The organism is Candidatus Omnitrophota bacterium, assembly GCA_041650805.1.
GTDB lineage: Bacteria > Omnitrophota > Gorgyraeia > 2-01-FULL-45-10 > 2-01-FULL-45-10 > JBAZKM01.
Genome location: JBAZKM010000004.1, coordinates 57,672 through 115,342, shown reverse-complemented (window position 1 = coordinate 115,342; position 57,671 = coordinate 57,672). Strand labels below are relative to the sequence as shown.

Sequence of the window (57,671 nt, the reverse complement as noted above, 5' to 3'; positions counted from 1 at the left end):
GAACTCTAACGAGAAACCCAGGATCCCTCTATATGCTTTGCCGGGGGGGCCTTCCTGCCTTACGGTCAATGTCAATATGGGCATCCTTCGTTGCAGTTCCCCGCGGGCGGCATCCACATCCTTCGATAATCCGTCATAATCCGCTTTGTGGTTTTGGGCCGCATCGAATATCTTGCTGAATATGCGATTGACGCGGTTCTGCATTATCATAAGGCGCGTCCTGGCCGGCAGGTCCCTGTACAGCCCCTCTATCGACGGCGCCTCTCTGTGCCATGCGGATGCCAGATCTCCAGTCGTCCGGCCGCGAAGGCCTTCTCCGTCCACAGAGAGATCGTCTTCTATGGGCGAGGTGGAATGGCGTATTAGAAGATCGCGCATCCCGGCAGGCTCAAGGCCCAGCGCCATCCTCAGCTTCTCCCATTTGGTGATCTCGAAGTATTCATGCGCTATCACGTTGGGATTCTCCGCGAAATCGGCATCGATCCAGACGACCGGCATGCCGTATGACCTTCCCAATCCTATGTGCGCGAACTGGCCGTTATAGACTAGCAGCCCTCTTATCGGTATGATAACTATCTCCTCACCCGCCGGCGTCTTCAGGGTTTCACCCGTCGGTGAGGTCATTTTTTTGAACTCTCCGGCCGCGACCATTGCATCCAGCTTTGCCCTGCGTTCAGCTACAGTATTTGTCCATAGCCCGGGATAATTGGACCTGATGTTCCTGTAGATATATGTATTCACATCGCCCTGGTCGCGGGACGCATACATCCCTGCCGCCAGATTCTCGTCAGGACCCTGCGGCGCGGCGGATACGGCGGGCGCACTTCCTGCCGGCAGAGGGATCTTGCTCCATTCGGGCAGCGGCAGCTCTTCAAAAGGCTGCGGCCGGTTCAGGGGGATGGATAAAAATTCATCCCCGGTATTCTGCGCCTCTTTATATCTATAGCGGCTCTTCACACCGACGATCTCTATGATACCCGGGTCGAGTATCACGGGTACGACCACGCCCTTATCCGACCTCATTATCACGCAATCGTACCCCGCATCTCTCAAGATACCGGTGAATATCCTGGAGAACTCCGCCCTGTCAGAAGCCATGGCGGGGTCTATCCCCTTTGATCTTGCCGCATCCTGGGCCTTTCTTAAAAGCCTCCCGTATTCTGTCCCTTCATCCAACGGGTTATCCCCGTCTGCGTCATCCAGCGGCCTCTTCACATTCGCCCTGATCTCCAATATGACCCGCTCCGTAATGCCTACTTTATGGAATTCCTGCCTCATCAGCCTCTCCGGCGAACAGTATATCCCGCTCGGCTGGTTGAATACTATCCTGTGGCTGCGCACTTCGGGATCGAAATGGCCCTGCTGCCAGATCCTCTCTGCGTTAGCCGGGGTCGTGTCATGGAACAGCTTCAGGCGTACCGGTCCGTCGGGCAGTCTTTTGCCGGTGATCTCTACCGAACTATCCGCCGCCGGTGCAGGCACTCCCTGGCCGCTAAGATGCGCGTATTTGACCCCTATCCTCTCCCATCTCTTTTCGTACTTCTCGACCTTCTCCTCCGGTAAAGGCAGGCCGATCGCCTTAAGCCTCTCCCTCTCGGCCGGACGGGGGGAGAGCATGGAAATATCCTTGACCTCTTCGTTGTCAAGCACCCCGCTATCCAGCTTAAAGACGTAGGTCTCCACAATATCTACGGGGATCGACCCTTTGACCTCCCATTCGCCCGTACCTACCTCCACACCGGGCTGGATCCATACCCTGCCTTCAAGCATCATCTCTATAAGAGTTCTCGCCTTGACCCGGTAGACGGCCGGCCCCTTGCGGTCACCGAATTCCGGAGGGGCGATATATTTATTTATCAAAACCCTTTCCACGTAACCGGGCGATGCCACTATGCTGAATGACCTCCCTTTATCCGAAGTCATAGAAAACCTTTCGGGATAATTGAAGTCGCCTCTGGTGACGGCTTCCATGCCTACGAACTCCGCCGTAATATGGTAAATATACGCACCCTCGTCCAGGAAGAGCGGCAGGGCATAGATCAACATTTCGCTGGCCCCTTTTGCCCTGAGCGCATCGGCCAGCCCTTCAATGCGTTCTCCGGGAACTGCCCCGGTCTGCCTTAGCGAAGCCGCCAGGCGGGAGTTGAATTCGGCCAGTCTCTCCGGATTATCCTGCAGGGCCTTCCTGATCACATCGACCTGACCCGGAAGGCTATCTGTGGTAACGATAGCTACCAGGTCACTTATTGGCACATCTGGGTCCTGCGCGTATCTTGCCAGACCCTCCGGGCTCATACCCCCGCCCATGGGAGGCAGAGGCAACTCTTCGCCGGCCTGCGGCGCGGCGGGCGGCTGCGTGATCTCTCCCCCGGGCCGCGCGGCTTCTATGATCTCGCCGGGAGTGAACTCCCTGAACAGCATTGTTCTTTTATCAAATATGAATATCCTCAATATGCTCGCGGGAGGGATGTCCGCGTTCACCGCAAAGATGCTGTGCTTTGTATCCACTTTCGACATGTCGATCTTTGTCCTGTCCACCTGCACGACGATGCTCAGGAAATTCTCCCGGGGATATGGATATCCGGAAAATTCATGCGGCTCGAATGCATAACCGATGGTAAAGTGGGGCCGCGGATCGAAATCTGCGACCCTATCCCCCGTGTCCTGATATCTCAAACCGTTCCTTGCTATGTTATTCAATGTTTCTAAGGTCAGGCGCATGCCGCGATAAACAAATCTATCTTCGTCGGAGATCATGCCCGACCTTTCCGCAAGCTTCCTGGAACTACCGATCTTATCATATATCTCATCGGCTTCCGGCTCATCTTTGAATATGCCATTTCGTAAGATCAAGGCCCGGGCCACGGGCGCATTCCCTGCCGGCGGGAGCGTTGCCGCAAGGACCATGAATTTCAAAGCGTTCTTCAGACCGAGCATTGCTTCATCCGGCGCCATTGACGCACTTGCCGTTTCCCACCTCATCTTCTCAGGCGGTATAACTTCACCGGACCTATCAGCGGTATTTATACGTATCCATATCCATCTTGACACGTCGCCGAATGTAAGATGGATGCCGACTATGCCATTAACCGGATCTACGTTTATATCGTCATAATAAATATCTTTGAAGCCGGCTATAGGAGCGAGAGATTCGCACGCCTTCTCTTTATTACCGAGCAATGTCTTGAAAGCGCCGGCCACCATTCTTTGCGCATTCGCCTGCGGCGCCCCTTCGCCTTCTTCTGCTTCTGAAATAAGCGCCGTCACTTCAAACGCGGAATACTCATCCTGTAAGCGGCTATCCATATTAACATTATCCCGCGCGTTCAGTATGTGCCGTCCTTCATGACCTATCTTATACGCAAGCGATGACACCTTCTCTCCCGATGGCCTCTCCGGCCTGAAGGCGCGGCTATCTACTACTATCACCCCAAGGGCCTGGAAGGTAAGGGCAAAACTGTCGGCCTGATCTTCAGGTATGCCCAACCCTTCGACGAATAAGACCGGGAACGGTTTGCCGCGTTTTTCGGGCCACAGTTCTTTACCGAGCTTCCTGCCGTATCCGATCAATCTATCGTATCCTGCCGACACCAATGCGCGATATGCGTCGCTATTCGAGAATTCTATAGCACCTTCTATATCTGCCGGCGTCAGGGATGAACCCATCATCATGTTGATACCATCCGCGATCTCCGCGGAAAGTCCTGCCGGCACCTTCGGCGCATCGAGGACTGCGGGTGCTGCTCTTTCCGTAACCGCGGGTTCCGGCGCTGCAGGAACCATTCTATCGGAAGATAATGTTGCCGCGGCAAGGGCAACGACCGCCGCCTTTGCGCCCATCTTCAAGAAATCCCTGCGCGACATGCCGGCGCCGGGAAGAGCCGCGGCGACCTCCCTGTTGAATTCCGCGAGAAGCGCGGTGGCATGCGCGGCGTCATACCTCTCGAGTTCCTCCCTGACCATTGCGACATATCCTTCATCGTTGAGACCGTCCACACTTACCGCTTTAATGAGGTCTTCCACCTTCAGGGTGCCTCTCTCCAACCCGCTCCTTATCTGCTGAGGGCTCATCCCGCCGCCCATCGGAGGAAGTTTCTTGCCGGCCCGGCCGGTGCCCTTTTCCAGATTAACCCATCTCTTTTCGATCTCTTCTCTCTCAGACATTGAAGGCGGGTTTTCTGCCGTGCTGGCCTTCTCGGGGCTGAAGGAACTGAGCAATAATGGGTGGAGGCGCGCGCCGTCGACTTCCGAGAGAGGGATCTCGTACATATCTACCATCCCAAGCGGTATCTTCCCCTTCACCTCGTATTCACCCACCAGCATCTCAAGGCCGGGCTTTACCGAAATATCTCCCCTCTTCATCAATGCGATTATATCCTTTATTGCGATCCTGTATATAACGGGATTGCCGCCGGCCATGTTCTTTGGGCCATGTTTTATCGCCCGCTGTATATACGTATATGACATAAGAAGATGGGATGAGAACGATCTCCCGTTTCGTGTATCATTGATAGAATATCTGCCTTCATCGGTCTCATTAAAATATCCGCCTGCTATCCCCCTCTCGCCCAACGACCTGAGAGTGACATGATAAAAATATGAGACCCCCTGTTCCTTCATGAGTTTTTCTAATTCCCGTATCGTACGCGTTGTCGCGGCCGGCGTCCCTGCTGAAGGATGATAATAATTGGCGATCAGACCATCAAATTCCGGTAGAAGCGTCGTGCCGCGCACTGCATCGTGTCTCCCCAACTCACGCCGGACCATGGCCACATACCCTTCGTCATTCAAGCCGTCTACTATCACAGCCCTGACCATATCTTCCAGTTTGAGGGTACCATTCTCGAGTCCGCTCCTTACCTGCTCCGGGCTCATACCCCCGCCCATGGGATGGAGCGGCGTGTACCATTCGACACGTGATCCGTTCAAGGATCTGGGGTCGACAAAGGTGAATACGTAACCGGACGCCCCTTCGGAAATGGTCATGGTGAAATGGTCTCTTGAGAGATCGCCGTCCGCCATCGTTATCTTTGAACCTATCGACCTTCCTACGGTGATAGCCTCCCCCATTGAGAACGATATGGGCCGGTCCTCTTTCAGCATCATCCTCTTCTCTAAAAAGATATCGCTTCGCACCCTTCCCTCTTCAACCCAGAATTTATAATAGAAATTCCCCGCCTTCACCCAGATGTCTCCGGCGAACGGCCGATCCCTGACCCCTCTCTCCGTCGAATCTTTCGTCACTTCGAATGCCTCATGCATAAGAGGCCCGGCAAAGAAGCTGTGCCTCTCTGCTGCGGGCGGCTCCACGGCCACAGGGGCAGGGGCTGGCACCGGCGCCGGTAAAGGCGTCATCTTCCTGCCCCGGACGAACGTACCGTTATCAGAACCGAGATCGTGGACGAATACCCTACCCTCCGGAGTTATGTGTATGGCCGCGTGCCTTCTCGATACGGATGCATCGTTCAGGACTATGCCATTTTGCCCGGCCCGTCCTACGTCGTATTGCCTGCCGCGCCCGAGCTCATGCCCGCCAAGATAGAACTTGCCGCCCTTTCCCGAACTCAAGGTCATCGTGACGTTCCCGAATTTCACCTTCTCTCCGGACATGAGTTCGTTATCGCTCACTCTCTGTCTGACCCTGAAGAACCTCCATGCGGATCCCGTGACATAAAGCGATACCGCGATGATAGAGAGCGGTATATTAGCGCTGACAAGGCCGGCCAGCAGAGTGTACCATCCTGCCTCGACCAGCAATTCATCCGGCAACGATCCCACGCCCGGCAGGGCCTTAGAGCCCTTAAGCTCCGGAGCGGGCAGGAGACGCGTACGGCCGTTGATAAAGGTCCCGTTCAGCGAACCCCTATCGTAAACGAATATGCGGCTGTCCCCGGTGACAAATATCGTGGCGTGATCCCTGGAATCCTGGCTGCCATACAGATGAATATCATTCGATCTGCCCCGCCCAACATTATACTGTCTCTTCGGTTCCAGGCGATGCGAACCCAGATATATGCCGTCCGCCTTCCCTCTCTTCAGCACCATGCGGACATCGCCGAATGTTATGTCATCCCCTAAGATCACTTCATTATTGCTCATTCGGACCGTCCGGTCCGGACGCCTCAGGACCAGTACCGCCCCGAGCGCGCCGCCGATACCGACGAAGGCTGCAAAGATCATACTTCCTGAGACGATAAGCGTCGCGGCAGATACGGCGACTATGGAAAGGCCGATCGGTATCGCCAGATTGGCAGAGCCGGCATCCAAACGATTTATCGAATTTATAAGTGCCGTCGTCTCATCTATCACCGATTGGAGGTACCCCAGGATCCGTGCCCTTTCTGCCTCATCCAATTCTGTGACAGAGAATCTCTCTTCCAGACGATCCCGCATATCGGTGGAGAGTCCTCTTACGGTATCCATCGCATCCAGCACGATATCCATCCTCATCAACCCTGCCATGTCATGCGATATAATCCGGGGATTGCTCCATAGGGTTTCATCCGATGTCCAGAAATCTGCCCACTCGATCGTACTCCTTACGACTCTATTCACATCGGACCTGAATATATCGGTCCATTCGATAAGATCTTCATCTCCGGTCTCGACAGACGAAAGCGCGTTTATAACCTTTTCTGTGGCAGTTACGATCTTTTTAATCCTATGTTTCATAAGACGGACATGGCCCACCCAGACCTTCTGTGAAGGGGCCGGCCTATATTGTTCTGCCTCATCCGATACGTTAATCCCTCCCATCCGCATCGATTCCTGCGCTCTTTCGATCTTCTTCCGCATGGTCTGCGCCAGCACGCCGAGCGCTACGCCCGTAAACTCTTTGTCCAGTTCATCATCCGTGTAATTTTCCTTTAGAAGTCTGGAAATATGCCGGATCTTGTCCAGGGAGGTCAATTCAACTAAAAGGCCTTCGGGCAGGTCGGCCTCTGATATCCCCCTATCCACGCACCTCCCGGCCCTACCGAACATTTCAGCCGCCATTGCGCCGCCCCTCTCGCCTTCATCCTGCGGCATATTGAGTTCAAAAGCCCAGAAAGACGCAAGGCCGGCGTCTCTAAAGAACCTCTCGGCCGTCCCCACATCCGTTATTTCAGAGATCCGTTCGACCATCCTGTTCCTTATATCGATCCTTCGCTTGACGTTCTCCCTGAACGCATCGAGCAGCTGTTGCGGCGTCCATCCCGTCCACCCTGCCCATCCGGCCCTTACCGGATTCATACTGTCCGCCGTCAATTTGATAAGATAACGTGTTTCGATAGCGTCTGTGGTGGCAAGGCCCGCTTCTCTTTCCCACCATCCTATCTTCTTAACAGCATTATAGACATCCCTGATCGTCTTCCCCTCCGCCACAAAGCGCGATAGCTCTCTTTCCACTATCGCCGCCAATTCGGCGGCAGGACGTCCTTTCCCGAGCGGTGCCGAGACCACCTTTACGATTTCGAGGTCTATAAATAGAATTACTGCCCCCAGCGCGGTGACGATCCCGACGGTAAGCGCTCCTGCAATACCTGCGACGTAGAAGGCCGCTGCCAGTGCCCCCAGCGCCGTGATCCCATAGGATATTTTAAGACGCGCCAGTCGTTTAACGATTTCTTCGGCTGTAGGGGCCCCCTCCTCGTCTGCCATATCGACTATCTTTATGCCTTCCCTGAATATAAAAAGGAACAACCCCCCCAGCGCGGCGGTGATACCGACGGTAAGTACCCCTGAGATACCTGCGAAGTGGTAGGCCGCTGCCGCCACTGTCAGCGCCGTTACGCCTGATATCACCTCGAGGTGGCCGAACCCTGCTATCCCTGAACGCGCCTTTTCAAACAGCCGTCCATTTATAAGATCATCTGCTATACCGCTGCCGCGCGAGGTACCGCCATGGTTGAGCCACTCAACCATCCTGTCATACAGGCTCCTATAATTATAGTCACCCGGGGTCGCTGATATGATATCGCCGTCTGCCGTAAAGAGCGAGATCGCGTTTGTCTCATTATCATAGATCAATTGTTCGCCGGTACGGCTGAGCGCAAGATGCGAAGGCCCTGTCTCTACCCCTATATCGGCATAGTCTGTACCGGCATTCAGAGTAAAAGATCGGTAAGTTTCTACGACGTTCCCTTCCGCATCCCGCACTACGACATTTTCACCGTCTTCACCGTCCGGTACGCGCTCAAAAGCATATGTCGAGGGCTTACCATCTTCGCCATATACGGTCTGTTCCGCTATCTCCCTGTCAGTACCTGTATCCGCATATCTGGTCTCTACACTAATGCGCCCCTCTTCATCATACTGCCGCGTATAGCCCCCTCCGTGCTCCAGCATAATATTGCCTGTATTTTTGTCATAATAAGTGCGTACGCCCGTGTATCTATCAATAACACATATAAGCATCCCATTTTTATAAAAATATGAATATCCGTTAATCGTATCGTCATAATAAGTTGTGCCGCTGTACGATCCATCTGCAACTGCGTCTTTTGCTTCGCCTGCCCGTCCGGCCCCTTTTGGTTTTCCGCTATCCTCTTCATGCTCTCCTATACTTATTTCCATTTTTTGTATCAAGAGCGCTATCTCGGCTCTGGATATGGGTTTTGCCTCTGACCCGGCCGCTTGATGCGCAGGCATGTCTTCCTTAGGAAGCGAGACGGTCGATGGCGCACTTAAAGGGCTTGCGGTCGCCTGTACGACCTGCGGCGCCGGCATCACCCCTTCCGCCGGAGGTGCCAGATGCGAAACGAACGACATGATCGCTATTCCTATTGCCGCGATACCTAAATACACAACGCCTCTATTCGAAAACCATCTCGCGCCCTCTCTGCCGCCCGCCTTCCGCGCGGCTAACCATCCTGCCGTTAATATCGCTATGACCGTTACGCCCAATGCCGCCAGCGCCGTCCATTCCCATGGCGCTATAGCGCTTACGCCTGTAACCGTCCTGGTGACCGCGTCTTGCGCTATGGTCGCGGCATCCGCCCTGGGCGTACCGAAAAGAATAGCCGCAACGCCGACCATGACAGAAGGCGCTATGAACCTGTTTATAGCCCGCGGCGCGGGCGCGGCAGCTCCGCCGCGGCGGAAGAGATCGCCCGGCAGCGGGACGTCGCTCATGGTTTCCGCCAGGGCCTGCCTGAATTCCGCCGTGCCCGGCTTCAGCTCTTCGGGCAGGTACTTGCCGTTGATGATGATCCTGAGCTTATCGCCCCTGCCTCGGTCCAATTGTATATCCGTAGTCGGCCTCTCTAGCGTTCCTAACTTCTTGACCACTTCTTCGATATCCGAGATTATAGTCGGTATATGATACGTGTCTCTCACCCATGCTGATATGACGCTGAGATGGACCTGCGGATGCCTGTCGGAAAATTCTGCAATGAGTTTCGCGTTCTTAATATTATCTATCGCGTCTTCTACCGCGTCTTTTATGGCGCTTTCCGCATCGCCCATCTTTTTTATGGCCCTTTCAGAGATGTCACCGGACAATTTACCGGCCGCATTTTGCGTTATCCCCGACACCATCAGGGTGCCGTGTCCGTTATCGGACAATACCAGGATTATGGTACCTTCCATGCCTGCATCGATCACGCTTAGGGCGTTTTTGGCGGCATTAGAAAGGGCGGCCATATCATGAGTCGCCACGGCCTCGGCCGATATGCGCCATCTTATATTAGGGTATCTCTTCTCCATCTCTTCAAAAGCCGTTTCCAATATACCCAGCTTCTTTTTGTAGCCCGCTATGCTGCCGACAAGGGCAGATGCCTGCCTCTGGATCCTTTCGTCCCGCGCCCTGCCCGCGGTTCTGGCGACGTATTCCGAGGCATAATCAAGGTTACTCCGCATACTGCATAGGTCATCCATGGAAAGCGGGACAAGATAAGTACTGTTGACATTTATTCCGGTCCCGCTATGTCTCTCCTCGAGCCACTTTCTGAATGTATCCGCATCATCGTTACTCATGATATCTCTCAGGCCGCGGTCTTTTTCCAAAAACCATCTGAGCGCCCCCACTCTTTCCCGAAGATAATCGACCCCCATATACTTCTCTTCTATCCTGAGACGATGCTTGGTAGACGCTGTTATTTCGTTATCATCGCTGAAATAGACAAGGTACCTGGCGCCGCCTGCGCCCTGCTCCATAAAAAGGCGGGTGACGAATAGCACCTTTTCGGCAAGGATACCGTCCGTATCTGCCAACCAATGGAGCGAGCCCGTGCAGTATGCCGCATACGTCTCGGCAAAATCCTCCGATGCGGAAGTTTTGGCGTATGCTGAGACGTAACCGGCGTCACTATCCCCGCTTGCCCTGTGCAGCGCATTCCACTTCATCTTCTGCCCTGCGCCCAATACGGCGGCGTTGACGTGATGGCCTATCTCATGATAGACGACGCTGCCGTCTTCGACCCTGCCCTCCCTGATCCTGACCGTGTCGGTTAAAAAACGATACGTCCCGGCCGAATCGTTGGCCGTTTCGAACGCCCCGAGCGCATCATAGGGCAGGACGGATATGCGCTCAAGCCCTTCGGTGTGCCCTGCCGGCAGGTTATTCAGATAGCGCCCGACATAACTGCCCACCTCGTCCCGTACCGACCTGGCCGGGTCGAAATATACCCTGATCCTGGCGCCGTGCGCGTCTATTGTAGTGACATCTGAGCGGGCCATGAAACTCACCGCTTTCCACTCCGCGGCCCCGATAAAGACGATGAGGACCGCGAGGAGCTTAATGACATCGCGTGAGTTGAAACGCCCAAAAGACCTGAGCGACCTGATTGCCCTGACCGATCCGTCCCGCATTATCACCATGGCCGTATTGGCAACCAACTTTGTAATGCCTGCTACCCCTAACAGGTAGAAAACCACCTTCGACAACCCGGTTTCGCGGGACATGTCCAGCACCAGCGAAAGCATGGGCAGGTTCGGCTCGAGCAGGCTCAGGACCGTGGGGATGACCGCCAATACAGCCAGGAAAAGGATATTCATGGCCGCGTTGCGCATATACACTTTTGACGGCGCAGGTTCGGGCACCAATAGGATCACCTTCTCTCCTGCCTTCGCGCGCCCCGCGTATTTTAAGAAGAGTATGATTGCGATCGTGCCGCCAATCCCGACGGCGAGCGCCGCGGCGATGCCTGCGGCGTGGAAGGCGGCCGCTGCCGCTCCCAGTATCGTGACGCCGGTCATGACCTCGACCATGCCGAAACCTGCCTGCGCGGAGAACGGAACAGGGGCAATAACGGCATAATTATCTCCCCGGCTCCTGTCAAAGACCGTCCTCTTTGCCTCTTCCTCTATGCTCCTGGTCATTGTTTTATAAGGCCTGCCGAGACCGGTACCTTCGGAAACAGAAACAGACAAAAGGACGGCATCATCTGTACGGGGCATCGAGAGGATATTGCCCCTGAACGCGTTAGCGGTCTTTTCTCTTTTAGTCCTGTCTTCTATCTCGTCGATCCGTTCCATGATATTGGAAACATAAATAACGGACGCCTTCAATCCGTGATCCGACATATAGCGCGCTATCGGGCTTATCGACGCTGCGTCCGCCCAATCGGCCGTTACACCGTAGATTCTGCCCTCCGAGGTCATCTTTCGTATCCTGGCGAAATTCCTTTCGCTTGACAGCCAGCTGTCGCCGCGATCCATATTTCTCACCATGGAGGAGAGACCGAAGCCTCCCGGCGCATAAAGTTCCCAGAATGTGCTTGCCTGTCCGGCTAAATGAGAAGGGAATATCCCCTGTATCCTGCCCCAGAGTTCGTTTCTGAACGCGGCCGTCCTGTCCTTTTCCGTGAATGCCCTGCCTGAGATATAGGATTCGATATGAGAAAGGTCGGCATCCCTGAGCATTTCCAGTTCGGTCTCATTTAATCGTACGCCGGCAAGAAAACCGAGATATTCCGCGCGAGACCTGGCCATGGCAATAAGGACCGCCCTTATAGGCATGAATATTTCGGTTACGAAGGGGTTGCTGTCTACGATAAGGGCCTGTTCAAAATCGCCGTAGCAAAGCCGCGAAAGGTTCTGCCCTCCGTATGCGACGCCGATATAAACGCCTTTCTTGCCCCGCATTTCGTTTAATGAGACGCCCCAGTCGGGCTCGTTAGTCCCGAACCACTTCCCTGTCTGTTCAAGCAGCATCTTGTCCGCTGCCGGATCGGCGCCATAATCATGCCCTCCAAAACGCTTTACAAGGTCAAAATATCCGATGGGGTCCCAGGTCATACTGCTCTGGGATGTCCCCTTAGTAGATGCGGTAACGGCCGGAGACACTGAAATATTGCGGCTGAGGTATCTGAACAAGAGCACTGCTGCGAGCGCGCCGCCTATCCCGACGGCGAGCGCCGCGGCGATGCCTGCGGCGTGGAAGGCGGCCACTGCCGCCCCCAATACCGCAATGCCTGTCATAACTTCAAGACCGCCGAATCCTGCCTCGGGTGAAGGCGTGGTTTTGATCATTTTCGGTTTTACATTTCTTGTCTTCGCCTTTTGCGCCGAAGTAACGCTGTATTGATATAGTGGATGATAGGTCCTCCGGTCCACTCTTACCTTACCCCCGGTTACGTATTCACTTATTATATAATCCTGCACCTTGTCCCTGTTCGATAGGCCTCCTGCTTCTGTAGTGATCAATAACTCATAATCGTTCTCTGCCGTAATTTTGCCGTCCTGATCCACGATACGCGCTTTGGTGAAACTGAATATCTCGGCCATGATATGGTCTACGAGCTCATTTCTCTTTGTGTCATCAAGGCCGCACATCAGCGCTTCTGACGGGTCAAAACCGAGCATTATCAATTTATTGCCTTGTATATTGAACAGGACAGAACCCGCAAGCTCTCCGTTACTTAATATAGTGACGACAAAAAGGTCCGGTCGCGCTATATCGTAAGGGCGGTCTCCGAAACACGTCCCCGAGTAGGCCCCCTGATAGAGGGTAAGAAGGTTCTTTGCCCTGAAAACCAGCTCTATTTTTTTGCCAGACCTTACATTACCGTCAACTGTCGTCTTTATCTTACCCTGTAATGTCTTCATCAGTTTCCATTCGGGTTTCTTCTTTAGGTTGTCGGCCAGCGCGCCAAGCCCCATTTCCTGCATGGTATCAGCAAGATGTCTGTCCGCCTCTCTCAGCATCGAAAAGATAAGGTTCCTCTCATCCGGGGAAAGCTCGGCCCCGGGAGTTATGTATTTTCGCAATAATTCCGCGCCCATGTGTTCAAAAACTTTCAGGAACAATACCGTCTTCTCTTCGTCTGAAATATCCATCCTGGTGTATAGAAAATTTTTGATATTTACTTTAGCGGTTTCGTGTCTTTTAGGATCTTCCGTATTCCACTGCGCCCGGAGGTTATCAGGTACATTATTACCGTTGAAAAACGCGGTCACTTCCGCTTTATCCCTTCCTTCCAGGGCATCAACACTCGCCTTGACGGCGGTGATCCTCGCCAGGATGGTGTCAATATCCGCTTCTCCAGCTGACCCGAAAATCGTGCTGATCATATTTTTGAATTCGATATCTAAATCGTCCGGCAGCGCCAGTTCCGTCTTTTTTGTTTCGAAATCGAACGCGCTTACATATTGAACGTTCACAGGTTGTGTGATGACTTTTCCATCGATCTCGCTCAATGTATCAGTTATACTCCTGTCTTTTGCGGTGACGTTTAGGGCCGCGGCTATATCATGAACGTCTTTCTCAAAATCCTCATCGGAAAGCATGCTGAGAAGGCCGACATACATTGAATAATCCCCGGTCTTTCCTCCATAGTACACGCTTTTTGTGAAGTTTCCATAATCCCTGTCGGCCTTGTTTATGACATTATTTATCGCCTGCCTGCGTCTATCCGCGTTCTTTATACGGTCTATAGTATTCCCGTTCTCGGCCAATCGCCCTATGTACAGATATAACCTGTATGGGCTTAATCTTTCAAGGTCCGACATGGCCAGAAATTCTACGACGATCTTGCGCCCTACCGGCCCTATGTCGCCGTGAAATCTGAGAGTAGCGCCGAGATTTGGCATAACCGTATCCAAAACTGAATATGCGCCTCTTTTTATATCATCATCTGTATCTGTAGTGGCTTCTACAAGCGCCTGCAGAGCATCGGTAGACCTTTTCGCTATCGTGCCCAATATATAGTTGGCATATTCTTGAGCCTTTTGATGGCCCGCGCCGGCAAAGGTCAGATCTACCCTGAGAAGTTCCGGGATAGCCGCCACGAGATCTGCGGATATCTCGCCCTTATTTTCTACTGCGTCGATAAACGCCTGTATGCCGACCTTATCTACCACAGGCCTTATTCTCGTAAAATAAATAGCCACTGCTGTTAAGTTGTGGGATCTGCTTAGGATAAGCATCTTGTCAAGACCGTACCGCGACATGGTATTTTCATTAATCGTTCTTATTATAGACTCGTTAAATTGGGCCTCTGGCTTCAATCTATCGCTTTCATTATTTGCTGCCACGAGGTCTTCGAAGAATACCCTTGCACCGTTAAGCATGCTATCCTCTGTGATAACCTTGCCGATGTTGAGGGTAGGTTCGAAGATATTAATGCGACGAGGGCTGCTCATATTCTGAAGCTGCTCATCATTTAATACGGCTACCGCAGTACATAAATATTCCATCCCGTATAATTCGACATATCTTGCATTTTTTTCCAGAAAATCACAGATCTTCTCAGATTGATTTGAACCGAAAAGAACGCGGCCGGAGCGCAGCACCTGCCCTAAAACAGCTATACCGTTAGTCCCATAACGATTGATAAATTCTCTATGGCGGGCAAGCCAGCTGAAGGTGTCATTAATACCAAAATTGGCCGCATTTATGATAAATATGTTGTTATTGCGCTCGGCCGATCTTATTAAATTTTCTATATCCTGTCTGCTTCTTATCGAACCTTCCAATGCGGCAAACGTCTCACAGGCTATTTTCATATTTCCGCCGGATAATCTTGTGGCTGTTTTTAACTGCTCCGCCGTTATCAGGTCTTTTTCGATAAGCCCGCGGATGCGATCAAGGTCTGCAAATAGAGCGCTTAATTCATCGGTAAAACGAGATATCCTATTCTCGATGGCCTGGAGTTCTGCGCGTTCTTTTGCCGATCTTATCTCTTCCGGTGTCATTGCAGGGCCGTACATAAAATTGTCCGGTATCATTATCCCTAACTTGGGTAAACTGGCTTCTATGATAGCCGTAATATATAGCGTCCCTGCCCTCGATTTATTAAAATCGATAAGGTCCGACAACGTGTCAGCACCCCATCGCATGGCTGCTTCACCAGAAAAAGATCTTTCTATGATGGCTTTTCGCAATTCCGCATCACCGATCGGTCGCGGAACGCTTCCCCATAATTCTCTTATCATGGCCTCATGAGGTGTCGGTGTGGCCGTCTTTTCTTCCGACGTTGCCCGGTTGAGATACCTGAATAAGAGCGCTGCTGCGAGCGCGCCGGCGATCCCGACAACGAGCGCCGCGGCGATGCCTGCGGCGTGGAAAGTCGCTGCCGCTGCCGTCAGCACCGCTACGCCTGAGATCACCTCAAGGCGACCGAACCCGGCCTGCGGCGCGGGCGGTGTCTTCTTCACAAAAAATACTGTCTCTACGGGTAACCCTTCAAATTTCGCTTGCTCATATCCGCCGCGGCCGCTAAACATCTCATCATACGCTGCCTTAACGTATCTGTCGGCGGTTCCTTCCGGGGACGTGACTGAAATGATCCCGCCCGGCTTTACCATTGAACCCAGATATCCGAATGCCGCTTGCGCACTTTGCATATCACCCGGCATCAGATACTGCAGGATATTGTGGACCAATAGCGCATCGAGAGGCGGCACCTCTGCCTGCGGATCGTCCAAAAGATCGACTTCATAAAACTTCATGATATCGTTCAGGGCCTGGGTGCGCCTTGACCCTGTTCCCGTATCTTCAAAATACCTGTCCCGTTCGGTCTCTGAGATATTGCCGAGAGCGATCTGTCGCGCGATCGAATCTGCCGGATACCTTATTCCATTATCTCTAAGCTTATCGAGCATGGGGGACGGCCTGCTCATGATATGGACTGCAAGCTTCACAGAATCCCCGGGAAGACGCCGGTCCTCAAGCATACTTCTTATCTTTCTATCAAGGGCGATCGCCACGGATACGGGTTCCTGGCCATATCCTGCCCCCACGATCCCTATATTGATAACCTGCGGCTCTTTCGTCCTCTCATATCTTTGTATGGCCCTGTCTATTATTATGGGCAACAGGGCCTCAGACATAAGAAGGAGCGGTTCTATGCGCGTCAAAAACTGTGTAAATGCATGCTCCCCCTGCATCCTCATCCTTCCCGCGCCCAACGGTTTTTGGGTTTTTTCGAGCTCTCTCATCACCGCCGGATTCAGCTGATCCGGTACCGGGAGCATGCCGGTGAGGACCGCCGGTAATGACTCTTTTATCCTGATATTCTTCTCGCCTGAAAGGATCTTGAAGTACGGGCACTCATACTCGTCGCCGGATCTGAAGTTCGGCATGATCGATACGTAGGCGATATCGTTCTTCTTGAATAGTTCTGCGAGGTTCTCGGAATGGAACCCACCGGTCACGAGGATCGCGGCCCCTGGTTTTCGGGTTACTATACCCGATACCCTATACCCTATACCCCCTAACTTAATATTCCGTATGAACGCCTCATCGCGCTTGAATGAATACTCGTAGAACTTCGCCATCTCCCGCCTATAGTTGTCGAGGTGGGCTATATCGTTGTCGAGCTTTGCCGTGATACCGCGCGCAGGCGCTTCCCGCTCGATGAACACGGCGTAGTTACGCATATCGAACGACGCCTCGTTCTTCTTGTAGTAACGGTAATCGTCCCTGGTAAGCGAGATGTCGAATATGTTCTTCGATAACGCCAGGTTCTTCGAAAGACGGCTTAAGGTCCTCTCTTCCTCGTTCCGATATAGGCCTTCCAGAAGCTTCGCTTCCAGGGCATCTATCTCTTCCATGACGCTCGGCTTATCGACCGCTTCGTACATAGAGATATAGATAATATACCTGCGGAGTTCGGGGAAGCCGTCCATGTCCAAGCCGGCGACTTTCGCCTTACCTGTGAGGTACGCGTAAAATTCCTTTTGCGATATCCTCTCCGCCTTGAATTCAACCGTCTTCACCACAAGTTCCTCGAGAGCGCTTTTCGAAAGCCGTTTCCCGAGCGCATCTATCATAACGTCGCGTTCGATATTCGCTCTTTTAAAATCGACCTTCCCCTCCTCGCCGAGCGTCCGGCTTAGGATGTAGATATTTGTAAATTGTTTTACGTTGATGGCCCTCTCTTTTGCTTTCGTTATGAGGTATGACAGGTAATCTTTGAATTCCGAATTGTGCGCCTTGTATGAGGAATATGCCAGGTCGAACTCGAGAAGCTCTTTCGAATATATCTTCGGTTTTAAGTTGTTGATGATGTGGTTGAGCGATTTAATATGCTTCTCGATCTCGGCCTTGCGGACGGCTGAACTCCTGTAGACATTGAGGTTATCGACATAGAGCCGGGCATCCTCTACCCCCCAAAGCGCTATCTTCTCCGGGTTGTTGATGGCGAAGTACTCTGCGCCGTTCACCAAACCCTCTTTCACGAAATGGTCGGTCGCCTTTTCGCGGATATCTTTGTCGCGTATATCCGTAAACGGGGACAGGTCGTAACCCATCGCCCCACCCTCGAGATTTACGGTATCTACGCCGTATTCTCTATTCAGATACTCTATTATCTCTTTTATCTTGTGCTGGGCATAATAGTTGCAGTGGGCGTCTTGGATGTGGATTATAGTATTGGGTATAGGGTATAGGGTATAGGGTTTAGGGGACCAGGAGTCGCGGATAGAACCGAGATACTGGGGTAATGAAAATGTCGAAGCGTCCAGTTCCTTCACAACGCCCGGGCCGCCGGCTCTATCAGGGCCGACGCTAGTAAGCTCTGTAGGCGTTCCGGCAGCCCAGGCCAGATCGTATGCTACAATATTAAGTAAAAACGCCCACAGGGTGACAATGGCGATCGTCACCCTGAATGGGCGTCTATTCAAGATCACATTAGGAGTACTACCAGATCTAGCGTCTGACATATCCAATAGTTTCCTTCGCTCTTTGTAAATACATAAAACAACGGATGAAAAAAATTTACCTGCCCGGATCTGCTTAACATACAGGCAAGTAATGTGCACTCTAGCGTCTTATATCATAAGTTTACCTGCTTATTATGATATAGACAAGAGGTAATATCTTGCTTTTTTATGTATTAACTATTATTAAGAGGGAATTTTGAGATATAACTATATTATAAGGCGAGGGCATTTAAGTGGTGGGGGATATACCCTCTCCCTATGAACTTATCTCTCTTTTGTGGCCCGCCTTCGCAATCAACTGTCAAACGAATCGGTGCTTCGGCGGGCTCATCCGCCGAAGCCTTCTGTCGTCTGCCTGTTGTCGACGAAGGCGGATGGTGGACGCGACAGGGGTCGAACCTGTGACCTCTTCCATGTCAAGGAAGCACTCTAACCAACTGAGCTACGCGTCCACATGATGCCAAGTTACTGAAGAATTGGAGGCGGCTTCCGGATTTGAACCGGAGCATAAAGGTTTTGCAGACCTTTGCCTTACCACTTGGCTAAGCCGCCTCGTACGTTAAAATCTTCTACCCGCCCACTCTACGGAACCGTCCACCCTGAGGATATTCTTCCCTTTCCTGCCGTGGTTACCGGCGGCGTCCTCGACGATCGGCGTCTTGAGAAGCGACGATTCCGTCAGGCCGGGGGCGTACGAATAGTCGGGCTTTTCGGGTGTGCCGAAAGAGCCGCTCGCCGCGCAGTCGAATACCTTCTGGTCCCCGACGTAATCCGGGTAGAGCGCCCCGAGATCCGGCGGGAACGCATCTTCGTGTTCGGAGGCGTACGTATGCAGCGCGATGCTGAGGCGCCTCAGATTATTTTCGCATTGTATCGCGCTGGCCCGGTCTTTGACCATGCGCACAAACGGTCCCAATATCGAGATGATCGCAAGGAATACCGCGACGACGACTACCACCTCTATTATAGTGAAACCCCGCGAACTTTTCATCATCCTCATAATTTGCCACTATACGTGCGGTCAAGAACCTTGTCAAGAATAATTTTGGCGAGTTCGCGCTTCGATCTCCCGCGCGCAGAGGTCCGGCCTCCCCGCCTGTCGATGATCGCTATATCCGTCTTCCCGGGACCGAAAGCCGTGCCGCCCTTTGAACACCTGTTCGCGACTATAAGGTCGAGATTCTTCTCTCTTAATTTCTTCAGGGCATTTGTATACATATGCTCGGTCTCCAGGGCAAACCCTACCAGCACCTTATTCCCTTTTTTACGGCCGAGCCCTGCAAGTATGTCCGGGTTCTCGGCCATCTCTAGCACGATCTTCCTGCCGGTGGCCCTCTTCATCTTTCTCGACCGGCTCGACAGCGGCCTCCAATCGGATACGGCCGCCGCCATTATCACGCAGTCGGCCTTTTTGAACTCCCCCGAGAGCGCAGAACGCATCTCCGTCGCGCTCTCGACCATGATCCGCCTGACGCCTGCCGGCCTCTTGAGGCATGCAGGCCCGCTCACGAGCGTTACGCGATGGCCCCTGCGGCGCGCCTCCCCGGCGATCTCGTACCCGAACGTCCCCGTCGAGTAGTTGGATATGAAACGGACCGGGTCTATCTTCTCCCGGGTCGGTCCGGCCGTCACCACTATATATTTGGGTCTTTTGCTGGATGCGGGGTTCACCGTAGAAACCGTTTCGCTTCCCTTACGATCTCTTTTGTATCGGCGATGTGGCCTATATCTTCGTGCCCGCAGGCGAGGCGCCCTTTGATCGGCCCTACGAAGTTGTAACCGAAGGATTTGAGCCGCTCTATATTTTCCCGGACGGCTTTATGCTTATACATCTTCTCGTTCATGGCAGGGGCTATCAGGACGGGTGCCTTCGTAGCCAGTACGGTGCACGTGATGATGTCGTCGCATATCCCGTGGGCCATCTTGCCCAGTATATTTGCGCTCGCCGGAGCTATGATGACAAGGTCTGCCTTATCCGCCAGGGACGTATGTACGGGGTTCCATTCATCGGGCAGCTCGAACATATCGGATATGACCTTATTGCCGGATAGCGTCTGGAGCGTAAGCGGAGCTATGAACTCTTTCGCCTCCCGCGTAAGGAGGACGGTGACGTCGACGGCATCCCTTCTCAACATGGTGATGATCTCGCATGCCCTGTAAGCGGCTATGCCCCCCGTTACCCCCAGGATCACCGACTTCGGACGTGCGGTCATTTCTCCTCTTTGATCTTGAACGAGATCTTCCCTTCGAGTATCTCTTTCAGGGCGATCGCCCCCGGCTTCATGTCCGGTGTCGCGTCGACGAGCTTGCCCGCCCCTTCGTTAAGCTCCACCGCCCGGCGGGATGCCATTATCACCAGCTTATAGGTACTGCCTGCCTTGTCGTATAACTTATCTATGGGTGCTGCCTGCATGATCTCTCCTGTCTCTTTTTGATCTCTCTTTTGATTATATTTTTTAACTTGCGGTATGCCGTGTGCAATTCATCGTTAACGACCCTGTAATCGTATCTATCTTTACACGCCATCTCCTTCCTTGCCAGCCGCAACCTCACTGCCATCGTCTCTTCGCCGTCCGACATCCTTTCGCGGAGACGCTTCTTCAGGATCCTCATCGAAGGCGGGAGGATGAATATCATGACGCTGTTCTTCGGGTACGCGCCCCTCACCTTCATCGCGCCCTTTACGTCGATACTTAAAACGACCGACTTCCCTTTGTCGAGAGCGTCTTTTATAAATTTTTTCGGGGTGCCGTACAGGTTACCGAAATTCTCCTCGTGCTCGAGAAAGCCCCCGTGCCTTATCAGTTCCTTGAATTTTCCGTTCTTTATGAAGTGGTAATCTGCGCCGTTCTTCTCACCCGGCCTCGGGGGCCTGGTCGTGACCGATACCGACGGCACGAGGTCGAGGCCGTCGGCCAGGAGCTTTTTGCACAGGGTCGTCTTTCCCGAGCCGGATGGCGCGGAGATTATGAATAACGTGCCTTTTGCATGAGAGCTCACCGTCTACTCTACGTTCTTTGCCTGTTCCCTGATCTTTTCTATCTCGCCCTTTATCTCGATGACGTTCTTCGATATTTTGAAGTCGCCCGCCTTGGAACCGATGGTATTGATCTCCCTGTGGAGTTCCTGCGCTATGAAATCGAGCTTCTTCCCTACGTCGCCGCTCCCGGATATCGTCTTCTTAAAATTCACCAGGTGGCTCTTGAGCCGCGTGATCTCTTCGGATATATCGCTGTTCTTCGCGAATATGGCGACCTCCATCTCGAGCCGGCCCCTGTCTATATCGCGCCCGCCGGTGATGTCCTTCACGCGCTCCGCGAATCTTTTACGGTACTCGTCCAGACCGGTGTGCGCTCTCGACTTTATGACGGTCAGCATCTTTTCTATCTTCCCGGCCCTGGCATTGAGATCGTTATAAATAGACCTGCCCTCTTTTTCCCTGTCGGCGGTGAGCCGCGCGATCGCCTTATCGAGCGCCTTCTTTATCTTCGGCCAGAGTTCGCCGAGGCCTTTTTCGCGCACTTCATAATTTATGACCCCGGGGAGCGCGGCCAGATCCTTTATGGTGATATCGTCTTTCAGCCCGAGATGCTTTTTAAGGCGCTTCAGCTCGTCGTAATAATTTTTAACGATACTTTTATTGATGCTTATACGTTCTTCCTTGGCCAGCGCGCCGTCATATATGAGGTTGATATATATCTTCCCGCGCGCCACGCTCTTCTGCATCACCTCTTTTATCTTGTCCTCGAACGTGGAGATATTATTGGGCAGCTTTAACGTGGCGTCAAAAAATTTATGATTGACCGTCTTTATTTCGATGGTGATCTGGCCGTTCTTCACCCTGGCGTCGCCCCGCCCGAACCCTGTCATCGATCGTATCATTTACGCCTCGTAATAACTACGTTAGTCCACGGTCCATAGTCGATGGTCCACAGTAAATGCTTTATACGGTCGACCATGGACAGTCGACTGTGGACCGCTTTTTACGCCCACACTCTCCGCTGGGCCGATGTCTTTACGGTCTTGGTCGGGTAGAGGTCGAGGATGATCTCGTCGGGCTGGAACCACAACTTTATCTCGCGCTCCGATTCCTGGTCATTCGTCGAGGCGTGTATGACGTTTTCGTAGACACCCTTCGTGGTGATCCTGCCGTATGCGCCCCTGATGGAGACGGGATCCGCCTCTTCCGGGTTTGTCGCGCCGCAGATGGTCCTGACCTTCTTTATCGCATCCTCCCCCCAGTATACGAGCGCCATGACCTTCTTCTTATGGTACTCCCCCATGAGATATTTCAGAAGCTCTTCGAAGAACGGCTTATCTTTCAGCGATATATAGTGCTGCTCGGCGAGCTCGCGCGATACTTTGACTATCTTGGCAGCCACGATATCGAGCTTCGTCTCGGATAACCTGGTCAGGACATTGCCGGTGAGCGATTTCTTAAGACCGTCCGGTTTTATCAATACAAGCGTCTGTTGGTCCATTTACCCTCCCCCGTGGAATGCGGAATGCTTATTTAACTATAAAACCCTCTCTCTGTCAACCGATTAGTTGGCGCCCGGTTTCTGGGCAAAGATATCGACGAGGCGGTTAAGGTCCTCGTAAGAATAGTATTCGATCTGTATCCTCCCGCGCTTCTTCCCGTGGAATATCTTCACCCTGGTCCCCAGCGCCTGCTGAAGGCGCGATTCGATCTCCCCTATGTGGGGGTCCTTGAGCGCCTGTCTCCTCTTGGTGCCGGAGACCCTTTTGGATACCAGTTGTTCCGTCTCCCGTACCGAGAGGGCTTTCTTTATTATGAGCGTGGCGACACGCAGCTGCTCGCTCTCCGTCGGGAGGGCAAGGAGCGCCTTCGCATGTCCTGCCGTCAGGATATTCTTGGAGATGTACTCCTGTATCTTTTTCGGGAGGGCGAGAAGGCGAAGCGTATTTGCAATGGTAGAACGGTCCTTGCCGAGGACCTTTGCTATCTTCTCCTGGGTGAAATTAAAATCGGTCGCGAACCGCTGGAATGCGTTGGCCTCCTCCATCGGGTTCAGCCCTTCCCGCTGTATGTTCTCGATGAGCGCCATTTCTAGCATGTCGATCTCCCCCACCTCCCTGACTATGGCGGGGATGTTGGCGATCCCGAGATTCTTTACGGCCCGCAGCCTCCGCTCTCCGGCGATCAACTCATAGCCGTTATCGACACGCCGGACCAATACCGGCTGCACCACTCCCTTCTCCCGTATGGAGCTCACCAGTTCATTCAGCCTCTCCTGGTTGAACTCAAGGCGCGGTTGATATTTACTGGTCCTTATCTGTGAGATCGGGATGTTCATCACCTGTTCCTGGGGACCCGGACCTGCCGCTTCCCTTTGTGGGATGAGTGCGCTCAACCCTTTACCTAAAGCTCGGCTTTGAGTCATTTAACTTCTCCTTCCTCAACTTTTTGTAAGTTACTATCAATACTATCGTTATGTAAATTTGTCTGGCTAGTAACAGAGCCGTCTTTCTTTACTCCTAAAAATTCATTTGTGAAATCCTGGTACTTCTGAGCGCCGATCGAATTTTTATCATATAGGGCGATCGGTTTCCCAAAACCGGGCGCTTCTGTTAAACGTATATTCCTGGGTATCACAGTGTTATATACTTTCTCTTTAAAAAAGTTCCTTACTTCATTTATAACTTCATTGGTAAGCTTAGTCCTGAAATCTGCCATCGTAAGAAGAACGCCTTCTATGAGCAGCGAAGGATTCAGGTTTTCTCTTACCAGATTTATAGTATTAGAGAGTTGACTCAGCCCTTCAAGTGCATAATATTCGCATTGTATCGGTATAAGTACGGAATATGCTGATGATAAAGCATTTATGGTCAATAAACCGAGCGATGGCGGACAGTCTATCAATATGAAATCGTAATCCTGGCTTATTGCGGCAAGAGCCTTTTTGAGCCGATACTCTCTACCCATAATGCCAACCAACTCAACCTCTGCGCCTGTAAGATTCAAATTTGACGGTATGATGGAAAGGTTATCTATGCCGGTCTTTAAAATGACCGATTTTGGGTCGGATTCGTCCACCAGGAGGTCGTAGACGCTCGTCTTTATAGTATGCTTGTCTATTCCTAAACCGCTTGTAGCGTTGCCCTGTGGGTCTATATCGATGAGCAGTATCTTTATACCTGATAAGGCAAGGCAAGTGGCGAGATTTATTGCGGTTGTCGTCTTTCCAACACCGCCTTTTTGATTACATATCGCTATTACTTTAGCCATGTCTATGGAATGTTCCACGGGGAACGTTTTACTAGAAATATACCTGAATAACCGTCTTTTGTCAAGCTTTTGACGATCTTTTATATATTCTTAAATATCGCGTATTGCTCGACAACGGTCAATACCGTATTTATTATCCAGTATAACACGAGCCCGGATGGCATATTATAGAATATGAACCCGAATACGATAGGCATAACTATCAACATCATCCGCTGTTGCTGTTTCTGCTCATCGGTAACGGCGCTGCCCATCTGCTTTGTAGACATATTCTGTTGAAGTACCATGGCTCCGACCATCAGGAGCGGCAGAATATTTATGCTGTCACCGAATATCGGTAATGTGATCGGGATCTTAACCGCATCCGGCAGAGAGAGATCTCTTATCCATAAGAATGTGCTCCCGCGTAATTCTATAGACCGTATAAGCGCGTTATACAGGGCGATGAATATCGGCATCTGCAGGAGCATCGGCAGACAGCCGCTTAAAGGATTTATCTTATATTTTTTATACAACTCCAGCATCTCTTTATTCAATTTCTGCGGGTTGTCTTTATGCTGTGCCTTCAATTTCTCCATCTGCGGATGGAGGGCCTGCATCTTCTGCATAGATTTAAAACTTTTAAATGTGAGAGGGGATAGTATAAGGTTTAAAAATATGGAGAGGAGGATTATGGATAGACCCCAACTATGTAAAAGGAAATAGAAGAATCGCATCACAGCTATGAGCGCCCTGCTTATCCCGCCGAAAAATCCATAATCTACACTCTCTGCAAATTCGAATCCCACTTCCTTCAGCAGGGATATCTGGCTTGGCCCCGCATAAAGAATGAATTTCTGAGATACAACGGATCCCGATGGGATCTCGATCAAGGGCGATTCTATACCTGTGCTGAATAGACCGTCTTTCGCCTCGCTATAGAACTGGTCTTTCGTCGCGCCGAACGGTTTCATCACGATACAGAAGTACTTATTCTTGATGGCGGTCCAACTCACTATGCCGGGGTTTGTAATACGCCCCTTCTTCGGATGTTTAAAATTTAATATGATGCCGTTCACCTTGGATCTTACTTCAATAAATCTTACATCCTGTGGATCCGGCTCTTTAAGCCCAGAACCACCTATTATTCTGTAACCGAAAGATCTCGAGGAGCCGGATATATTCTTTATTGCTATATCTAACTCTATGATATGCTTAGAGTTATGTAATACATATCTTTTCACAACTTCGATATCGCCTATCCTGGCAGAAGCGATTATATCGTCACCGCTCTTCTCGATATTATATTTTATTGTGTCGAAAGGGAGGGAGCCTGTCGAATCGGAGAAAGAGAATACATACATCTTTGGATTTGTTAGATCAACCAAATCTAACATTTCGGTGGAATGCGGGTTCTTATGCTCTTTCAGGCGTATCTTTTTTATTGAACCGCCGACGTTGCTGAAGGTTAGGATATATTTCCCGGCATCTGCCTCAAGCTCTTCCTCTTCGAAAGCGATATTTGAGGGCGCCTCTAAGGATGGGGGCAGTTCCGCCGCTTCCTTAACAACGGCCCGGACGGGCGCCGTATCTTCCTTCACCACACCCTTTACATCCGGCGCGCGGACAGGAGGTTTCACGAAGAAGTACTGGAATGAGACGATGATCAATATCGATAATGCCACTGCCAGGACAAGCCGTTTTTCCATGATATATTACTCTCTCTTATTTGACAGGATCGTACCCGCCTTGCGAGAACGGGTTGCACCTCAGGATGCGCTTTATGCTCTTCAGGCCGCCGGATAAAAGGCCGTGTTTCTCTATGGCCCCGATGGCGTATTCCGAACAGGATGGGTAAAACCTGCAGCATTGTAACTTCAATGGTGATAGATAGTTACGATATAACTTCAGCATGCAAATGGCTATCTTCTTCACTTCAATATACCCGCCTCTCCGGCAACGCCCAGGAACTTCTTCTCTATATCTTTATAAGCCAATGCGGGGGACGGATCCCTGCGCACCACTATGACTATATCGAACCCTTTTTTAAGCTTCGCCTTGTTCAACCGGTATGCCTCGCGCAAAAGCCGCTTTATCCTGTTCCGTCTTGTCGCCAGTTTTATGCTGCGCGAGCTCACCGAGAAACCGACCCTTATCGTCTCCCCGGCGTTCGGCAGGCGGTACAAAAAGAGGGGGTCCCTCTTGTGGGCCGACCCGTTCTTATAGACCTTCCTGAAATCCCCTGTCTTTAAAAGATGTTCTTCTTTCGGAAAATCTCCGTCGGAGATCATACGGTGAGCTTGTGCCGGCCTTTCTGTCGTCTCCTCTTCAGAACGGCCCTGCCCCAGCGGTCCTTCATCCTCTTCCTGAACCCGTGCTTTCTCTTTCTCCTGAGGTTCGATTTCGCCCTTAGCGTATACTTCATGGTCATCCCTTTCCTGTTTTAAGCTGACGGTCTTCCCCCGAAAGCAAAATTGCGTGTGCTAAATTATATCATAAAGAATAATTGAGTCAATACATTTAATGGCGGGCTCATTTTTCTCTTGCACTACTTTATATAATCTACTATAATAACTGAACGTCGCGGCTGCGATGCTTGTTTGTAACTTGTGGATAACCCCTTTTTCGTGTTGAAAAGTTGTTATTGGGTTGTGGATAACTCAAAGTAAGGTCCTATATTATGGCGATTGACGGCGGAGCCGTATGGGTCAAGGCCCGGGAGATGATCAAAAAGGAGCTCGCTAACGACCGGACGTTCGATATCTGGTTCGGCCCGATACGGTGCTCATCCATAAACGCCGACACGATAACTTTGGAAGTCCCGAATAAGTTCTTCAAGAGCTGGCTTCTCGAGCGGTACATGGATGTGATACGTTCGTGCATAGCAAAGGCCGTCGGCAAAGAGCTCGGCGTAGAATTCGCTCTCAAGGAGATGGGCGACGAAGAGGCCCTGCGGGAAGACCCCGCGCGTAAAAAAGAGCCGAAGAAAGAGAAGCCGTTCTGGCCGTTCGCGCGCCAGAACCCGGACTCGCCGAAAGAGATAGGCCTCAACCCCAAGTATACGTTCGAGAGCTTCGTCGTCGGGTCAAGCAACCGGTTCGCCCATGCCGCGTCGATGGCCGTCTGCGAATCCCCCGCAAAGGCGTACAACCCGCTCTTCATATACGGCGGTGTAGGATTGGGCAAAACGCACCTGATGCACGCCATAGGGCAGAGCGCCGTCCAGAAGTTCCCCAAGACGAAGATCCTCTACATATCGAGCGAGGAGTTCACGAACCAGCTCATAGGCGCCATCCAGAACAGGACCACCCAGAAATTCCGGGAGAAGTACAGGTACGTGGACATCCTTCTGATAGACGATATCCAGTTCATCGCCGGCAAGGAGTCGACGCAGGAAGAGTTCTTCCACACGTTCAACGCCCTTTTCGACGCCCATAAGCAGATCGTCGTCTCCAGCGACCGGCCGCCGAAAGAGATCCAGAACCTCGAGGACCGGCTCGTATCGCGGTTCGAGTGGGGACTCGTCACCGATATACAGCCGCCCGATTTTGAGACGAGGATCGCCATACTGAAAAAGAAGTCCGAAAAAGAGACGATCGCGCTCCCCGACGACGTTTTCTACTTCCTGGGAGAGAAGATAAAGACGAATATCAGGGAACTGGAAGGCGCGCTTATACGCGTAGTCGCTTATTCCAAGCTCATAGGAAGGGATGTCTCCCTGGACCTTGCCAGGGAGGTGCTGAAAGATATGATAGTGGAGGGGGAGAAGAAGATCACCATCGAGCTCATCCAGAAGAAGGTGAGCGAATATTTCGACATAAAACTTTCTGTCATGAAGGCGAAGAACAGGAGTAAGGCGGTCGCTTACCCGCGCCAGATCGCGATGTACCTCACGCGCAAACTGACCGATTACTCTTTACCTGAGATAGGTGAGAACTTCGGGGGCAGGGACCACACGACCGTTATACACGCCTGTGAAAAGATAGAGAACGACCTTAAGTCAAAAGAGGGTTTAAGGGATATAACCGACAAGCTTATTAAAAATATTAAAAGTTGATTGTTGATCATGTTGATAAGTATTTATAATATTGCTCATGCTCCCGGGTTTCAATCCGTTGTTCCTATTGGGGTTGATGACTTACTCACTTATCAACAGACCCTACTGCTAAGTGCTGCTGCTATTTGTTATAAAAGATAAGTAGAACTAACAGGAGACGAAAGATAATGAAATTCAACACAAAAAAAGATATCTTACTTAAAGGCATACAAAGCGTCCAGAACGCTATCAACGCAAAGAGCAGCTCACCTATATTGACCAACATACTCGTTGAAGCAGCCGGCGAAAATATCGTATTTACGGCAACAGATTTCGATATAGGTATAGTATCGGCTATCCAGATAAAACCCGCGATCGAAGGGAACATAACGATCCCCGCGAAGAAATTCGCCGACATCATAAAAGAGCTGCCGGAAAACGAAGATATATCCGTGTCGGTCAAAAAGAACAACATGATCCACATTGAATGCGACAAAAACACCTTTAAGATAATGGGGCTGCCCAAAGACGAGTTCCCGCAACTCCCGGAGTTTAAAAACAAGGACTTCATCATGCTGGAACAGAAGAAGTTAAAAGCGATGCTGGGCATGACGGTATTCGCCATAAGCAGCGACGAGACCAGGTATGTCCTGAACGGCGTACTCTTCGTGATAAAACCGGCATATATACGGCTCGTTGCCACCGACGGGAGACGGCTCGCGATGGTGGAAGAGAAGATGCAGTTCCCGAAGGCGCTGGAGAGAAAGATGATAGTGCCCACAAAGACCGTGAATGAGTTGCTCAGGGTCTTGACGGACGAAGGCGAAGTGAAGATAAGTTTCGGGGATAACCAGACGCTCTTCGAGGTCGGGTCCACCCGCGTCATATCAAGGTTGATAGAAGGTGATTTCCCCAATTATGAACAGGTTGTGCCCAAAGAGACGAAAGAGAAGATAGTCGTCTCCAGGGATAAATTTTTATCGGCGCTGAAGAGGGTGGCGCTCTTCACCAACCCGGAGTCGAAGGCGGTGAAGCTGGACCTCGCGCGCGACAAGATGGTCCTGTTGAAGAGCGCGCCGTATCTTGGGGAGGCGCGCGTAGAGCTCGACGTCGATTATAAAGGGAAGGATATCTCCATAGGGTTCAACCCCGACTATCTCGTGGACATACTGAAGAACGCGGATGTCGGCGAGATACATTTTGAGGTAGCCGATCCCGAGAAGCCGGGCGTCGTTAGGATAGGCACCGAGTATGTATATGTCGTATTACCGATGCAGCTTACGTAAGTGATGCGCCATGGCCGGATCTCCTAAGGGGCCGCTGGACGGCGTACTGGAAAATATAATAGCCGGCCTGAAGAAAGATAAGGCGGTCACGGAGGAGGATATAAGGGCCGCATGGCGCCGGGCGGCCGGCAGGAAGGCCGCCTGCCACACGCGGCCCGTCGCCATACGAAGGGCGGAGCTCGTGGTGAACGTGGACGACTCGGGGTGGCTGTACGAATTGACGCTGAAGAAGAAAGATATACTCAAAAAGCTCTCGGTGAAGCTGAAGAAAAAGAAGATAAGGAACGTGAGGTTCAGGATAGGGGATGTGTAGTATCTTAAAGAAAAGGTAAGGGGATGAAGAAAAAAAAGATAGAGAAGGAAGAGAAGAAAGCGCCCGAAGCGGCAGTGAGGGGCGCCAGCGAGAAAGAGAAAGAAAAGGCGATCGCCACGAAGAGGTACGATGCCACCACCATCCAGGTGCTGGAGGGGGTGGAGGCCGTGCGCAAGCGGCCGGCGATGTATATAGGCGACACGACCCAGAGGGGTCTGCACCACCTTGTCTATGAGGTGGTGGACAACTCTATCGACGAAGCGATGGCCGGCTACGCCACAGCCATAGATGTCGTAGTCCATGTCGACAACTCGGTTACCGTAAAGGACGACGGCCGCGGGATACCGGTCGATACGCACAAGACGCAGGGGAAACCCGCGGTCGAGGTCGTCCTGACGACGCTCCACGCCGGGGGGAAGTTCGACCACCGCGTCTACAAGGTTGCCGGGGGGTTACACGGCGTAGGCGTGAGCGTTGTGAACGCCCTCTCGGAGTGGCTCGAAGTAGAGGTGCGGCGCGACGGCAAGATCTACCACCAGTCGTATGAGAAAGGGAGGACCGCGTCGAAACTTAAGGTCATAGGGACGGCGAAGAGCACCGGTACCGCCGTGACCTTCAAGGCCGACAAGGAGATATTCGGGGATACGATCGTCTACAGTTTCGACACGCTGGCGAACCGTCTCAGGGAACTGGCCTTCCTTAACAGGAATATCAGGATAACGCTGAAGGACGAGCGGGCCAAAGGGAAGGAAGTGGAATTCAAGTTCTCGGGCGGCGTCATTTCGTTCGTGGAGTTCCTGAATAAGAATAAGAGCGTCCTTCATAAAAAGGTCATCTACTTCTCGAAGGAGAAAGACAAGATCATAGGCGAGGTCGCCATACAGTATAATGACGGTTACGGCGACAACATATTCAGTTTCGCGAATAACATAAATACCATAGAAGGCGGTTCGCACCTCACCGGGTTCAAGTCGGCCCTTACGCGGACCATCAACCAGTATTGCAAGAATAAGAACCTTCTGAAGGAGTCGGATGCCGCCATATCGGGCGACGATACGAGGGAGGGGCTCACGGCTGTCATAAGCGTAAAGCTCCCGAACCCGCAGTTCGAGGGCCAGACGAAGACGAAGCTCGGGAACTCCGAAGTGGAGGGTATCATAGAGTCGATCGTCAACGAGGCGCTCGGCAGCTTCTTCGAGGAGAACCCGTCCGTAGCGAACAAGATCATAGAGAAGGCGGTGCTCGCTTCCCGGGCGCGCGAGGCGGCCCGCAAGGCGCGGGAATTGACGCGCAGGAAAGGAGCGCTTGAAGGGGCGGCCCTTCCCGGGAAACTCGCCGACTGCCAGGAGACGGATGCGGCCGTATGCGAGATATACCTGGTCGAGGGAGATTCGGCCGGAGGCAGCGCGAAGCAGGGGCGCGACAGGCGGTTCCAGGCGATATTGCCGCTAAAAGGCAAGATATTGAACGTGGAGAAGGCGCGCTTAGACAAGATACTCTCCAACGAGGAGATACGGACCATAATCACAGCCATAGGGACGGGCGTAGGCGAGGAGTTCGACCTGGCGCGGCTCAGGTATTTCAAGATAATACTGATGTGCGATGCCGATGTCGACGGATCCCACATAAGGACGCTCATACTGACATTCTTATACAGGCAGATGCACGCCCTGATAGAGAAGGAGCATGTATATATCGCCCAACCGCCCCTCTTTAAGATCAAGAGAGGGAAGAGGGAAGAATATATCCAGACAGAGGACGACCTGAACAACCTCCTTCTTGAATTGGGCTCTGAAGGGATGTCCCTTATCAGGGGGAAGGATAAGCGCGTATTTACCGATAAGCAGCTGAAGGCCATATTAGATGCCCTTATTGAGGTGGAGGGACTTTCAAATGCTGTGGAGCGCCGGGGAGTAGAATTCTCAAAATACATCAGTTTTAGGCATAAGAAGACCAAAAAACTGCCTATTTATATGGTAAAAGTGGATCACGAGGATCATTTCCTGTATAACGACAATGAGCTTGCCGACTACGTAAAGAAGGAGGGGCCCGACTCCGCAGAGAAGCCGCGGCTCGACCACATAGAGTTTTATGAGGCGAGGGAGATAGAGAAGGTAATAGACAAGGTCGAGAAGCTTGGCGTGGATATAGAAGATTACGATATGGCGGCCCCGGAGGAGACCCAGAAGAAAGGCACGTCGAAAAAGGAGAAGGATACAAGAAGGCCCCTCTATTCCATAAAGCAGGAGAAGGAGACGAAAAATTTCTATTGTCTGAAAGATATCCTCAGGTATGTCATGGATGTGGGTAAAGAGGGGATGGCCATACAGAGATACAAAGGTCTCGGAGAGATGAACCCGGTTCAGCTCTGGGAGACGACTATGGACCCCGAAAAGAGGACCCTCCTCAAGGTGACGCTTGAGGATGCGGTAGAGGCGGACGCAATGTTCACGGTCCTCATGGGTGAGGCGGTCGAGCCGAGAAGGGAGTTCATCGAGAAGCACGCGCACGAAGTGAAGGTGCTGGACGTATAGTATACGAAAAATGAACGGGTCAACAGTCCACGGTCCACAGTCGACGGCCAAAGTTTTTACTATGGACCATGGACTATCGACTATGGACCAACGGTTCTATAACGAGGAGAAAAATGTACGCACGTAACGAAAAGGTAGTGCCTGTCTACATCGAAGAGGAGATGAAGGACTCTTACATAAATTACGCGATGAGCGTAATAGTGGGGCGCGCGCTCCCCGATGTGAGAGACGGGCTGAAGCCGGTACACCGCAGGATCCTCTATGCGATGAAGGAGCTCTCTCTCGAGCACAGTAAGCCGTACAAGAAGTGCGCGAGGATAGTCGGAGAGGTGCTCGGTAAGTTCCACCCCCACGGCGACGTGGCGGTCTACGATACGCTGGTCAGGATGGCGCAGGACTTCTCGATGCGGTACCCGCTCGTCGACGGGCAGGGCAACTTCGGCTCGATAGACGGGGACTCGGCCGCGGCCATGAGGTACACAGAGGCGCGTCTTGCGAAGATATCCGACCTCATGCTGCTGGATATAGAGAAGAACACGGTAGATTTCACGCCGAATTTCGACGGCTCGCTCCAGGAGCCGTCCGTCCTGCCGGCATGCCTTCCGAACCTGCTGGTGAACGGTTCGAGCGGCATCGCCGTGGGCATGGCGACGAACATCCCGCCGCACAACCTGCGTGAAGTGGCGGACGCGGTCATCTTTGTCATAGACAACCCCGACTGCGAGCCGAAAGACCTCCTGAAGAAGGTCAAGGGACCGGACTTCCCGACGGGCGGCATAATACGCGGCACCGAGGGCATAAAGAACGCATACACGAAAGGGCGGGGGCTCATCCGCATACACGCCAGGGCGTTCATCGAGGAACAGAAGAACGGCAAAGAGGCCATCATCATAAAAGAGATCCCCTACATGGTCAATAAGTCGAACCTGATAGAGTCGATAGCGGACCTCATACAGGCGAAGAAGGTGGAGGGCATAACAGACCTGAGGGACGAGTCGGACAAGGACGGCATGAGGATCGTCATAGAACTCCGGCGCGGCGAGAATGCCAACATAATCCTGAACCAGCTCTATAAGCACACGCAGATGCAGGAGACGTTCGGCGTCATAATGCTCGCCCTTGTGGACGGGAGGCCGCGGGTCCTCAATCTTAAAGAGATGCTCGCGGAATTCATAAAGCACAGGAAAGAGATCGTCGTCCGCAGGACCAGGTTCGACCTCGAAAAGGCCCAGGACAGGGCGCATATACTCGAAGGGTTCAAGATAGCCCTCAAGGACCTCGACAGGGTCATAAAGACGATACGCGCTTCGGAGAACCCCCAGGTCGCCAAAGAGGAGTTGATGAAGAAGTTCGACTTCTCGGACAGGCAGGCCCAGGCGATCCTCGAGATGCAGCTCCAGCGCCTGACGCATCTCGAGCGGGATAAGATAGAAAAGGAGTACCTCGACCTCATAAAGAAGATAGAGCTATTCAAATCGATCCTGGCCAGCGAGAAGAAGGTCCTCGAGATAATAAAGGACGAGATGAAGGTCATGGCCGAGACGTTCGGCGACGACCGGCGCACCGAAGTGACGGCGGAGTTCGAGGAGCTCGAGATAGAGGACCTCATCGCCGAAGAGGACGTCGTCATAACTATAAGCCACGCGGGTTACATCAAGCGCCTCCCGGTGTCGAGTTACAGGAAACAACGGCGCGGGGGCAAGGGCGTGACGGGCGCCGACATGAAGGAGGAGGACTTCGTAGAACATCTGTTCGTCGCCTCCACGCACGATTACCTTCTCTTCTTCACCGATAAAGGTATCGTGCACTGGCTCAAGGTGCACGAGATACCGGAGGCGGGCAGGGCCTCAAAAGGGAAAGCGATCATAAACCTTCTCTCGCTTTCGGCCGGCGAAAAGATAAGCGCTTTCGTCCCGGTGCGTGAGTTCAAGGAGGGCAGGTTCCTGATCATGGCCACGAAGAACGGCGTCATAAAGAAGACGTCCCTCACGGCCTACTCGCATCCCAGAAAAGGCGGGATCATCGGCATAGGGCTTGAGAAGGACGATGAGCTCATAGCGGTCGAGCTGACCGGCAACGAAGAGGACATACTCCTCGCGACGCGCCTTGGCAAGGCCATCAGGTTCAAGGAGTCCCAGGTCAGGGACATGGGCAGGGCCGCCAAGGGGGTAAAGGGCATAACGCTCGGTAAAAAAGATTCCATCATCGCCATGAAGGTCGTCCGGCAGGACCAGACGGCGCTCACCGTCACCCAGCAGGGGTTTGGCAAGAGGACGCACTTTAAAGAGTACCGTATACAATCCCGCGGAGGGAAGGGGATCATAAATATAAAGGTCACCGGGAAGAACGGCGAAGCGGTAGGCCTGGAGGCCGTATCCGACAAGGACGAGCTCATGCTGATAACGGAAAAAGGCATGATAGTGCGCTGCCCCATCAAGGACATACGCACTACGGGGCGCTCGACCCAGGGGGTGCGGCTCATGAAGGTCGAAACCGCCGATAAGGTCTCCTGCATAGCGAAGATAGTGCCGGAGGACGAGGAAGAGGTCGCCGCCTCGGGAGAGAAGGAAACAGCGAAAAGTAAATGACCAATGACAAATTACAAATATCCAATTAATTTGACATTGGTAATTTGAAATTGTTTGAAAGCGTCCCCATCGTCTAGCCTGGTCTAGGACATCAGATTTTCATTCTGATGACCCCGGTTCAAATCCGGGTGGGGACGCCAGTTAAGGAGAAAAACATGAGAACGCCTAAAGGATTGATTTTCGCGATGATTCTCTTTTTCTGCGCGGCATATTTAATGACCGGATGCACCAAATGGAAAGAAGGGACGAAGACCGCGGGGGACCTGGTCGCCTCAGGGGAGGGGTATCTGGGGAAGGGCAAGCTCAACGACGCGATCAAGGAGTTCAAGAAGGCGCTTGTCATGGAGCCGGATAATTTCGATGCCTCTTACGGTCTCGGCGCGGCCTATTATAAGAAGAAAGATTTCCAGAATGCGGAAGAGATGATAAGGAAGGCCATAGATGCCGACCCCAGGGAGCCGGAGGCCCACAATATGCTCGGCCTCATCTTCGAGAAAGAGGGGCTCTTTGAGAACGCCAAGAAGGCGTTCCAACAGGCGCTGCAGCTGAACAAGAATTTCGCCGAAGCCCAGAACAACCTCCTTAACATAGACGCGGCGAAGACGGAGTACAATTTTTACCGCCTCGCGATCGACTTCATCTATCTCTTATCCAAGGAATATTCGAACGGGAACAACGCGTTCCTGAACGGCGCTTCAGCCACCGGCGCGGTGAAGAACGAAGGCGGCGCCACGATACGGTACGACGTGAACTACGAGATATACCTGGCCAAGGAGTATTTCGACAAGTGCTCAAAGCTCCTGGAAGAGCTCGATGACAGGACGGCCATCAAACCGCCTCTCGAGATGATAGATATCTTCTCGACCGCCATACAGCAGCGGCAGGAAGCGATCGACCTGCAGGTCCAGGGGTATTCCATGAGCGGGAGCTATGCCGGCGAGTTCGAAAGGGCCCAGGCGAAGATCAGGATAGCGGATACCTACTATGTGGACGCCATGAAGAAGCTCGAAGAGCGGATGCGCGGCAACGCCGCCCTCTTTTCCGACAAGGACTTCAGCGCCGTACAGTACCTGATAGGGTACTATTCATCCCCCGATAAGACAGAAAAGGTGAAGGTCGTAGAATGACACGCTGTCTCATAACCGGTATCACGGGATTTGCCGGGAGCCACCTGGCCGAGTTCCTGCTCGGCAGGAAGGACGTGCAGATATTCGGCATAAAGAGGTGGCGTTCAAAGATGGACAATATCGAGTTCCTCAAGGACAGGGTCACCATCAAAGAATGCGATGTCAAAGATTTTTCCAGCGTGCGCGAGATCATAGGCGAGATAAGACCAAATATGATATTCCACCTGGCGGCCCAGAGCTTCGTCCCGACTTCCTGGAACGCGCCGAGCGAGACGATAGACACCAATATAATAGGGGAGCTTAATATATTTGAGGCGGTGCGGCAACTGAAGATAGACCCGCTCATCCAGATAGCCGGGTCGAGCGAAGAGTACGGTGAGGTCAGGAAAGAAGAGATACCCATAAACGAAAAGACGCTTCTCCACCCGCTTTCCCCGTATGCCGTCTCCAAGGTCGGCCAGGACCTTCTCGGGTACCAGTACCATAAGAGTTACGGCCTGAAGATAGTGCGGACACGCGCCTTTAACCATACCGGGCCCAGGCGCGGAGAGGTCTTCGTCTCCTCCAATTTTGCGTATCAGATAGCGAAGATAGAGGCGGGCCTGCAAAGGCCGGAGATCAGCGTCGGGAACCTTTCGGCCGTAAGGGATTTCAGCGATGTCCGCGATATAGTGCGCGGGTACTGGCTTGCTCTTGAAAAGGGGGAGCCGGGCGAAGTATATAACATATGCTCAGGCAGGGGGTATACCATACAGCAGGTGCTGGGTATACTGAAGAGGTTTTCCAAAAAGGGCTTCTCCGTAAAGAGAGACCCCGACAGGATGCGTCCGAGCGACGTCCCTATCCTCGTGGGTGACAACACCAAGTTCGTGAAGAGGACCGGGTGGCGCCCGGAGATACCGTTCGAAAAGACGCTAGAGGATATCCTGAATTACTGGCGCACTCAGATCAATAAGAAGGCGGCCGCCAGGGCCGCATAGGCATATACAGGCAGGAGGAGGCGCGAGATCATGTGCGGGATAGTGGGGTACGTAGGAGAGAGAAAGGCCCAGGACGTGTTGATGAAAGGGTTGTCCCGCCTTGAATACAGGGGGTACGACTCGGCCGGCGTCGCCATCTTTAAGGACGGCGATATCTACGTCAATAAAAAGCAGGGGAAATTGAGGGTCCTGGCAGAGGACCTCACCGCCCGGCCCATAGGCGGGACTTTCGGGATCGGCCACACCCGCTGGGCGACGCACGGTATACCTAATGAGACGAATGCCCACCCCCATCTCGACTGCAAAGGAAATATCGCGGTCGTCCACAACGGCATCATAGAAAATTACATGGAGCTCAAGAAGTCGCTCCTGAGAGAAGGGCATAAATTCACCTCGGATACCGACACCGAGGTCATATCGCACCTCATCGAAAAGTTCTATAAAGGGGACCTTGAAGAAACGGTGAGGAAGGTCGTGAAGATACTCACCGGTTCGTACGCCGTCGCCGTCATCCACAAGGGCGAGCCCGGGAGGCTGGTAGGGGCCCGCCGCGACTCCCCCCTTATCGTAGGCGTAGGCCAAAACGAGAATTTCCTCGCAAGCGACCCGACGGCCCTTCTCGATTATACGAAAGATGTCATATATCTGGAAAATCATCAGATAGCTATCGCTACGAAGGAAAAGGTCATCGTAAAGGACTCGGCAGGCAACGTTGTTTATAAAAAGCCCTCAAAGGTCACATGGGACATCAGCCAGGCGGAGAAGGCGGGTTACCGCCATTTCATGCTGAAGGAGATATTCGAACAGGGCGATATTCTCGAAAAGATCATAGGGGAACGCGTTAAAAAAGATGAGGTCTCATTTGACGAGCTCAAAATAAAAGAATGGGACCTGAAGCGCCTGAAGAGCATCGCCATAGTCGCCTGCGGCACCGCCTATCATGCCGGCCTGACGGGCAAATATATGCTCGAAGAGTGCCTGGGGATACCGTGCATGGTCGATACCTCGAGCGAATTCCGGTACAAATATCCTGTGGTCGACAAGGATACGCTCGTCATCATAATATCGCAGTCGGGCGAGACGGCCGATACCCTTGCGGCCCAGAGGAGGGCCAGGGAAAGAGGCGCGAAGACTCTTGCTATATGCAATGTGGTGGGGAGCTCGATCGCGCGCGAATCGGACGGGGTCATATACACGCACGCCGGGCCGGAGATAGCGGTCGCATCCACAAAGGCGTATACGGCGCAGCTGGCCATCCTGTATCTCGTCACTCTCTATCTGGCACGGCTGCGGAAGACGATCCCCCCTTCAAGGCACAAGTCCCTGCTCAGGGAGTTCAGGAAAGCGCCCGGTCTCATGGAAGAGATACTCCTCGAGTATAAGTCGGATTATCATACGATCGCGGCTTATGCGGAAGAATTCAAGCGGTATTATATAGAGAAACAGAATAAGTCATGTTTCCTGTACCTGGCGAGGAACATAAACTATCCAAACGCGCTCGAAGGGGCGCTGAAACTGAAAGAGATATCCTATATAAGCGCCGAGGGTTACCCCGCCGGAGAGATGAAGCACGGCCCGATAGCGCTCATAGATGAAAACCCATGGGTCGTCTGTATCGCGGTCCGGTCGAAGACCTATGATAAGATGCTCTCCAACATACAGGAGATAAAGGCGCGCGGCGGGATAGTCATAGCCATAGCTACGGAGGGGGACAAAGAGATACTCCATCACAAGATAAATTACCTGATAGAGGTCCCCAGGATAGATGAGCTCTTCTCCCCGCTTCTCGTGGTCATACCTTTGCAGCTTCTGGCGTATTACGTCGCCAAAGAGTTCGGATACGATATCGACCAGCCCCGGAACCTGGCGAAATCGGTGACGGTTGAATGATAGTCGGGAGTTAGGAGTATGGGGTTGGGAGAAGAATTCCCAACACTCCAAGCTCCTAACCCCAAACCCCTAACTAACTATGCCCGGTACGTTATACATCGTCGCTACTCCTATCGGTAATCTCGGGGATATCACGCTCCGGGCGATCGAGACGTTGAAGTCGGTCTACATGATAGCCGCCGAAGACACCCGCCACACCAGGATATTGCTGGAGAGGTACCAGATAAAGACCCCCACCACGAGCTACTTCGAATACAATAAGGTGCGGAAGGCCGACTATATCATAGGGTTATTGAAAGAGGGGAAGTCCGTCGCCCTCGTCTCTGATGCCGGCACGCCCGGCATTTCGGACCCCGGTTACAGCATAATACGACTGGCTATAGGGGAGAATATCCCGGTCGTGCCCATACCCGGCCCTTCAGGCCTTGTGGCGGCCCTTACGATATCGGGTAAACCGACCAACGCGTTCACGTTCGAAGGGTTCCTGTCAAATAAACCCATAAAGAGGAAGAACCAGCTGGCCAGATTACAGAGCGAAGGGAGGACCGTCATCCTCTACGAGTCGCCGCACAGGATCGCCAGGCTCCTGGCCGATATACTCGAGGTCTACGGCGATGTCGAGATAGTGCTGGCCAGGGAGTTGACCAAGAAATTCGAAGAACTTATCAGGGGTAAAGTGAGCGCCGCAATAGAACACTTTGGGTCAAAAGAGCCAAAGGGAGAGTTCGTGGTCATCATCTGACATGCCTTCATGAGCCCGCGCGCAGGGAAAAAGTAGTTGACAATGCCCGTATGTTATGGTAGCATAATATTGTTTTCAGGCGAAATAGGCCCTTTTAAATCCGGTCCTGAGAGGCCGGGAAAGGAGCAAAAAGATGGAAATATATGACCCACCTGTCGAAGAGAGAGGCGGGTTTTTTTATGCCTATGGGGTGGATAGATGACGCTTAAAGAGAAGTCGAAGATACTGGACAAGGGTTCTATGGCGAAGACGCTTGAAAGGGTCGCCCACGAGATAGTGGAGAAGGCCAGGCCGCTGGAAGATGTCGCCATAGTGGGGATCAAGAACCGCGGGGCGCACCTTGCCGTACGGCTTGCCGATAGCATAAAGGCGATCACCGGGAAGAGGCCCCCGGTAGGGGCCCTCGACATCACGCTCTACAGGGATGACCTCACCCAGGCCTCGGAGCAGCCGGTCGTGCATGCCACGGAGATACCGTTCGACATCGAAGGGAAGCGGCTGATACTGGTGGACGACGTCCTCTATACGGGCAGGACGGTCCGGTGCGCGCTCGATGCCCTCATAGATTTCGGGAGGCCCGGGCAGATACAGCTCGCCGTCCTGATCGACAGGGGCCACCGGGAGCTCCCGATACGGGCGGACTATGTGGGCAAGAACGTGCCCACGTCGCCCAAAGAAGTCGTCGAGGTCCGGTTGTCGGAGACGGACGGGATCGATGAGGCGGTCGTATGCGAGAAGGTATAATGGAAAAAAAGATGGTCTGGACAAGGAAGGACCTCCTGGGGCTCGAAGAGCTGTCGAGGGAAGAGATAGAGCATATACTTTATACCGCCGGGAGCTTCAAGGAGGTCACGACGCGCCAGATAAAGAAGGTGCCGGCGCTACGCGGCAAGACCGTCGTCAACCTCTTCTATGAACCGTCGACTAGGACGCGCACAAGTTTCGAGCTCGCCGCAAAGCGGCTTTCGGCCGACGTCATAAATATAGAGGTGGAATCGTCGAGCGTGAGGAAGGGCGAGACGCTCATAGACACGGGCAGGAATATAGAAGCCCTAAGGATAGATATAATAGTGGTCAGGCATAACTGTTCCGGCGCCCCCAACATCCTCTCGCGCGCGGTGAAGTCGAGCGTGGTGAACGCCGGCGACGGATGGCACGAGCATCCTACCCAGGCGCTTCTCGATATGTTCACCCTGAAGTCGAAACTGGGCAGGATCGAAGGCCTCAACGTGAGCATAGTGGGCGACATCTCCCACTCCCGGGTCGCCAGGTCAAATATATGGGGTCTGACGAAACTGGGCGCCCGCGTCACCGTATGCGCCCCGGAGATGCTCATACCGCCCGGCATAGATAAGATGGGGGTGCGGGTGACGCACGATATAGACGACGCGCTCAAATGCGCCGATGCCGTCAACGTCCTCAGGATGCAGTTCGAGCGGGATGAAGCGCTCGCCTTCCCGTCGAAGCTGGAATATTTCAAACAGTACGGCCTCACCGTAGAGAGGCTCAAAAAGTGCAAGAAGGATATCGTCGTCATGCACCCCGGCCCCATAAACCGCGGGGTAGAGATGTCGAGCGAGGTGGCCGACGGGGCCAATTCCGTGATACTGGAACAGGTCACGAACGGCATAGCGGTGAGGATGGCGGTCCTTTACCTTGTCGCTACGGCAAAAGAGGTATCATGAAATATCTGATAAAGAGCGGCCGGGTCATCGACCCTAAGAATAAGATAGACGCCGTTTCTGATATAGTCATCTCCGGCGGAAAGATCGAAGCCGTCGGGAAGGGTTTGAAAATAAACGGGGGCGAGGTCATAGACGCCTCCGGCAGGATAGTAGCACCCGGGTTTGTCGACATGCACGTACACCTGAGGGAGCCCGGCAGGGAGGACGAGGAGACGATCCTGACGGGGACCCGCGCAGCCCTGCGCGGCGGTTTTACGGCCGTCGCATGCATGCCCAATACCGACCCGGCCATAGACAGCCCTGAAGCGGTGAAGGAGCTCTCGGCTGCCATAAAGAGAGACGCCATGGCAAGGGTCGTTATGGTCGGCGCGATAACCTTAAAGAGGGCGGGGAAGGAATTAGCCGATATAGGCGGCATGAAGAAAGAAGGGATAGTTGCGATATCGGACGACGGCTCGTCCGTCGATGACGGGGCCCTCATGCTGGAAGCGCTAAAGGACGCCGGCAAGAACTCGGTCCTTGTGATAGTGCACTGCGAAGACAGGAAGATATCGGGCAAAGGTGTCGTGAACGAAGGTTTCATATCTACGAAGATGGGGCTTAAGGGGATACCGCGCAGGGCCGAATACGAGAGGGTGAAGAGGGACCTCGAACTGGCCGGCAGGGCATCGTCCCCACTGCATATAGCCCACGTCAGCTGTAAGGAGTCCGTAGAGCTTATAAGGAAGGCGAAGAAGGAGGGCCTGAAGGTGAGCGCAGAGACGGCCCCGCATTATTTTGCGCTGACAGACGGGTGCTGCGTCACGTATGATACCAATACGAAGATGAACCCTCCCTTAAGGACCGGAGACGATGTCGAGGCGGTGAAGAGAGGCCTGGGCGACGGCACGATCGACGTGATCGCGACGGACCATGCCCCTCACACGGATAGCGAGAAGGACGTCGAGTTCGACTTCGCGCCGTTCGGCATAATCGGCCTTGAGACCGCTCTCAGCATTTCTGTGATGGAGCTTGTGGATAAAGGCATCATCTCGTGGCCGGGGCTTATCGAGAAGATGTCGCTCAACCCGGCGAAGCTTCTCGGCCTTACGGCAGGGACGCTGGAAAAGGGAAGCCCGGCAGATGTGGTAGTGATCGACCCCGCCGGGGAATACGTCTATGCCAGAGATTCGATAGAATCAAGATCGAAAAATTCTCCTTTCATCGGCTGGAGATTGAGGTCACAGGTCACGCACGTCTTTGCCGGCGGCCGGCCTGCCGTGAAAGACGGGAAGATATGAGACGACGATGCCGTTCATAGCCGACTTCCACATACACTCGAAATACTCGCGCGCCACATCCAGGGAGATGGAGCTGGCATCGCTTGCCAGGTGGGCTAAGATAAAAGGGATGTCGATGCTCGGCACCGGCGACTTCACCCACCCCATGTGGCTTTCGGAGCTGAAGAACAAGCTCCAGGAGACCGAGTACGGCATCTATCTTCATGACGGCGTATATTTCATCCTTACGGCCGAGGTGTCCAATATATACTTCAAGGCGGGCAGGACCCGGAAGGTCCATAATATAATATTCGCGCCCAGCTTCAATGCCGTCGAAGAGATAAACAGGGCCGTAGGCGAATACGGCGACCTCGCGAGCGACGGGCGGCCCATACTGGCACTGGAGTGCGACAGGATGGTGCGCCTCCTCACTGCCATAGATCCCGATATATTCGTCGTGCCGAGCCACGCGTGGACGCCGCACTTCAGCATATTCGGCTCGAATTCCGGGTTTGACTCCCCCGAGGAGTGCTTCGAGGCGGAGACGCCCAAGGTATTTTCGATAGAGACGGGCCTCTCCAGCGACCCGGCCATGAACTGGAGATGGTCAAAGCTTGACAGGTTCTGCCTCACCTCGAATTCCGATTCCCATTCGCCTTCCAAAATAGGGAGAGAGGCAAATGTCTTTAAGACGAGGTTCGGGTATAAGGAGCTCATAGATATATTGAAGAAGAAAGACAGGTCGAGATTTCTCTACACCATAGAGTTCTTCCCGGAGGAGGGTAAATACCACTGGGACGGCCACAGGGTATGCAAGACACGCCTGGAGCCGAAAGAGGCGATGAGGGTGAATAATAAGTGTCCCGTATGCGGCAAGCCGGTAACGATAGGCGTCCTCCACCGGCTCGAGGGCCTTGCCGACAGGCCGGAGGGCTTCGTGTCGGAGTCGAGCCCGCCTTTCAAGAGCATGGTGCCGCTCGCCGAGATCATCGGCGACGCGCTCGGCTTCAGCCCCGATTCGATGACCGTGGAGAAGGAGTATTTCCAGATGATAAAGAATTTCGGGAACGAGTTCGCGATACTGCTCGATGCCCCCGAAGAAGAGTTGAAAGAGAGATGCCCCGCGAAGATAGCGAAAGGGATCATGAACACGCGCAAAGGGGAAGTGGAGATAATGCCCGGTTACGACGGGGAATACGGGAAGGTGGGTGTCTTCAGGAAGGGCGAGGAAGACCCCGAGAAGCAGCTGAGCTTTTTCTGAAATATGAGACAACTTAGCGCGAAGATACTGGAGAACAGGAAGGCAGGGCCGCGGTACTACAAGATGCGGCTCGGGGCGCCGTATCTTGCGCGCGCGACGGCACCGGGCCAATTTATAGAGGTGCGCCCTTCCGACGCTGTCGATCCGCTGCTTCGCAGGCCTTTCAGCGTACACAGGATAATAAGGGGCGGGATCGAGATATTATATGAGGTCGTGGGCAAGGGCACGGAGATATTGGCTAGGCGTAAACCGGGAGAGCTTCTCGACGTGATCGGGCCGCTGGGGAAAGGGTTCGACATTAAGTCCACAGTCCACAGTCCACGGTCCACAGTTGTACTCGTCGCCGGCGGCATGGGGGTCGCGCCGCTCGTTGCGCTGGCAGAAAAATTAGTCCACAGTCCACAGTCCACGGCCCACGGTAAAAAAATATACGCCTTAATAGGCGCAAAAACAAAAAAACAGTTAATTTGCAAAAAAGAGTTTAAAGAACTTGGCATAGAAACATTAGTTTCAACGGAAGACGGGAGCGAAGGGTGCAAAGGATTCATCACTGAAATCTTAGGGTCTTTACTGTCGACCGTCGACCATGGACCATGGACCGTATACGCTTGCGGTCCTAACGCAATGTTGAAAGCGGTAGCTAAGATCGCCGCGGCGCATAACGCCGATTGCCAGGTCTCGCTCGAAGAGAAGATGGCCTGCGGCGTGGGAGTCTGCCTCGGCTGTCCGGTAAAAGTCAGATCGCAATTTACCAAACCCGATACCCGATACCCTATACCCAATACCCAATACGAATACAAGATGGTCTGTAAGGACGGGCCGGTATTTAACGCAAAGGAGATAATCTGGTGAAGCCGGATCTGAGCGTAAAGATAGGAAAGCTGAAACTGAAGAACCCCGTCATGGCGGCGTCGGGGACGTTCGGGGACGGGTACGGAGAACTGACCGACATCCGGTCGTTGGGCGCTATCGTGGCCAAGACGGTCACCCTGCGCCCCAGGATAGGCAACCCGCCGCCCCGTGTCATAGAGACGCCTTCCGGTATGCTAAATTCGATCGGGCTCGAGAATAAAGGTGTAGATATATTCCTTAAGAAGACGCTCCCGTCCCTTAAAAAGTTCGGGACCCCGGTGATAGCAAGTATCGCGGGGGATGATGAAGACGAGTTCAAGGAGCTGGCAAAGGCCGTCGGCACTAAAGCCGCAGCGCTCGAACTGAACCTCTCCTGCCCGAATATACGGTACGGCGGTAAGGACCGTCTGATAGCCCAGGACGAGAAAGGTACGTACGAGACGGTCAAGGCGGTCCGGCGCGCGACAGGCCTTACCGTCATAGCAAAACTATCCCCCAACGTGACCGATATCTCCAGGATAGCGAAGGCCGCCGAGGAAGCGGGCGCGGACGCGGTCTCCCTCGTGAACACGTTTCTGGGAATGGCCGTTGATATAGAGGCACAAAGACCGGTGCTGGGAAATGTCACGGGCGGTTTGAGCGGCCCGGCGATAAAGCCGCTCGCGCTTCGCATGGTCTGGACCGTTTATAATAAGGTCCGCATCCCCGTAATAGGGATGGGCGGGATCATGGACCATAAAGATGCGCTCGAGTTCATGCTCGCGGGCGCAGCGGCCATCCAGGTGGGTACCGCCAATTTTGTGGATCCGGGCGCAGCGGCAGCCACAGCGAGAGGTATCGAAGAGTACATGAAAGAACACGGGATAGAGAATGTAAAAGGCATTGTCGGAAAGCTGAGGACCGGATGAAGGCGAACGATAGGCTTATAGTTGCGCTCGATGTCGACAGCGAAAAGAAGGCGCTTGCGCTGGTAGACAAGCTCAGGAACGATGTGAGGGTGTTCAAGGTGGGTCTTGAGCTCTTCTCGTCATGCGGGCCGGGCATATTGGAGGCGATAAAGGAGCGGGAGCGGGACATATTCCTCGACCTGAAATTCCATGATATACCGAATACCGTCGCCAGGGCCGCCGCGTCTGTGACCCGGCTCGGTGTATTCATCTTAAATGTGCATGCCCTGGGCGGCTACGACATGATGAAAGAGGCATGCGGCGCGGTGAAGCTCGAGGCCCAGCGCCTCGGCATAGAGAGGCCGAGGGTCCTTGCCGTCACGATCCTTACGAGCATGGATGAAAATGGGTTGAAGAAGGTAGGCATACATGATACCATACAGAAAGAAGTCGTCCGGCTTGCGTTGATCGCCAAAGATGCGGGGGCCGACGGTGTCGTCGCCTCTCCGTCCGAAGCCAAACTCATAAGGGAGAACGCGGGAGAGGGTTTTATCATAGTGACGCCCGGCGTCAGGCCCGCCTGGGCGGCAAAGAACGACCAGAAGAGGATAGCGACCCCGGCGGAAGCGGTAAGGAACGGCGCGAACTTCATCGTCGTGGGCCGGCCGATCACCGAGGCGGCCGACCCTGTCCGGGCGGCAAAAGAGATCATAGAAGAGATGACGATATGACCGAAAAGGACGTTTTAAAGCTGTTCGATAAGTATGGTGCCCTCCTGGAGGGACACTTCCGTCTTTCGAGCGGGCTCCACAGCGGGAAGTATCTCCAGTGTGCCCTCATACTGCAGCATCCGGAGGTCGCCGAAAGGCTCGCGAAGGAACTTGCGGCCAGGTTTTCCAAAGATAAGGTCGATCTTGTGGTCGGCCCCGCCCTCGGCGGAATCACCCTGGGGTATGAAGTCGCCCGCGCGCTAGGCGTGCGCGGCATATTCGCCGAGAGGCAGGACAAAGCGATGGTCCTCCGCAGGGGGTTTTCAGTCAATCCGGGGGAGCGTGCGCTGGTAGTAGAGGACGTGGTGACGACCGGCGGCTCGACCAGAGAGGTCATGGAGGTCGTGAAGGGCTCCGGCGGTAAGATAGCAGGCGCGGGCGCCATCATCGATAGGAGCGATAACGGCGCGGATCTCGGCGTCAGGTTCGAGGCGCTTGCTAAGATACGCGTCGAGACGTTTGACGAAAAGGCATGCCCTATGTGCAGGAAGGGCATCCCCGTAATGAAGCCCGGCTCGCGGCCGGACCATAAATAACCCTTTTCGGGCGGATAGTTCAGCTGGTAGAACGCTTGACTTACATTCAAGAGGTCACAGGTTCGAGCCCTGTTCCGCCCACCATCCGCCTTCGCCAACAACAGGCAGACGACAGAAGGCTTCGGCGGATGAGCCCGCCGAAGCACCGATTCGTTTGACAGTTGATTGCGAAGGCGGGCCACAAAAGAGAGATTAGTTTATGCGGAGGACCGAGCCCTGTTCCGCCAGCCATATCACACCGATTCCAACAAGATGGCCCCTCAAAAGAGTTGTAATGTAATGGATGCTTAAAAGAAAGGGTATTTGTGAACCTCTTCTTCACCGTCATACTTTTATTCGTGCCGTTAGCGGCGGGGTATTTCATCTACGGGTTTTTCCTGAAGAGATCATTTTGCCTCGACGACAGGTGTAAGACCCCCGCGCATACGCTTCGCGACGGCATGGATTACGAACCGATCCATAAGACCTATCTCCTGGGCCAGCACCTTTCGGCCATCGCCGCGGCGGGCCCGATCGTCGGCCCGATCCTGGCGGGTCTATGGTTCGGCTGGGGCCCTGCCGTGTTATGGATAATCATCGGCGGCATCCTTATCGGCGGCGTACACGATATGGGCGCCCTCGTAGCTTCGATACGGCACGAGGGAAGGTCGATCGCTGAGGTGGTCAAGAATTACATGCCGCCTCGGGCGTTTATCGTATTCCTCATCTTCCTGTGGTTTTCGCTCATGTACATAATAACCGTCTTTACCGATATTACGGTGAACACGTTCGTTGAGCCGGTGAACGGCGGCAAGGTGGCATCGAGTTCAATGCTATACCTCGGCCTTGCTCTGGCGATGGGCATAGCGGTCAAGCGTTTCAGGATGAACCTGGCTCTCGCAACCGCTATATTTGCGCCGTTGATACTGGGGTGTATTTATGCGGGGAATCTCTTCCCGTTGTATATCCCGCCGATACCGGGGATGGAAGTGCGTCAGACATGGGATATACTCCTTTTATGTTACTGCTTTATGGCTTCGGTCATCCCGGTATGGCTCCTCCTGCAGCCACGCGGGTATATGGGAGGGTTCTTCCTGGCAGGGACGGTCTTTGTCAGCTTCATCGGTATAGCGATAGGATCGCTCTTCGGGGGTCTGCATGTCGAGTACCCGGCGTTCATATCCTGGCAGAACCCCTCGGGCCTTCCTCTCTTCCCGATACTCTTCATCACGATCGCATGCGGCGCATGTTCGGGGTTTCATGCGCTGGTGGCAAGCGGCACCACTTCGCGGCAGCTCCATAAGGAGACCGACGCTGCGCCTGTCGGGTATGGCGGGATGCTCCTGGAAAGCGCGGTGGCTATCATCGCCCTCTCGACCCTTATGGTTCTCGGGGCGTCGCAGGCGAATGCGCTCAAAGATCCGAACATGATCTACGCGAGCGGTATCGCGACATTCCTGGACCGCCTGGGCATACCGCACGCCTTCGCGCTCAATTTTGCGCTCCTTGCGTTCGCAACATTTGTGTATGACACGCTCGATGTGGCGACGCGTCTCGGCCGTTACATATTTGAAGAACTGGCCGGTATGCGCAACCGTTTCAGCCCGTATATCGCGAGCTTCATCACGCTTCTTTTGCCCGCCGTCTTCCTGATGCAGAAGATCGTTGACGCGGACGGCAACGTCATCCCGGCATGGAAGGTATTCTGGACGGTCTTCGGCGCCAGTAACCAGCTTCTGGCGGGGTTTGTGCTCCTGATCATCAGCCTGTGGCTCTTCAAGAGTAAGATGAAATTTTTCCATGTCCTTCTTGCGACGGTCTTTATGCTTGTGACCTCGATAACCGCGCTCATCCTGCTGGTCAAACCCACATTGGTGCGCCTGGCATCGGGCAGGCCCGGTATCGGCGCAAACGACATCACTATCTTTATCCTGCTCGCCCTGTCGGCCTTTCTCATCTTCGAAGGCGCGGCAGCCTTCAAAAAAGAGAGCCGCCGGAAATAAGGCCGGAAAATTTCGGACCGGCCCCCCCAGGGGGGTACATTAACGGTCCTTAAACGCAAAATCGGGATTAAAAATTTGTCTCGACAAGACAAGCCGGAATTGCTAAAATAACACCACTTTTATCATATCGGGATTTTTGTTGGGGACGTAGTTCAGCTGGTTAGAACGTCAGATTGTCGATCTGAAGGTCGCGGGTTCGATCCCCGTCGTCCCCGCCAGTTTATCGTCGAGTAAGTGGCGGACTCGCTCTAATTCTATACTTAGGGCGAGTTTTTTTATGTCACAATCCTGTCACAACGTAGTGTCTTGCCTCGCTCATCGTAAGTATAATAGTCAAACTACTCTACTGAAGCCAACTGTCGCTCTAACCTAATCCTTGTAGTAATATCTCGATACTGCTATAATATCAGACAACAAAGGGTTGGTTATGAGATCAAGAGCAATTACATAACATTAAGAATGTTAAGGCGTTAGAATTAATTCTAACGCTTTTTTATTATAGGATTAATCTGCTATATGGAAATATTATTCCAGATATGTATAAAGGGAGCAGAGTTAATAACAACGGTTTTTGGAGAAAAGGCCGTTGAAAAGCTCCTCTCTTTGTTCAGAAAAGAGCCTATACTAAAAGCAGTTATTATATCTGCACGAAGAGTTTCTAATGAATTAAAAAGTGGACGAATTGATATCATTTTATGGGAAACGCTTAGTAATAATAAAGAGCTTATCGCCGTAATCGGTCAAAACTACAAGATAAATCCTCAAATAGCGCAAGACGCTATATCTAAAGGTTTGAACGAAAAATGTGGGGAATGCACTAATCTTAAGCAACGAGACATAGGGTTAATAAGCGCTAGGTTTATAGAAATTTTTACGGAAGAATTACCCAAAGCAGAGCATGTGCCTCTTTCTGTTTCTCAAACAATGGAAGCTACTAACAAAATGATGATAGAGGTTCGAACTAATATAGCAAAAACGCTCGAAAAGAAACCATCGACAGAATTAACTTATGAACAATCTATAAGCACATCTCGATCCAATATTTTACCTGCCAAAGTTAGTGACATCGATTCGCTAGAGGGGTGTAAGTATAAAACCGAAATCGATAACGCCAAAGTTTTAATGGATAACGCCAAGCATGAAAGCGCAAAAATAATATACGAAAAATTAATAAATGATTTTAAAAAAGACCTTAAAGTACCAATGATTGCAAAATTCAAGGTTTATAATAATCTTGGCGTATGTTATGTAGTATTAGGAGATGAAGCAGAAGCGTCGAAAATGTTTAAAATTGCATATGATTTTATATCTCCACCCTCACTTATTGCTTGTAAGAATAGAGCATTGGCATGTTTATTTGAGGACAAGCCTTTGGATGGTCTACCATATATAGATGCAGCTATAATAATGGATCCAAATGATAACGAAGCAATTAATATAAAATTCGAATTACTAATGGCTGCTGATAAGACAGAAGAAGCGATGACGTTATATCGTAAAGAGGGTTAGAAAATGGAAATTAAAGATAGATTTAAAAAAGATAAAAACGCTTTGCTAAATATTGCTCTTGCCTATGCAAAAAAAGACGAAATTGTAAAAGCAAAGGAATATTTCCAGAAAGCGTTAGAGACGGCGAAGGACATACCAGAAATTTATTTAACATATGGCTCGCATTTACTGCAATTTATTATGAAAGGCCGAGCTTGGCGCTTTGGTCTATCCTCAGAAAATATAAAAGACTTAGAAGAATCGGAACGATTATTAACACAAGCCATCAATTTGTTAAAAACAACTGATAAAAAGACCCTACTAGAAGATGCCTACATAAACAGATCTAGCGTTAGAGCCATATTAGATAAGTTTGATCTTGCTATTAACGACATAAATGCCGTATTGGAAATTGATCCTAAAAACCCTCTTGCATATGCAAATAAAGCAAAAATAAATGTATTAACTAAAAACCAAGATGAAGCAATAGTAGATTTTAAGAAAGCTTTAGATGGGGGCGCTAGTAAAGATGACATAATGCCAACCCTAGTATCATCGTATGTAGATCAACCAGAGCCGAGAGCTGAGGAAGCAATTGCTGCAATTAAACAATATTATAAAGAAGAGCTTCTCAGTTTAAATATTGTACCCAATTTGTTATTAGCAGAAACCTACGTATCAAAAAAAGATTATGATGAAGCAAGCAGTATTTTAAAGCAACTATATAGCAAATTTGGTAAAGACCCAAAAATACTACTATTAGATGCAGAGATAAAAAGGGCTAAAGGAGAAACAGAGGCTTTTAAATCACTAATAACGGAAGTGATGAAAACTGCTACAGGACCAGAAAAAAATATTGCAATAATACATTTGGCCAAACATTATAAAAAGATCGGCTCATATGATGCTGCAATACCGCTATATGAAGTTATAGTTTCAGAATCTTTATTTGACGATTTTATAAAAGATTATTTAATATGTCTATACGAATCAAAAGAAAACAGAGCGGAAAACATACAAAAATGTTTAGAAGTATGTAAAAATCTAATAGCTAAACAAGGCGATATCCCATTCGTGTTAGAATTACAAGCAGCGATTTACCAACAATTAGGCTCATTAGATAAAGCTAGGGATCTATATTTAAGATTGGTAAAAATAGAACCACAAAATTACAGGCATAAGATTAATTACACAGCAATGGTCAACGACATCGGGGGGAGCGATAAAGAACATCAGATAAAATCACTCTTAGAGATCAAAAACCGTATTAATGATAAAGACACCCTTCTTTTACTAACAAAATTCTTGGCACGGACTAATTATACAGAAGAAGCAATTAAGCAAGCGTATAAGGTAGTAGCCCTTGCTGATAGCGATGCTGAGACACAGCTTTTATACTTATTTTTATTTCTCAAAAAAGGCAAGAAAACAGGCGATCTTATTTTAGAATCAGAATTTGTTAAAGAAGATTTTTATATAAGATTAAGAAAAGATGGTCAAGAAAGCGAGTTTTTATTATTAGATGATCCTGGGGCATCATTAGTTAGGGCAGAAATCTATAAAGAATCAAATTTAGGCAAAGCGATTTATGGAAAAAAAATTGGCGATAAAATAACGATTAAGATAGAAGGCGGGCGAGATGAGGTAGTTGAAATTTTGGGAATAAAAAGTAAATATGTAAAATTATTCCAAAGTATACTAAACAATTTTAATACATATTTCCCCAGCAATAAAACAATACAGAAAATTGAAGCGAATCCTGAAAAAGTACTAGAAATGGTAAAGAGGAAATCGGAATACGCATCACAGATAACCCAAATGTATTTATCTAAAAAGTTAACAATAGGCGCATTGTCTAAATTTATGAATATTAGTTTATTTACTGCCTGGGCTGGTTTAATTGCAATGGGCAATAGATTATTTTGTGCCTCTGGAAGCGCCGTAGAACAAATAAAAGAACAGGAATTAATTAATAAATCTAAAGAGGTGTTATTGGATCCGCTCTCTTTATTTACTTTAGCGTATTTAGACATGTTAACATTGCCGACAAAATACTTTGATAAGGTTTATGTCACCAGAGCGACAATAGATGAAATAGATATGAGCATAGCCGATGAAACAGGATTTGGGGATAGTGAAGGAATGTCGGTCTTTTATCATGAGGGGAAAGCCTATAGGCAAAATTTTTCTGCAGAAGGTAGCAAAAATAAAATAGACTTTCTACAAAAAATCAAAGATGCTGCAGCAAATACTTTTAATATAATTGGCCTAGATAAGCTATTAGAAAAAGACCTAGAAACTAAAGAACAGCTTTTGGGGAGACCCTACATTTATTCTATACAAACATGCAAAGAGAAGAGACTGCCGTTATTTTGTGATGATCTTTTATTCAAAGAATTATTATTTAATGATTATAAAATAGACAGCTTTAGCATACAAAATTTTCTAACTATGCTTGTACAAAAAAAGCTACTGAGTGAATCTGAATATTATGATGCGGTAATTAAATTAGCAGGCCTAAAGTATTATTATCTTTCAATCTCAGCCCAGATGCTATTATACTGTGCAGAAAAAAATAGTTTTCAAGCGTCCAATGATTTTAACGCATTTATTGACATACTGCAATCCAAAGAAACCACCCTAGATTCACAACTTAATGTTTTAACCGATTTTATGAAACTGATAATACTCGAACTACCAGACCCTGGTATGAGACGAAAATATTTAGAAATTATTTTAAAAGTTGTAACAACAGATAGAGATCCGCGAAGCGTAACAAAAAAGTTCAGCGACTTGCTAAAAAGAAAGCTGGGATTAATCGATCATGTTATGCCACTTATTAATAAAGAAATTAGTGATTGGCTGAAATTTAATTATAAAATCATTTACTAGTTATAATCTATTATTACGAAACAAACACTAGTACCTTATATTTTATAGTATGTTTGCCCGTACGAAAAATATGTGATCAAAATGGCAGTTTCACAATAAGGCGCTAAATATAATGATTATTTTGGGAATAAGATGTAGCACGAAAGATTATTGTTTTGCTATATTGGATGGTAGCAAAAAATCTCCAAAACTCTTACAACACAATCGAATACTCTTTCCCAAGAATTACACAAGGCCTCAAGAACTTAAATGGTTTTCTCAAGAAATAACAGATATTCTAGAAAAAAATAAAATAGATGCTATAGCGATAAAGGGAACGGAGGGTATGGCAAGTAGAGGTAGCCCCTTTGTAATACGTACAGAAAATGAGGCCATAATTCAATTGGCAGCGGCAATTAAAGGAATTAAAGTCTATAAAAAGGTTAATTGCACTATAGCAAAAGATTTGGGATTAAAAGGAAGGACTCAATCTTTAAAAACAGATTTAGACTATTCTGTTTTCCAAGACTTTGCTGAAATAGATACATGTATTCAAGAGGCAATTTTAGTCGGATGGAGCACGTTTCATGACGCTAGATAAATTTGAATTAAAGGAAAAATTGGGTTCTGGTCATTTTGGAGAGGTTTGGTTGGCTATAGACACTGGATTAAATACAGAATGTGCGGTTAAGTTTATTCCCAAAGATAAAATTGTTAATCAGAAAAATTTCTTTTATGAAGCACAAATTCTCAAGGCCGCTGAACACGCCAATATCGTTAGTGTATTAGACACTGGGCATTTGTCAGATGGCCGAATATACTTATCCACGGTTTTCGGGGACGGTTCTCGTACCAATCCCAGACCGGTTCCGGATGGCATCCCAGACCTGTCCCCTCGAAAAGTTTGAGTAAATTGGCACAATCCTTAAATGTGCCCTGCTGCCTGGTGGACCCATCGAGCTTTTTATACAAGCCCTGATTTTAGTCACGTGTATAGCCGCTTAAACACCATACTCGTCATAGTATGGCATACCTATCATCTTTCCAATCTCATTTTAAACAATTACGAAGGTATCTGATATCGGCACGGTTATTGCTTGTATAGATATTGTATTTAGATTGTATGATATAAGGCAGTTATGGCGGTATCGAAACAATCATAAAAAGGGGGTAGGGATGAGAATAAAAATAATATTAAATACGCTGCTTGCTACCATGTTGTTAATTTCGAGCCAGGCTTATGGGGCAGTAATATTTGATACGGGGACCCCTCCCGATGCGGCAGTCTATGGTTATATGGAAAACGGCTTAGGATACGCCGCCAGGTTTACATTGTCTGACCCTTATTCGCTCACTAACATCGAAGCTCACTTTACAGACCAAAGATGGAGACACCTTCAAGTGAGCGGGACAGCGACCCTGGCAATTTATGGTGATGGAATTTATTCAGGGATCATCCCAGACGTCAATAGCCAATTATATGACCAGAACTTTTTAGTTGGAGCAGCTACAGGCTGGTATGGTGTAAGCGGCGTAAATTGGGCGTTGCCGGCCGGTAATTATTGGGTTGCTTTCGAAGTAAGAACAGGAGATACTTATACGGGCGCGATGGATAGAAACCCAATAAACCCGATACCGGATGAAGCCTTAATTACTAATTATGGCACATATTCGGATAACGATAATCTTGACTTTGCGTATAGGGCTTATGGAAATCCATCCGGAGTTGTCCCGGAGCCGGCCACTATGGTGCTATTCGGTATTGGTGCCGCAGCAATGGCAATGGCAAGAAGAAAAAAGAGAATCTCATAGCATATTTAATCAGATAAGTCCTTAGAGACGTTTTCCGTTTTCTTCGGGAAGGTGTACCCGTCGACTGTTTAGCCGGCTGTTTCGACAGACAGTTTCCCGATAAGATCGGAAAACGTCTCTTCTATTTCCCCGATGAGAGGGCCTGCATCAGTTCCGCCATGGCCTCATCCTGTCTGTTTGCCTTATGGAGAGCGTTGAGGAGGCCCAGGTGGAATTTTGCCTCCTTTGGATCTATCGATATCGCAATGCGGTATTCCGCGATCGCCTTATCTGTTTCACCCGCCTCCATATACGCCTCCGCCAGGTTCCCGTGTATCAACGACGAATCGACAGGATATCCCCGCGCGGCATGTTTCCACAGAGATATGGGGTCCTTCCAGATCGATATCTGGTTCACCGTCAAGATGCCGAGCGTGATAAGCAGGATGGGGATCATTGCGATCACCGCCGCGCGGGCTATCCGCGCATGGATACGGCGTTTAAATAGCGACGGGAATGAGATGATGGCAGCGCTCACCAGGAACGTGATGCTCATGGCCGGGATGTATGAAAAACGGTCTGCCGCCGCCTGGCGGCCCGACTGCACTATCCCTATGGAGGGGACCAGGGTGAAGAGGTATATGAGCCATGCCACCGGGATATACGACCTTCTGCCCCTGCCCCATATGAAAGATGCGGCCGAGATGAGGATGACGAGGATGCACGACAGTACGTTCTCGAAAGAGAAGGCGGTCTCGTGGGGGCGCAGTATCGGGTAGAGCGGGAATAGCCCTACGGGCAGGAAGGTCTTGGCCAGATAGAAGAAGGCGGAGTGGAAGGCGTTCATGACCCTGAAGGAGAGAGGGATATCCTTTATCGGCGTTATACCCACCACGGTTGAATGGGCCACATAGAGCATGACCCCGGACACGATCGAGAGTATGAAGAAAGGCGCCTTTTCCCTGAGGAGACCTGCGACATCCTTGATCCGTCCGAGCCTTCCGAGCGGCCATTTATCGAGGCAGAGCATGACGAGGGGGAGCAGGATGACCGTCTGTTTATACAGCAGCGAGAGCATGAAGAATAGGAGCGACATGCCGCCGAATACCATATTGCGCGCCGGGGCGGCCGCGTACCTTACATAGGCGAGCAGGCTCAATAGAAAGAAGAAGGTACATCCCACATCCTTCATTTCCGTGACCCACGCGACACTCTCAACGCGGAGCGGGTGGATACTCCAGAGGACCGCGGCAAGGCCCGCGATGGCGAGGCCGGTCCCCCGGCCAGGCAGGGCCGATCCGTCGCGATGCCCGGAGACGGCCAGAAGCCGCCGGAACAGGATAAAGACGAGGGCCGCGTTCGCGCAGTGAAAGGCGACATTGACGAGATGGTACATCCGCGGATCGAGCCCCCAGAAATGGTACGTCACAGCATACGTAAGCCATACGAGAGGTATATAGAAGCCCCCGTTAAAGGAGGTCCACATGCGGGCTATATTGGAGGGCGCGAGCGAGCGGACCAGCTTGTTGTTGATGACGTAGACGGAGTCGTCCCAGTTCACGAATCCCGCGCATAGCGCACTGTGGTAAATAACGGCGGTCACGGCAACTATGCCGATGGCAAGAAGCGCCGGCGTGTATCCTGAGATGCTATGGTCGTTTTTCATGCTTCGGTCGATATTTTCCTTCGTATGCCAGACATTACATTACTATCGCAGGAAAATATAGTCAATAAAAATAGGAGATTTTACCCCCATAGAGAGCGCCCGGCATGTTATAATTAGACCGGTAAAATATCATGAGCACTGAAAATCGAAGAAAGGGCGGACTATGAAAGAGATCCTGTATCTTATCCTGGGGCTTACCGCCGGGACGTTCTCCGGCATGTTCGGTATAGGCGGCGGGACGATACTGATCCCCGGCCTCGTCTTTCTTGCCGGGCTGACACAGCATGAGGCGCAGGGGACGACGCTTGCCATCATGCTCCTACCCATAGGGCTTCTCGCGGTGATAAAGTACTACAATAGCGGCCATGTCCATTTTTATATAGCCGCGTTCATCTGCGTGGGTTTCCTTATAGGAGGGTTCTTAGGCGCAACGATAGCGGAATGGTTCTCCAATATCGCCCTTAGAAAGGCGTTCGGGATCTTCCTGGCGGTCGTCGCGGCCTATACGATCTTTGCGAAGTGAAGGCAGGGTAGGCGGGTGCCCCGCGTTGTTTCGGCCGGCTTGCAGATCAGCGCGGCATTGCGGCTATCCTGCCCCGGAATGATAAAAAATGGCTCAGTCTTGACCTGAATACCCGGCCCATCTCGTTCAAGTCCATGCCCTGCACGTCGTCGTCCGAATAGACAGGTTCGCCTGAAAACCGTTCCTTTTCGACCTGCTCGTAATTGCCCGCCGCCTTCCCGCCGATCTTTTCCATCATCAGGAAGTTGACCCCCCTGCGAAAGCCCGGCTCCTTGTCAGGATCGATGT

Annotated in this window: 40 protein-coding genes and 5 tRNA genes (2 of these 45 cut by a window edge); 27 read left to right on the top strand and 18 right to left on the bottom strand. The window is 51.5% G+C overall.

Annotated elements, in window-relative coordinates; genetic code table 11:
- The 16 genes from WC515_03960 to rpmH form a co-directional block, all read right to left on the bottom strand.
- A protein-coding gene (locus WC515_03960) for an FHA domain-containing protein (GenBank protein ID MFA5146512.1) crosses the window boundary here: on the bottom strand, positions 1-18,048 show its 5' portion. Its footprint begins 1,155 nt before the window's first position; only the first 18,048 of its 19,203 coding nucleotides appear in the window; its start codon is at positions 18,046-18,048; its stop codon lies beyond the left edge, outside the window.
- Positions 18,049-18,462: 414 nt separating this feature from the next.
- Positions 18,463-18,539, bottom strand: a tRNA-Val gene (locus WC515_03955).
- Between the two features lie 25 nt (positions 18,540-18,564).
- Positions 18,565-18,639 (bottom strand) — tRNA-Cys (locus WC515_03950).
- Between the two features lie 7 nt (positions 18,640-18,646).
- Positions 18,647-19,087 carry a type II secretion system protein gene (locus tag WC515_03945; protein MFA5146511.1) on the bottom strand — a complete coding sequence of 147 codons (441 nt, stop codon included), beginning with the start codon at positions 19,085-19,087 and terminating at the stop codon, positions 18,647-18,649.
- Entirely contained in the window at positions 19,084-19,758 is a 675-nt protein-coding gene (locus tag WC515_03940; GenBank protein ID MFA5146510.1) for a phosphopantothenoylcysteine decarboxylase, read from the bottom strand. The genes WC515_03945 and WC515_03940 overlap by 4 nt, the downstream gene beginning before the upstream one ends.
- Positions 19,755-20,300, bottom strand: coding sequence for a flavoprotein (locus tag WC515_03935; GenBank protein ID MFA5146509.1), 546 nt, complete (start codon positions 20,298-20,300; stop codon positions 19,755-19,757). Before WC515_03935 ends, WC515_03940 begins: the two co-directional genes overlap by 4 nt.
- The gene (gene rpoZ / locus WC515_03930) at positions 20,297-20,500 is read right to left on the bottom strand and encodes a DNA-directed RNA polymerase subunit omega (protein MFA5146508.1); all 204 of its coding nucleotides are present in this window, start codon (positions 20,498-20,500) and stop codon (positions 20,297-20,299) included. The genes WC515_03935 and rpoZ overlap by 4 nt, the downstream gene beginning before the upstream one ends.
- A complete protein-coding gene (gene gmk / locus WC515_03925; protein ID MFA5146507.1) occupies positions 20,482-21,087 on the bottom strand; it encodes a guanylate kinase in 606 nt (201 codons plus the stop codon). The genes rpoZ and gmk overlap by 19 nt, the downstream gene beginning before the upstream one ends.
- A gap of 3 nt (positions 21,088-21,090) precedes the next feature.
- A complete protein-coding gene (locus tag WC515_03920; GenBank protein MFA5146506.1) occupies positions 21,091-21,969 on the bottom strand; it encodes a YicC/YloC family endoribonuclease in 879 nt (292 codons plus the stop codon).
- Between the two features lie 101 nt (positions 21,970-22,070).
- Positions 22,071-22,568 (bottom strand): nucleoside-diphosphate kinase, encoded by a 498-nt coding sequence (locus WC515_03915; GenBank protein ID MFA5146505.1) that lies wholly within the window; start codon positions 22,566-22,568, stop codon positions 22,071-22,073.
- 63 nt (positions 22,569-22,631) lie between these two features.
- Positions 22,632-23,492, bottom strand: coding sequence for a ParB/RepB/Spo0J family partition protein (locus WC515_03910; GenBank protein ID MFA5146504.1), 861 nt, complete (start codon positions 23,490-23,492; stop codon positions 22,632-22,634).
- The gene (locus WC515_03905) at positions 23,489-24,337 is read right to left on the bottom strand and encodes an AAA family ATPase (GenBank protein ID MFA5146503.1); all 849 of its coding nucleotides are present in this window, start codon (positions 24,335-24,337) and stop codon (positions 23,489-23,491) included. Before WC515_03905 ends, WC515_03910 begins: the two co-directional genes overlap by 4 nt.
- 80 nt (positions 24,338-24,417) lie before the next feature.
- Positions 24,418-26,025, bottom strand: a complete 1,608-nt coding sequence (yidC, locus tag WC515_03900; GenBank protein ID MFA5146502.1) for a membrane protein insertase YidC — start codon at positions 26,023-26,025, stop codon at positions 24,418-24,420.
- Between the two features lie 16 nt (positions 26,026-26,041).
- A complete protein-coding gene (yidD, locus tag WC515_03895) occupies positions 26,042-26,251 on the bottom strand; it encodes a membrane protein insertion efficiency factor YidD (GenBank protein ID MFA5146501.1) in 210 nt (69 codons plus the stop codon).
- The gene (gene rnpA / locus WC515_03890; GenBank protein MFA5146500.1) at positions 26,248-26,607 is read right to left on the bottom strand and encodes a ribonuclease P protein component; all 360 of its coding nucleotides are present in this window, start codon (positions 26,605-26,607) and stop codon (positions 26,248-26,250) included. Before rnpA ends, yidD begins: the two co-directional genes overlap by 4 nt.
- Positions 26,604-26,741 (bottom strand): 50S ribosomal protein L34, encoded by a 138-nt coding sequence (rpmH, locus tag WC515_03885; protein MFA5146499.1) that lies wholly within the window; start codon positions 26,739-26,741, stop codon positions 26,604-26,606. The genes rnpA and rpmH overlap by 4 nt, the downstream gene beginning before the upstream one ends.
- Positions 26,742-26,996: 255 nt before the next feature.
- On the opposite strand from rpmH, the gene dnaA reads away from it, so the two are divergent.
- From dnaA to WC515_03755, 26 genes are all read left to right on the top strand, one after another.
- A complete protein-coding gene (gene dnaA / locus WC515_03880) occupies positions 26,997-28,373 on the top strand; it encodes a chromosomal replication initiator protein DnaA (GenBank protein ID MFA5146498.1) in 1,377 nt (458 codons plus the stop codon).
- A 167-nt stretch (positions 28,374-28,540) separates the two neighbouring features.
- Positions 28,541-29,638, top strand: a complete 1,098-nt coding sequence (gene dnaN / locus WC515_03875; protein MFA5146497.1) for a DNA polymerase III subunit beta — start codon at positions 28,541-28,543, stop codon at positions 29,636-29,638.
- Positions 29,639-29,648: 10 nt separating this feature from the next.
- On the top strand, positions 29,649-29,951 hold the full coding sequence (locus WC515_03870) for a DciA family protein (GenBank protein MFA5146496.1): 303 nt from the start codon (positions 29,649-29,651) through the stop codon (positions 29,949-29,951).
- A gap of 23 nt (positions 29,952-29,974) precedes the next feature.
- On the top strand, positions 29,975-32,485 hold the full coding sequence (gene gyrB / locus WC515_03865; GenBank protein MFA5146495.1) for a DNA topoisomerase (ATP-hydrolyzing) subunit B: 2,511 nt from the start codon (positions 29,975-29,977) through the stop codon (positions 32,483-32,485).
- Positions 32,486-32,598: 113 nt separating this feature from the next.
- Positions 32,599-35,073, top strand: coding sequence for a DNA gyrase subunit A (gyrA, locus tag WC515_03860; protein MFA5146494.1), 2,475 nt, complete (start codon positions 32,599-32,601; stop codon positions 35,071-35,073).
- Between the two features lie 62 nt (positions 35,074-35,135).
- Positions 35,136-35,213, top strand: a tRNA-Glu gene (locus tag WC515_03855).
- Between the two features lie 45 nt (positions 35,214-35,258).
- Positions 35,259-36,200, top strand: a complete 942-nt coding sequence (locus WC515_03850) for a tetratricopeptide repeat protein (protein MFA5146493.1) — start codon at positions 35,259-35,261, stop codon at positions 36,198-36,200.
- Positions 36,197-37,180, top strand: a complete 984-nt coding sequence (locus WC515_03845) for a GDP-mannose 4,6-dehydratase (GenBank protein ID MFA5146492.1) — start codon at positions 36,197-36,199, stop codon at positions 37,178-37,180. The genes WC515_03850 and WC515_03845 overlap by 4 nt, the downstream gene beginning before the upstream one ends.
- Before the next feature lie 30 nt (positions 37,181-37,210).
- Positions 37,211-39,070: a glutamine--fructose-6-phosphate transaminase (isomerizing) gene (gene glmS / locus WC515_03840; protein ID MFA5146491.1), complete on the top strand. Its 1,860-nt coding sequence runs from the start codon at positions 37,211-37,213 to the stop codon at positions 39,068-39,070.
- 79 nt (positions 39,071-39,149) lie between these two features.
- Entirely contained in the window at positions 39,150-39,812 is a 663-nt protein-coding gene (rsmI, locus tag WC515_03835; GenBank protein ID MFA5146490.1) for a 16S rRNA (cytidine(1402)-2'-O)-methyltransferase, read from the top strand.
- A gap of 198 nt (positions 39,813-40,010) precedes the next feature.
- Positions 40,011-40,556 carry a bifunctional pyr operon transcriptional regulator/uracil phosphoribosyltransferase PyrR gene (pyrR, locus tag WC515_03830; protein ID MFA5146489.1) on the top strand — a complete coding sequence of 182 codons (546 nt, stop codon included), beginning with the start codon at positions 40,011-40,013 and terminating at the stop codon, positions 40,554-40,556.
- Entirely contained in the window at positions 40,556-41,497 is a 942-nt protein-coding gene (locus tag WC515_03825) for an aspartate carbamoyltransferase catalytic subunit (protein MFA5146488.1), read from the top strand. Before pyrR ends, WC515_03825 begins: the two co-directional genes overlap by 1 nt.
- A complete protein-coding gene (locus WC515_03820; GenBank protein MFA5146487.1) occupies positions 41,494-42,777 on the top strand; it encodes a dihydroorotase in 1,284 nt (427 codons plus the stop codon). The genes WC515_03825 and WC515_03820 overlap by 4 nt, the downstream gene beginning before the upstream one ends.
- A gap of 7 nt (positions 42,778-42,784) precedes the next feature.
- Entirely contained in the window at positions 42,785-44,017 is a 1,233-nt protein-coding gene (locus WC515_03815; protein ID MFA5146486.1) for an endonuclease Q family protein, read from the top strand.
- A 3-nt stretch (positions 44,018-44,020) separates the two neighbouring features.
- A complete protein-coding gene (locus WC515_03810; protein ID MFA5146485.1) occupies positions 44,021-44,869 on the top strand; it encodes a dihydroorotate dehydrogenase electron transfer subunit in 849 nt (282 codons plus the stop codon).
- The gene (locus WC515_03805; GenBank protein ID MFA5146484.1) at positions 44,863-45,777 is read left to right on the top strand and encodes a dihydroorotate dehydrogenase; all 915 of its coding nucleotides are present in this window, start codon (positions 44,863-44,865) and stop codon (positions 45,775-45,777) included. The genes WC515_03810 and WC515_03805 overlap by 7 nt, the downstream gene beginning before the upstream one ends.
- Positions 45,774-46,487: an orotidine-5'-phosphate decarboxylase gene (gene pyrF, locus WC515_03800; protein MFA5146483.1), complete on the top strand. Its 714-nt coding sequence runs from the start codon at positions 45,774-45,776 to the stop codon at positions 46,485-46,487. Before WC515_03805 ends, pyrF begins: the two co-directional genes overlap by 4 nt.
- Positions 46,484-47,062, top strand: a complete 579-nt coding sequence (gene pyrE / locus WC515_03795) for an orotate phosphoribosyltransferase (GenBank protein MFA5146482.1) — start codon at positions 46,484-46,486, stop codon at positions 47,060-47,062. The genes pyrF and pyrE overlap by 4 nt, the downstream gene beginning before the upstream one ends.
- 8 nt (positions 47,063-47,070) lie before the next feature.
- A tRNA-Val gene (locus WC515_03790) sits at positions 47,071-47,146 on the top strand.
- Positions 47,147-47,367: 221 nt separating this feature from the next.
- Positions 47,368-49,044, top strand: a complete 1,677-nt coding sequence (locus WC515_03785; GenBank protein ID MFA5146481.1) for a carbon starvation CstA family protein — start codon at positions 47,368-47,370, stop codon at positions 49,042-49,044.
- Between the two features lie 141 nt (positions 49,045-49,185).
- Positions 49,186-49,262 (top strand) — tRNA-Asp (locus WC515_03780).
- Between the two features lie 298 nt (positions 49,263-49,560).
- Entirely contained in the window at positions 49,561-50,553 is a 993-nt protein-coding gene (locus WC515_03775; protein ID MFA5146480.1) for a hypothetical protein, read from the top strand.
- Positions 50,554-50,556: 3 nt separating this feature from the next.
- On the top strand, positions 50,557-53,424 hold the full coding sequence (locus tag WC515_03770) for a tetratricopeptide repeat protein (GenBank protein MFA5146479.1): 2,868 nt from the start codon (positions 50,557-50,559) through the stop codon (positions 53,422-53,424).
- Positions 53,425-53,536: 112 nt separating this feature from the next.
- Positions 53,537-54,004, top strand: a complete 468-nt coding sequence (locus tag WC515_03765; protein MFA5146478.1) for a hypothetical protein — start codon at positions 53,537-53,539, stop codon at positions 54,002-54,004.
- Positions 53,991-54,311 carry a protein kinase gene (locus WC515_03760; GenBank protein ID MFA5146477.1) on the top strand — a complete coding sequence of 107 codons (321 nt, stop codon included), beginning with the start codon at positions 53,991-53,993 and terminating at the stop codon, positions 54,309-54,311. Before WC515_03765 ends, WC515_03760 begins: the two co-directional genes overlap by 14 nt.
- A gap of 268 nt (positions 54,312-54,579) precedes the next feature.
- On the top strand, positions 54,580-55,215 hold the full coding sequence (locus WC515_03755) for a PEP-CTERM sorting domain-containing protein (protein MFA5146476.1): 636 nt from the start codon (positions 54,580-54,582) through the stop codon (positions 55,213-55,215).
- A 121-nt stretch (positions 55,216-55,336) separates the two neighbouring features.
- Here WC515_03755 and WC515_03750 read toward each other — a convergent pair whose 3' ends face one another.
- A complete protein-coding gene (locus tag WC515_03750) occupies positions 55,337-56,860 on the bottom strand; it encodes a tetratricopeptide repeat protein (GenBank protein ID MFA5146475.1) in 1,524 nt (507 codons plus the stop codon).
- A gap of 163 nt (positions 56,861-57,023) precedes the next feature.
- On the opposite strand from WC515_03750, the gene WC515_03745 reads away from it, so the two are divergent.
- Entirely contained in the window at positions 57,024-57,383 is a 360-nt protein-coding gene (locus WC515_03745) for a sulfite exporter TauE/SafE family protein (protein ID MFA5146474.1), read from the top strand.
- Between the two features lie 46 nt (positions 57,384-57,429).
- Here the strand turns inward: WC515_03745 and WC515_03740 are convergent, their stop codons facing one another.
- Positions 57,430-57,671: the 3' portion of a hypothetical protein gene (locus tag WC515_03740; GenBank protein ID MFA5146473.1), read on the bottom strand. Its footprint extends 1,237 nt past the window's final position; the window shows 242 of its 1,479 coding nt (coding positions 1,238-1,479); the start codon falls outside the window, past its right edge; it ends in the stop codon at positions 57,430-57,432.

Coding starts and splice junctions, on each gene's coding strand:
- WC515_03820 (MFA5146487.1), top strand. CDS start 41,494: ATGAAATATCTGATAAAGAGCGGCCGGGTCATCGACCCTAAGAATAAG.
- rpoZ (MFA5146508.1), bottom strand. CDS start 20,500: ATGCAGGCAGCACCCATAGATAAGTTATACGACAAGGCAGGCAGTACC.
- WC515_03765 (MFA5146478.1), top strand. CDS start 53,537: ATGATTATTTTGGGAATAAGATGTAGCACGAAAGATTATTGTTTTGCT.
- WC515_03815 (MFA5146486.1), top strand. CDS start 42,785: ATGCCGTTCATAGCCGACTTCCACATACACTCGAAATACTCGCGCGCC.
- glmS (MFA5146491.1), top strand. CDS start 37,211: ATGTGCGGGATAGTGGGGTACGTAGGAGAGAGAAAGGCCCAGGACGTG.
- WC515_03850 (MFA5146493.1), top strand. CDS start 35,259: ATGATTCTCTTTTTCTGCGCGGCATATTTAATGACCGGATGCACCAAA.
- gyrA (MFA5146494.1), top strand. CDS start 32,599: ATGTACGCACGTAACGAAAAGGTAGTGCCTGTCTACATCGAAGAGGAG.
- WC515_03755 (MFA5146476.1), top strand. CDS start 54,580: ATGAGAATAAAAATAATATTAAATACGCTGCTTGCTACCATGTTGTTA.
- WC515_03745 (MFA5146474.1), top strand. CDS start 57,024: ATGAAAGAGATCCTGTATCTTATCCTGGGGCTTACCGCCGGGACGTTC.
- dnaN (MFA5146497.1), top strand. CDS start 28,541: ATGAAATTCAACACAAAAAAAGATATCTTACTTAAAGGCATACAAAGC.
- pyrF (MFA5146483.1), top strand. CDS start 45,774: ATGAAGGCGAACGATAGGCTTATAGTTGCGCTCGATGTCGACAGCGAA.
- WC515_03935 (MFA5146509.1), bottom strand. CDS start 20,300: ATGACCGCACGTCCGAAGTCGGTGATCCTGGGGGTAACGGGGGGCATA.
- WC515_03775 (MFA5146480.1), top strand. CDS start 49,561: ATGGAAATATTATTCCAGATATGTATAAAGGGAGCAGAGTTAATAACA.
- dnaA (MFA5146498.1), top strand. CDS start 26,997: ATGGCGATTGACGGCGGAGCCGTATGGGTCAAGGCCCGGGAGATGATC.
- rnpA (MFA5146500.1), bottom strand. CDS start 26,607: ATGATCTCCGACGGAGATTTTCCGAAAGAAGAACATCTTTTAAAGACA.
- WC515_03910 (MFA5146504.1), bottom strand. CDS start 23,492: ATGACTCAAAGCCGAGCTTTAGGTAAAGGGTTGAGCGCACTCATCCCA.
- rpmH (MFA5146499.1), bottom strand. CDS start 26,741: ATGAAGTATACGCTAAGGGCGAAATCGAACCTCAGGAGAAAGAGAAAG.
- WC515_03845 (MFA5146492.1), top strand. CDS start 36,197: ATGACACGCTGTCTCATAACCGGTATCACGGGATTTGCCGGGAGCCAC.
- yidC (MFA5146502.1), bottom strand. CDS start 26,025: ATGGAAAAACGGCTTGTCCTGGCAGTGGCATTATCGATATTGATCATC.
- pyrE (MFA5146482.1), top strand. CDS start 46,484: ATGACCGAAAAGGACGTTTTAAAGCTGTTCGATAAGTATGGTGCCCTC.
- pyrR (MFA5146489.1), top strand. CDS start 40,011: ATGACGCTTAAAGAGAAGTCGAAGATACTGGACAAGGGTTCTATGGCG.
- WC515_03810 (MFA5146485.1), top strand. CDS start 44,021: ATGAGACAACTTAGCGCGAAGATACTGGAGAACAGGAAGGCAGGGCCG.
- rsmI (MFA5146490.1), top strand. CDS start 39,150: ATGCCCGGTACGTTATACATCGTCGCTACTCCTATCGGTAATCTCGGG.
- gyrB (MFA5146495.1), top strand. CDS start 29,975: ATGAAGAAAAAAAAGATAGAGAAGGAAGAGAAGAAAGCGCCCGAAGCG.
- WC515_03920 (MFA5146506.1), bottom strand. CDS start 21,969: ATGATACGATCGATGACAGGGTTCGGGCGGGGCGACGCCAGGGTGAAG.
- WC515_03750 (MFA5146475.1), bottom strand. CDS start 56,860: ATGAAAAACGACCATAGCATCTCAGGATACACGCCGGCGCTTCTTGCC.
- WC515_03915 (MFA5146505.1), bottom strand. CDS start 22,568: ATGGACCAACAGACGCTTGTATTGATAAAACCGGACGGTCTTAAGAAA.
- WC515_03905 (MFA5146503.1), bottom strand. CDS start 24,337: ATGGCTAAAGTAATAGCGATATGTAATCAAAAAGGCGGTGTTGGAAAG.
- WC515_03760 (MFA5146477.1), top strand. CDS start 53,991: ATGACGCTAGATAAATTTGAATTAAAGGAAAAATTGGGTTCTGGTCAT.
- WC515_03870 (MFA5146496.1), top strand. CDS start 29,649: ATGGCCGGATCTCCTAAGGGGCCGCTGGACGGCGTACTGGAAAATATA.
- WC515_03825 (MFA5146488.1), top strand. CDS start 40,556: ATGGAAAAAAAGATGGTCTGGACAAGGAAGGACCTCCTGGGGCTCGAA.
- WC515_03945 (MFA5146511.1), bottom strand. CDS start 19,087: ATGAGGATGATGAAAAGTTCGCGGGGTTTCACTATAATAGAGGTGGTA.
- WC515_03770 (MFA5146479.1), top strand. CDS start 50,557: ATGGAAATTAAAGATAGATTTAAAAAAGATAAAAACGCTTTGCTAAAT.